Annotated in this window: 52 protein-coding genes and 1 pseudogene; 18 read left to right on the forward strand and 35 right to left on the reverse strand. The window is 71.7% G+C overall.

Annotated features, from left to right (window positions below; genetic code table 11):
- Positions 1-14 precede the first annotated feature (14 nt).
- The 7 genes from ABTY98_RS11345 to ABTY98_RS11375 all read right to left on the reverse strand — a co-directional run bounded on the left by ABTY98_RS11345 (position 15) and on the right by ABTY98_RS11375 (position 4985).
- Positions 15-1319 carry a cation:proton antiporter gene (locus tag ABTY98_RS11345; RefSeq protein ID WP_352220632.1) on the reverse strand — a complete coding sequence of 435 codons (1305 nt, stop codon included), beginning with the start codon at positions 1317-1319 and terminating at the stop codon, positions 15-17.
- A gap of 35 nt (positions 1320-1354) precedes the next feature.
- Positions 1355-1948, reverse strand: a complete 594-nt coding sequence (locus tag ABTY98_RS11350) for an NADPH-dependent FMN reductase (RefSeq protein WP_352220633.1) — start codon at positions 1946-1948, stop codon at positions 1355-1357.
- A complete protein-coding gene (locus tag ABTY98_RS11355) occupies positions 1945-2349 on the reverse strand; it encodes a nitroreductase family deazaflavin-dependent oxidoreductase (protein ID WP_352220634.1) in 405 nt (134 codons plus the stop codon). The genes ABTY98_RS11350 and ABTY98_RS11355 overlap by 4 nt, the downstream gene beginning before the upstream one ends.
- Before the next feature lie 135 nt (positions 2350-2484).
- Positions 2485-3471: an ester cyclase gene (locus tag ABTY98_RS11360; protein WP_352220635.1), complete on the reverse strand. Its 987-nt coding sequence runs from the start codon at positions 3469-3471 to the stop codon at positions 2485-2487.
- Positions 3468-3839, reverse strand: a complete 372-nt coding sequence (locus ABTY98_RS11365; protein WP_352220636.1) for a dehydrogenase — start codon at positions 3837-3839, stop codon at positions 3468-3470. The genes ABTY98_RS11360 and ABTY98_RS11365 overlap by 4 nt, the downstream gene beginning before the upstream one ends.
- Before the next feature lie 307 nt (positions 3840-4146).
- Positions 4147-4356, reverse strand: a complete 210-nt coding sequence (locus ABTY98_RS11370) for a hypothetical protein (protein WP_352220637.1) — start codon at positions 4354-4356, stop codon at positions 4147-4149.
- Positions 4356-4985 carry an OvmZ protein gene (locus ABTY98_RS11375; protein ID WP_352220638.1) on the reverse strand — a complete coding sequence of 210 codons (630 nt, stop codon included), beginning with the start codon at positions 4983-4985 and terminating at the stop codon, positions 4356-4358. Before ABTY98_RS11375 ends, ABTY98_RS11370 begins: the two co-directional genes overlap by 1 nt.
- A gap of 399 nt (positions 4986-5384) precedes the next feature.
- Between ABTY98_RS11375 and ABTY98_RS11380 the strand changes: the two genes are divergently transcribed.
- Positions 5385-5966 (forward strand): TetR family transcriptional regulator, encoded by a 582-nt coding sequence (locus ABTY98_RS11380; RefSeq protein WP_352220639.1) that lies wholly within the window; start codon positions 5385-5387, stop codon positions 5964-5966.
- A 294-nt stretch (positions 5967-6260) separates the two neighbouring features.
- Here the strand turns inward: ABTY98_RS11380 and ABTY98_RS11385 are convergent, their stop codons facing one another.
- From ABTY98_RS11385 to ABTY98_RS11405, 5 genes are all read right to left on the reverse strand, one after another.
- Positions 6261-6869, reverse strand: coding sequence for a ScbR family autoregulator-binding transcription factor (locus tag ABTY98_RS11385; RefSeq protein ID WP_352220640.1), 609 nt, complete (start codon positions 6867-6869; stop codon positions 6261-6263).
- Between the two features lie 303 nt (positions 6870-7172).
- Complete coding sequence (locus ABTY98_RS11390; RefSeq protein WP_352220641.1) at positions 7173-7832, reverse strand: hemerythrin domain-containing protein; 660 nt, start codon at positions 7830-7832, stop codon at positions 7173-7175.
- Between the two features lie 463 nt (positions 7833-8295).
- Positions 8296-9102 (reverse strand): SAM-dependent methyltransferase, encoded by an 807-nt coding sequence (locus ABTY98_RS11395; protein ID WP_352220642.1) that lies wholly within the window; start codon positions 9100-9102, stop codon positions 8296-8298.
- 187 nt (positions 9103-9289) lie between these two features.
- Positions 9290-10477, reverse strand: a complete 1188-nt coding sequence (locus tag ABTY98_RS11400) for an acyltransferase family protein (RefSeq protein ID WP_352220643.1) — start codon at positions 10475-10477, stop codon at positions 9290-9292.
- Positions 10478-10911: 434 nt separating this feature from the next.
- The gene (locus ABTY98_RS11405; protein ID WP_352220644.1) at positions 10912-11757 is read right to left on the reverse strand and encodes a response regulator transcription factor; all 846 of its coding nucleotides are present in this window, start codon (positions 11755-11757) and stop codon (positions 10912-10914) included.
- 458 nt (positions 11758-12215) lie between these two features.
- On the opposite strand from ABTY98_RS11405, the gene ABTY98_RS11410 reads away from it, so the two are divergent.
- The 4 genes from ABTY98_RS11410 (at position 12216) to ABTY98_RS11425 (ending at position 15701) form a co-directional block, all read left to right on the forward strand.
- Positions 12216-13154, forward strand: a complete 939-nt coding sequence (locus tag ABTY98_RS11410) for a ScbA/BarX family gamma-butyrolactone biosynthesis protein (protein WP_352220645.1) — start codon at positions 12216-12218, stop codon at positions 13152-13154.
- A 28-nt stretch (positions 13155-13182) separates the two neighbouring features.
- Positions 13183-14112 (forward strand): NAD-dependent epimerase/dehydratase family protein, encoded by a 930-nt coding sequence (locus ABTY98_RS11415; RefSeq protein ID WP_352220646.1) that lies wholly within the window; start codon positions 13183-13185, stop codon positions 14110-14112.
- A gap of 222 nt (positions 14113-14334) precedes the next feature.
- Entirely contained in the window at positions 14335-15294 is a 960-nt protein-coding gene (locus ABTY98_RS11420) for a D-2-hydroxyacid dehydrogenase family protein (RefSeq protein ID WP_352220647.1), read from the forward strand.
- Between the two features lie 122 nt (positions 15295-15416).
- Complete coding sequence (locus ABTY98_RS11425; protein ID WP_352220648.1) at positions 15417-15701, forward strand: chaplin; 285 nt, start codon at positions 15417-15419, stop codon at positions 15699-15701.
- A gap of 64 nt (positions 15702-15765) precedes the next feature.
- On the opposite strand, the gene ABTY98_RS11430 is transcribed toward ABTY98_RS11425, so the two are convergent.
- The 8 genes from ABTY98_RS11430 to ABTY98_RS11465 all read right to left on the reverse strand — a co-directional run bounded on the left by ABTY98_RS11430 (position 15766) and on the right by ABTY98_RS11465 (position 21198).
- Positions 15766-16632 (reverse strand): tyrosinase family protein, encoded by an 867-nt coding sequence (locus tag ABTY98_RS11430; protein ID WP_352220649.1) that lies wholly within the window; start codon positions 16630-16632, stop codon positions 15766-15768.
- Complete coding sequence (locus ABTY98_RS11435; RefSeq protein ID WP_352220650.1) at positions 16616-17104, reverse strand: tyrosinase cofactor; 489 nt, start codon at positions 17102-17104, stop codon at positions 16616-16618. Before ABTY98_RS11435 ends, ABTY98_RS11430 begins: the two co-directional genes overlap by 17 nt.
- Before the next feature lie 719 nt (positions 17105-17823).
- Positions 17824-18339 carry a hypothetical protein gene (locus tag ABTY98_RS11440; RefSeq protein ID WP_352220651.1) on the reverse strand — a complete coding sequence of 172 codons (516 nt, stop codon included), beginning with the start codon at positions 18337-18339 and terminating at the stop codon, positions 17824-17826.
- A 117-nt stretch (positions 18340-18456) separates the two neighbouring features.
- A complete protein-coding gene (locus tag ABTY98_RS11445) occupies positions 18457-19041 on the reverse strand; it encodes a vitamin K epoxide reductase family protein (RefSeq protein WP_352220652.1) in 585 nt (194 codons plus the stop codon).
- Complete coding sequence (locus ABTY98_RS11450; protein WP_352220653.1) at positions 19041-19310, reverse strand: DUF5949 family protein; 270 nt, start codon at positions 19308-19310, stop codon at positions 19041-19043. The genes ABTY98_RS11445 and ABTY98_RS11450 overlap by 1 nt, the downstream gene beginning before the upstream one ends.
- 128 nt (positions 19311-19438) lie before the next feature.
- Positions 19439-19729, reverse strand: a complete 291-nt coding sequence (locus tag ABTY98_RS11455) for a hypothetical protein (RefSeq protein ID WP_352220654.1) — start codon at positions 19727-19729, stop codon at positions 19439-19441.
- 161 nt (positions 19730-19890) lie between these two features.
- Entirely contained in the window at positions 19891-20691 is an 801-nt protein-coding gene (locus ABTY98_RS11460; RefSeq protein WP_352220655.1) for a hypothetical protein, read from the reverse strand.
- A gap of 267 nt (positions 20692-20958) precedes the next feature.
- Positions 20959-21198, reverse strand: a complete 240-nt coding sequence (locus ABTY98_RS11465) for a chaplin (RefSeq protein ID WP_352220656.1) — start codon at positions 21196-21198, stop codon at positions 20959-20961.
- 257 nt (positions 21199-21455) lie between these two features.
- Between ABTY98_RS11465 and ABTY98_RS11470 the strand changes: the two genes are divergently transcribed.
- From ABTY98_RS11470 to ABTY98_RS11510, 9 genes are read left to right on the forward strand one after another with little or no spacing between them, the layout of a single operon-like run.
- Positions 21456-22556, forward strand: a complete 1101-nt coding sequence (locus tag ABTY98_RS11470) for a DUF3344 domain-containing protein (RefSeq protein WP_352220657.1) — start codon at positions 21456-21458, stop codon at positions 22554-22556.
- Positions 22557-22612: 56 nt separating this feature from the next.
- Positions 22613-23746, forward strand: a complete 1134-nt coding sequence (locus ABTY98_RS11475) for a glycosyltransferase (RefSeq protein WP_352220658.1) — start codon at positions 22613-22615, stop codon at positions 23744-23746.
- Positions 23743-25164, forward strand: coding sequence for an exopolysaccharide biosynthesis polyprenyl glycosylphosphotransferase (locus ABTY98_RS11480; protein ID WP_352220659.1), 1422 nt, complete (start codon positions 23743-23745; stop codon positions 25162-25164). The genes ABTY98_RS11475 and ABTY98_RS11480 overlap by 4 nt, the downstream gene beginning before the upstream one ends.
- A 2-nt stretch (positions 25165-25166) precedes the next feature.
- Positions 25167-26462: an O-antigen ligase family protein gene (locus ABTY98_RS11485; RefSeq protein WP_352220660.1), complete on the forward strand. Its 1296-nt coding sequence runs from the start codon at positions 25167-25169 to the stop codon at positions 26460-26462.
- The gene (gene murJ, locus ABTY98_RS11490) at positions 26459-28147 is read left to right on the forward strand and encodes a murein biosynthesis integral membrane protein MurJ (protein ID WP_352220661.1); all 1689 of its coding nucleotides are present in this window, start codon (positions 26459-26461) and stop codon (positions 28145-28147) included. Before ABTY98_RS11485 ends, murJ begins: the two co-directional genes overlap by 4 nt.
- Complete coding sequence (locus ABTY98_RS11495; protein WP_352220662.1) at positions 28131-28886, forward strand: polysaccharide deacetylase family protein; 756 nt, start codon at positions 28131-28133, stop codon at positions 28884-28886. The genes murJ and ABTY98_RS11495 overlap by 17 nt, the downstream gene beginning before the upstream one ends.
- Positions 28887-30038 (forward strand): glycosyltransferase, encoded by a 1152-nt coding sequence (locus tag ABTY98_RS11500; RefSeq protein ID WP_352220663.1) that lies wholly within the window; start codon positions 28887-28889, stop codon positions 30036-30038.
- Positions 30035-30682, forward strand: coding sequence for a YveK family protein (locus ABTY98_RS11505; protein ID WP_352220664.1), 648 nt, complete (start codon positions 30035-30037; stop codon positions 30680-30682). The genes ABTY98_RS11500 and ABTY98_RS11505 overlap by 4 nt, the downstream gene beginning before the upstream one ends.
- The gene (locus ABTY98_RS11510) at positions 30679-31797 is read left to right on the forward strand and encodes a GNAT family N-acetyltransferase (RefSeq protein ID WP_352220665.1); all 1119 of its coding nucleotides are present in this window, start codon (positions 30679-30681) and stop codon (positions 31795-31797) included. The genes ABTY98_RS11505 and ABTY98_RS11510 overlap by 4 nt, the downstream gene beginning before the upstream one ends.
- Positions 31798-31863: 66 nt before the next feature.
- On the opposite strand, the gene ABTY98_RS11515 is transcribed toward ABTY98_RS11510, so the two are convergent.
- Positions 31864-33195, reverse strand: coding sequence for a glycoside hydrolase family 26 protein (locus ABTY98_RS11515; protein ID WP_352220666.1), 1332 nt, complete (start codon positions 33193-33195; stop codon positions 31864-31866).
- A gap of 170 nt (positions 33196-33365) precedes the next feature.
- Here ABTY98_RS11515 and ABTY98_RS11520 point away from each other — a divergent pair, with 170 nt between their 5' ends.
- On the forward strand, positions 33366-34745 hold the full coding sequence (locus tag ABTY98_RS11520; RefSeq protein WP_352220667.1) for a carboxylate--amine ligase: 1380 nt from the start codon (positions 33366-33368) through the stop codon (positions 34743-34745).
- Positions 34745-36000, forward strand: a pseudogene (locus tag ABTY98_RS11525) (FAD-dependent oxidoreductase). Before ABTY98_RS11520 ends, ABTY98_RS11525 begins: the two are co-directional and overlap by 1 nt.
- A 47-nt stretch (positions 36001-36047) precedes the next feature.
- Here the strand turns inward: ABTY98_RS11525 and ABTY98_RS11530 are convergent.
- The 3 genes from ABTY98_RS11530 to ABTY98_RS11540 form a co-directional block, all read right to left on the reverse strand.
- Positions 36048-36728, reverse strand: a complete 681-nt coding sequence (locus ABTY98_RS11530; protein ID WP_352220779.1) for a chaplin — start codon at positions 36726-36728, stop codon at positions 36048-36050.
- Positions 36729-36870: 142 nt separating this feature from the next.
- On the reverse strand, positions 36871-37098 hold the full coding sequence (locus tag ABTY98_RS11535) for a chaplin (protein WP_352220780.1): 228 nt from the start codon (positions 37096-37098) through the stop codon (positions 36871-36873).
- A 288-nt stretch (positions 37099-37386) separates the two neighbouring features.
- On the reverse strand, positions 37387-37785 hold the full coding sequence (locus ABTY98_RS11540; protein WP_352220668.1) for a rodlin: 399 nt from the start codon (positions 37783-37785) through the stop codon (positions 37387-37389).
- Positions 37786-38030: 245 nt separating this feature from the next.
- Here ABTY98_RS11540 and ABTY98_RS11545 point away from each other — a divergent pair, with 245 nt between their 5' ends.
- Complete coding sequence (locus tag ABTY98_RS11545) at positions 38031-38429, forward strand: rodlin (protein WP_352220669.1); 399 nt, start codon at positions 38031-38033, stop codon at positions 38427-38429.
- 51 nt (positions 38430-38480) lie between these two features.
- Here the strand turns inward: ABTY98_RS11545 and ABTY98_RS11550 are convergent, their stop codons facing one another.
- The 10 genes from ABTY98_RS11550 to iolC all read right to left on the reverse strand — a co-directional run bounded on the left by ABTY98_RS11550 (position 38481) and on the right by iolC (position 53774).
- The gene (locus tag ABTY98_RS11550; RefSeq protein ID WP_352220670.1) at positions 38481-40391 is read right to left on the reverse strand and encodes an AMP-dependent synthetase/ligase; all 1911 of its coding nucleotides are present in this window, start codon (positions 40389-40391) and stop codon (positions 38481-38483) included.
- 151 nt (positions 40392-40542) lie between these two features.
- A complete protein-coding gene (locus ABTY98_RS11555) occupies positions 40543-42039 on the reverse strand; it encodes a vWA domain-containing protein (protein WP_352220671.1) in 1497 nt (498 codons plus the stop codon).
- A 155-nt stretch (positions 42040-42194) separates the two neighbouring features.
- On the reverse strand, positions 42195-43049 hold the full coding sequence (locus tag ABTY98_RS11560) for an ABC transporter permease (RefSeq protein ID WP_352220672.1): 855 nt from the start codon (positions 43047-43049) through the stop codon (positions 42195-42197).
- Positions 43046-45694 (reverse strand): CocE/NonD family hydrolase, encoded by a 2649-nt coding sequence (locus ABTY98_RS11565; RefSeq protein WP_352220673.1) that lies wholly within the window; start codon positions 45692-45694, stop codon positions 43046-43048. Before ABTY98_RS11565 ends, ABTY98_RS11560 begins: the two co-directional genes overlap by 4 nt.
- A gap of 253 nt (positions 45695-45947) precedes the next feature.
- Positions 45948-47345 carry an APC family permease gene (locus ABTY98_RS11570; protein WP_352220674.1) on the reverse strand — a complete coding sequence of 466 codons (1398 nt, stop codon included), beginning with the start codon at positions 47343-47345 and terminating at the stop codon, positions 45948-45950.
- 329 nt (positions 47346-47674) lie between these two features.
- Positions 47675-49177, reverse strand: a complete 1503-nt coding sequence (mmsA, locus tag ABTY98_RS11575; RefSeq protein ID WP_352220675.1) for a CoA-acylating methylmalonate-semialdehyde dehydrogenase — start codon at positions 49175-49177, stop codon at positions 47675-47677.
- A gap of 14 nt (positions 49178-49191) precedes the next feature.
- A complete protein-coding gene (iolD, locus tag ABTY98_RS11580) occupies positions 49192-51069 on the reverse strand; it encodes a 3D-(3,5/4)-trihydroxycyclohexane-1,2-dione acylhydrolase (decyclizing) (protein ID WP_352220676.1) in 1878 nt (625 codons plus the stop codon).
- On the reverse strand, positions 51066-51881 hold the full coding sequence (iolB, locus tag ABTY98_RS11585) for a 5-deoxy-glucuronate isomerase (protein WP_352220677.1): 816 nt from the start codon (positions 51879-51881) through the stop codon (positions 51066-51068). Before iolB ends, iolD begins: the two co-directional genes overlap by 4 nt.
- A 7-nt stretch (positions 51882-51888) precedes the next feature.
- Positions 51889-52764: a Cgl0159 family (beta/alpha)8-fold protein gene (locus ABTY98_RS11590; protein ID WP_352220781.1), complete on the reverse strand. Its 876-nt coding sequence runs from the start codon at positions 52762-52764 to the stop codon at positions 51889-51891.
- Between the two features lie 59 nt (positions 52765-52823).
- A complete protein-coding gene (gene iolC, locus ABTY98_RS11595) occupies positions 52824-53774 on the reverse strand; it encodes a 5-dehydro-2-deoxygluconokinase (RefSeq protein ID WP_352220678.1) in 951 nt (316 codons plus the stop codon).
- 382 nt (positions 53775-54156) lie between these two features.
- Between iolC and ABTY98_RS11600 the strand changes: the two genes are divergently transcribed.
- Positions 54157-54357: a helix-turn-helix transcriptional regulator gene (locus ABTY98_RS11600; protein WP_352220679.1), complete on the forward strand. Its 201-nt coding sequence runs from the start codon at positions 54157-54159 to the stop codon at positions 54355-54357.
- A gap of 41 nt (positions 54358-54398) precedes the next feature.
- On the opposite strand, the gene ABTY98_RS11605 is transcribed toward ABTY98_RS11600, so the two are convergent.
- Positions 54399-55442: a zinc-dependent alcohol dehydrogenase family protein gene (locus ABTY98_RS11605; protein WP_352220680.1), complete on the reverse strand. Its 1044-nt coding sequence runs from the start codon at positions 55440-55442 to the stop codon at positions 54399-54401.
- Positions 55443-55537: the final 95 nt, after the last annotated feature.

A 55537-nucleotide genomic window follows, 5' to 3' on the forward strand; every position in this document is an offset into this window, starting at 1 on the left:
GCCGGATCCGCAGGTCAGCGGCTTCCCGCCGCCCCGAGGGCCGGTTCGTCCTGGCTGATTCCGGCCGGGTCCTGGCCGGTCTCCTCGTCGATCCCCTTGCGGAACCGGGTCAGCGCGGGCGTGGTCATGGCTGTGGTGAGCAGGGCCATCAGCACCAGGACGGTGAACAGCCCGGGGCCGATGACGCCCAGACCGAGGCCGATGTTCAGCACGATCAACTCGGTCAGGCCACGGCAGTTCATCAGCGCGCCGAGCGACAGGGCGTCCCGCCAGCCACGGCCGGACAGCCGGGCGGCGAGCGCACCGCCGCCGAACTTGCCGACCACGGCGACGGCGAGCACCGCGGCCGTCCACAGCCACTGGGTGCCGCTGCCGCCGAGCAGCCCGACGTCGGTCTTCAGCCCGGTGCTGACGAAGAACAACGGCAGCAGCACCGGCACGGAGAAGGCCCGCATCCGGGCCGCGGTCGCCTCGATCCGCCGGCTGCCGCGCGGGGTGGCCACCCCGAACAGGAAGGCGCCGAACAGCGCGTGCACCCCGATCCGGTCGGTGGCGTACGCGGCCGTGCTCAGCCCGCTGAACAGCACGACCAGCACGACCCCGTCGGGGTACCGCCGCTCGGCCCGCGCGGCCCACCTGGCCAGCAGCGGTCGTACGACGAGGAACATGACGGCCGCGAAGGCGAGGGCGTACCCCGCCGTGGTGAGCGCGTCCATGGGCGAGTTGCTCTTCGTCACCGCCACCACGGCGGCCAGCAGACACCAGGCGCTGACGTCGTCCACGGCGGCGGCGGCCATGGCGAGCGCGCCGACCTTCGTCCGGTAGAGGCCGCGGTCGGTCAGGATGCGGGCCAGCACCGGGAACGCCGTGATGCTCATCGACACCGCGATGAACAGCACGAACGGCAGCTTCTTCGTGCCGGCCGGCGCGAAGTCGCCGTACATGCCGAGCGCCAGCAGCGTGCCGAGGACCAGCGGCAGCGCGATCCCTGCCTGGGAGACGGCGACGGCGGTTCTGCTGTTGCCGCGCAGGGACTTGAGATCGAGTTCGAGTCCGACGAGGAACATGAACACGAGCAGCCCGATGTTGCCGAGCACGCCGATGTAGGGCAGGGCCGACTCGGGGAACAGCCAGCCCTGCGCGCCGGGCCAGAGCCAGCCGAGCAGGGAGGGGCCGAGCAGAATGCCGACGAGTATCTCGCCGACGACAGGTGGCTGCCCGAACCGTTTGAGGAGCTGAGCACCGGCCCGGCAGGCGAGGATCACGACGGGCACGGCGACGAGGAGGGGGGTGAGGGGGTCGGGGGTGGCAGCAGCCATCACGTGCTCCTGTCAGGGGTTGGGGGTCGCGCCCCTTACGGGGCGCTGTACGGCCGGACAGCCTTGGCCTCTCGCAACGCCGTCGCCCACCACAGGAGTTGGTCCAGCATCAGCTTGGCCGCGGATTCGGCTCCCTCCGGCTCCGCCGGGAAGTTGCCGTCGGCGTCGTAGTGGTCGAGCACACGCGGGAACGTCACGATGTCCTTCATCCCCACGCAGTGGAACTCGGCGAAGATCTGCCGCAGATGCTCGATCGCCCGCACCCCGCCGGCCATGCCGAGCCCATAGCCGACGAAGCCGACCGGCTTGGCCTCCCACTCGGACTGGAAGCTGTCGATGAGGGTCTTCAGCGGCCCCGGGACGCTGCGGTTGTACTCCGGTACGACGATGACGTACGCCTCGGCCCCGGCCAGCCGGGGCCGCAGCGCCGCCGCCCGGGGGTCGTCCGCGTCGAGGCTCGCCGGCAGCAGGTGCTCCGCCACGTCGACGACGTCGAGCACGAGGTCGTCGCGGCGCGCGGCGACCCGCGCGAACCAGCCCGCGACGTCCGGGGCGAGCCGGCCGTCGCGGGCGGAGCCGACCAGCAGCGCGACCCGCGCGGGGCGGGTCACCAGGCCGGCCGCGGTCACGGCCGGCCCGCCGGCACCGACGCCTGGACCGGCGTCAGCGCGATGAACTCGGTGGCCTCGACCCGGGAGAGGATCCGCCGGGTCAGGGCGGGCATCTTCGTCGTACCGTCGTCGCTGAAGACCACCGGGTTGCCGACCTGGATACGGCGGCCGCGCGTGGTGATCTCGCAACCGCCCGCCGCCAGTACGTTCTTGACCCAGTCGGAGCCGGGTCCGTACGGCAGGGTGATGACGATGTCCGTGCCGCGCCGGAACAGTTTCACCGGGGTGGCGAACTCCCGCCCGGACTTGCGGCCGCGGTGGTGGACCTTCCCGAACCCGGGCAGCCGGCTGAACAGCGGCCCGACGAGATGGTTGGCGAACCGCCGGTTGAAACGGGCGACTTTCCTGTCGATCGGCATGTCTCAAGTCCCTTGTTCCGTCGGGTCCTTCGGGTCCTTCGGTTTCTTCGATTTCTTCGTTTTCTTCGGTTCGGTGGGGTGCGGCCCGGCCCCCGCCGCCGTCGGCGGGGGCCGGGCGCGCGGCCGGGTGGCGGATCAGGCCGCGGGCTTGCCCGCCGGGGTCAGCGGGCCGGCCGGCTTGCCGCCGGACTGGAGGAACTTCTGCAGGGAGAAGTTGTCGACGATGCCCCAGCGCTCGGCGATCCGGTCGCCCTCGAAGCGGAACCAGATGATCGCCTGGTGCTGCACCTGCAGCCCGGTCGGCTTGATGCCGATGAACGGTCCGGTGTGCTTGCCGTGCATGACCCAGCGGATGGCGGCCTTGTCGCCCATCGAGATGAAGTCGAGGATCTCGTACTTGATCTCGCTGAACGCCGACTGCTGGATCCTGATGGTGTGCTTGAAGGCCTCCGGCCCGCGCATCGAGTCGTCGTGGCTGCCGTGGTTGCGGAAGTCGGCGGTGAGGTAGCGGTCGGCGGCCGAGAGGTCGCCCAGGTCCAGGCCCTCGTGGAAGACCTTCTCGATCAGTTCCCGCTGCTGGTCGGCGGTGAGCGTGGTGGCCATGGGTGCGTTCTCCTCTGCTGAAGTGGGCGTGTTTCCTCGGGTGTCGAGCGTCTGCCGGTCGACCTGGGTCACTCCCCTGGGCACGGCGCCGGTGGTCCACACGATCCGCAGCCGCAGCCGGTCGAAACGCCAGCCGTCGGGGGTGCGCCGGGCCGTCCCGGTGAAGCGGCCGCCCAGCTGGAAGTACTGGGTGGGGTCCGGGGGCAGCGGTGAGCCGTGGTGCACATGGGAGGCGATCAGGCTCCAGCTGAGCCGGGCCGTGTCGCCGTCGACCTCGGCCTGGCTCTCCGAGCCGTGGTGGTGGGTACGGCCCCAGCGCCCCATGATCTCGGCGGTGAAGCCGGCCACCCCGGCGAGGCCGGCGTGGCTGCCCACCGGGAACGTCATCTCGATGTCCTCGGTGAACAGGGACCTGGCCCAGGTCTCGTCGAAGCCGCCCTCGTCGAGGCTGGCCAGATAGCGGCCGACGAGGTCCCGCAGGCTCACCAGGTCGGTCAGCCGGGCGACTTCGGACGTCATGACACCCGGCGCGCTTCGGTCTGGGCGCCCGTCGCGTAGATCACGACGTCGTCGGGGCCGTGTACGACGGCCTTGCCCTCGCCGGTGAGCGCGTCGCCGTCGTGCCGCGCGTCGATGTCGATCTGGATGTACGCGGCCCGGTGGCCGTTGGGGCTGATCTGGGTGATGTCGAGGTTGAAGTCCTCGCGCAGGGAGAACTGCAGGGAGTCCTCGCCGGTGACGCTCCAGGAGCCGTAGCCGGTGCTCTTCTTCGTGGTGACCGAGAGGGAACCGTCCGCCACGAAGGTGACGGTGTACTCGTCCACCTCACCGTCGTGCGTGACCGTACCCGTCCATTGACCGACGGGTGTCCAGGTGGAAACAGGCATCGACGACACTTCCTCAAGTCGGGGCGAGAAGGAAACAGAAAACCCGTGCCCCGGCCGGGACACGGATTCGAGAGAGGTGCTGAAGGGTCCTGCGGGCTCGGAGGACAGAGCCCGGGAACGCGCCGCCCGTCTCAGGGCATGGGGCGCCGGGAAAAGTGTGACACCCTTGTTCGGACGGCGTCAACTTCCGCTGAAATATGGGTAGTTGATTATCAATGCACCAAAGCAGCCCCTGCGGCAGGGGGATGGGCCGCAGGGGCTGCTTCGGACGGATCCCCGCACGGATCCGCTTTCTCTCGGTGGTGGTCTACTCGCCCTCGTTCTGCCGGGCGATATCGAACAGTTCGTCGAGGTCGTACTCGGCCCGCTGCGGGCCGCCGTGGCGGGTGATCTTGCCGCGGCTGGCCCATTTGCGGATGGTCGCCGGGGTGACCCCCATCGCCAGGGCGGCCAGTTCGGTCGGCACCCGGCGCGGGCGCGCCGCCCTGCCCGCCCCTCCCCCGGGCTCGGTCCGCATCAGGCCGCCTCCCGCGTCCGGCCCGCGACCAGCAGCCACTGGCGCGGCGGCAGCAGGTGGCCGCCGTCGCAGGAGACCTGGCTCGGCACCCGGTCGCCGCCGTCCGCCGGCAGCACGCCGTACAGGGTTCCGGCGCACCCGGGCCGGGTGCACGGACCGAGTTCGAGTCTGCGGGCCGGACCCGGGCCGAGCAGCCCGCGGAACTCGGCGAGGAGTTCGGTGAGTTCCTCGTCGAAGTCCACCCCCGCCGGGTGTCCGGCGAGCCAGGGCAGCTGCCGGCGCAGGAACCGCACCAGTGCGGCCACCCCGCGTTCGGTGGAGCCGGGCCGGGTGCCGGCCCGCTCGTCCACGACCAGCCGTGCCCACAGCGCCATCACCTCGGTCGTCCGGGTGCGCAGTGTCAGGGCCTGTTCGTCGAGGACGATACCGACGGTGGCGCGACTGCCGCTCACCCGCTCGCGCAGCACCGGCGACCCGGGCACCAGTGCCTGGTCACTCTCCCGGTACAGGTCGAGCAGGGTGCGCAGTCCGCCGTCGATCCGGTCCACGCAACGGGCGCAGATCCGGCCGCAGAGCCGGCCGCAGTCGCGGCTCCGATGGTCGTCCGAGAGTCGCTGGAGCTCTTCCATTCGGATCCCCCGAATCCTTGGTCCTTCCGGAACTGCGTCCAGTCTCACGGGGGCCGTCGGCCGCATCAACGCGCGGCGGTTCAGGGTTCCCACAATCCTCCGCAGCTGTGTCAGCGGAGTGTCAAACCCACGTCAAGTGGCCAGAACCGATCATCATTACAAACAGACCTATCTGATTGACGATCGGCTCGAACCCTTCCCAGGTGCGAACGTTTCCGGACAACGACCCCTGCAATCTGGGCATTTGGATTCCAGGGAGATCGCACCGGGGTAGCTCTGTACGGAGGGTCCCCGGAGAAACAGGCATGGCTGTATGATTCTTACCACCGTTGACGCCAGCGCCTGCGGGGAGATGTGTGTACCAGGCACACTGATGGAAGAGAAAGCAGGTGCTACCGGATGCAGGCGCGATCCGAACAAACACGTCAGATTCTCGTCCATGCCACCGCCGAACTCATCGCGGACGGTCGGCTGTCCGACGCGGGGCTGATCAACATCTGCCGCCGTGCCGGGGTCAGCCGGGGGGCGCTCTACCATCACTTCTCCTCGACCGCCGCGCTGACGGCCGCCGTCTACGAAGAGGCCCGGCAGCGGGTCGAGGCGCTGGCCGAGGAGGCGTTCCGGGGGCCGGTGGCGGATACGCCCAAACGCTTTCTGATGGCGCTCGGTGAGGCCATGCGCACGGAGAAGGTGGTCCGGGCGGGGATGCAGCTGGCCGCCGACGGCTCGGCCGGCCCGCCCCGGCTGCGCGACGACCTGCTGGCCGCCGTCCATGAGCGGGTCACGGAGGCGCAGAAGGCGGTCGAGGAACCGGCGGAGGACCTGGCCGACCTGGCCGTGGTGGTGGCGGCCGGCATCGAGACCCTGGGCCACACGGACCCGAGTTGGTGGGACGGCGAGATCGCCGAGCGCCTGTGGCACCTGCTACGCCCGCTGTTCGACCGCGACCGCCCCAACCGCGGCGGCGAACGCCGAATCTGAGCCACCGCACCCGCAGCGCGGGCGGCCGGGACCGCCTGCACCGACAGACCCTGCGGGGGCCGGGCGGGTCGGGGAGGCACGGCGGACCGGACGGGTCAGGTGGGCCAGGCAGGCCGGCCGGACGGAACGTGCTGGGCAGGCCGGACGGGCCAGGCGGAACAGACGTGCTGGGCAGGCCGAGCGGGTCGGACTGGCCAGCACGCCAAGCGGGCCAGGCAGGCCGGGCGGACCAAGCAGGCCGGGTGGGCGGCGGAAGCGATTGGTCAGGTCAGTCACTCCGTGGCTCGGGGCCGCTCACTCCGCCGGGGGCGAGGTGCGCAGCCGGCCGATCAGGCCCGGCGTGGCGAGGCCGGGCAGCAGGAACCTCCAGAAGACACCGGTCCGTTCGGGCAGGTCGGCGCGGTTGGTGTAGGCCTGGGACATGATCTGGAGGCCGGTGAAGGAGCCGACGATGAGCGAGGCGACCTCGCGCACGTCCACCCCGGGCAGGATCTCGTCCCGCTTCTCGGCCTCCTGCAACAGTGTCAGGATGGTGTCCATGGACTGTTCGTAGGTGGTCTGGGGCGGGCAGTCGAACGACGTCTGCTCTATGGTCAGCCGCACGCTCGCGCGCAGCACCGCGTCGTGCTGGAGGCGCCGGGCGAACTCCAGGGTCAGGTCGATGACCGACTGCAGCCGCACCGGCCGGTCGGGCACTTCCAGGGCCTCGGCATGCGCGTGCACCAGGGCCAGCGCGATGGCTTCCTTGGAAGGGAAGTGATGATAGAGGGAGCCCCGGGTGAGGCCGGTGCGGGCCAGGATCTCGTTGGTGCTGGCGGCGTCGTAGCCGCGCTCGTCGAAGACCTGGGCCGCCGCCTCGAGGATCGACCGCCGTGATCGCTTGCCGCGTTCTTGCTGAGCCATGCCAGATCCTTACATTCTCCCACTGAATTCAACAGACTTGTCTGTATCGTATGCTCAGACCCGGCATACGGTCAGTACTGCGGTGGGAGTTGTCAGAAAGCGGTTCCGGAAGCGGCCGCCGGAACCGGGCACGCCCTGGCCGGCGCGCGGGCCGGGCCCTTGGCTGTCGTCAGATCGATCCAGGCGGCCGCACCCCGCCCATAAACGCGAAAAGTGCCCCTGCCCGCACGCGATCCGGCTCTCGGAAGACCGGATCACCGCAGGTCAGGGGCACCATTTCGCTACCGCGACAGGGAGCGCGGGTCAGAGTGCGCTGGAACGGGCCTTGGTGCCCCAGATGTCCAGCTCCTCGTAGGCGGCACGCCACTCGGTCTCATACGCGTTGCGGAGGTGCTCGGGCATCTTGCCGAGGATTCCGGCGACCTTGGCGGCCGCCATGTCGTCGAGCAGCCAGGGCAGGTAGCGACGGGCGTCGTCGCCGACACGACCGCTCTGCTCCTTCGAGAAGGTGACCCACTCCTCCGTGGTCATGGTGATGTCCATGAGCTTCAGGGCCTCGCCCTCCTCGTGGTCGAGGTGGCCGCCGAGCTTGGTGTAGAGGGTGTCGGTCAGGCCGCCGAGACGCTCCAGGCCGGAGTCCCGGTCGGCGAGGGCGGCGTCGATGTCGGCGAGCAGCGGGTCGATGACCGCGTGCTCGGCCTCCATCGCGTCCAACAGGGCCAGCTCGTCGGGCTTGCCGACCAGCGCCCGCTGCATCACAGGCCAGACGGTGACGTCCTCGGAGGTGTGGTGGATCGTCAGGAACTTCTTGAACAGCTCCCAGCCCACCGCGGTGCTCAGCACATGACGGGGGTCCTCGTCGACCCGGGCCGTGATCCGGGCGATCCGCTCCAGCTCGCGCCGCAGGGCGTCGTGGATGGCGAACATCATCGTCATGTCGTGGTTCTTGAACTCCTGGCTCATCACTGTCTCCCTCAGTGCCTGACTGCTGCGTTGCCGTACCGCCAGAGTATCGTCAACCTACTTATCCATCAACATACTAACTAGCAAGTCGCCAACCATCAGCAGATCCAAGTAATGGTCGAAACGGCAGGTCAGAGGCGGTTCCAGCGGGTCCGGGCCAGTCGCAGGGTCGGCACCTCTTGGCTGGTTCCCGGCTGATCGTCGTCCGGATCCCGCCCCTGGTGCCGCGCCGGCGGGGAAACAAAAATCCGCGTCCAGGCCGGAAACACCGATCGGACACGGATTTCGATTCAGGGCAGGAAGCCGCCGAAAAAAGTGTGACACTTTGGCGCGAGCCCCGTCAACTCACTTCTTTTCACGGCGACTTGACCCGAAAAGGAAAGAGAATCCACACGCCCGCACTGTCCCGCACCGAGGCCACGTGGCCGGCCCACGGGGGCCGGGCCGGCCACGTCGCGGTGGGTCAGTTCTTCACGGCGACGGCGGCGAAGCCGGCCGTGTCCTCCCGGTTGGTCTGGTAGTCCGCGTCGGAGGCCCGCTCCTCCTCGGTCTCCCACTCGTTGACGGACACCACACCCGGGGCGAGCACCGTCCAGCCGTCGGTGTCGACGAACCGCGTGATCTCCGCGCGGGAACGCGAGGCGAGGTCGACCCGCAGGTTCGTGTACAACTCGTCGACCGCGGCCCGCACCGGCGCGGAGACGTAGTCGGGGCTGGAGTGCGTGAGGATGACGAGGCTGCCGGGGGCCAGCGCCTCCTTGTAGCGCTCGACCGTGCCGTACGGGTCCTCGGCGTCGACGATGAAGTGCAGCAGCGCGCCGAAGACCACCGCCACCGGCTGGGTGAAGTCGAGCAGTTCCTTGGTGGCGGGGGCCGACAGTACGGCCTCGGGGTCGCGGAAGTCCGCGTTGACGTACGCGACACGGCCGTCCGAGGTGTCGCCCAGGATCCGGCGGGCGATGTTCCCGACGACCGGGTCGTTGTCGACGTAGACGACCTTGGCCTCGGGCGCGACCTCGTGGGTGGCCTCGGCGGCCGGGATGCCGCTGCCGATGTCCAGGAACTGGCTGATGCCACGGCGGGTGGCGGTGCGCACCGCGCGGTTGAGGAAGCGCCGGTTGGCGCGCGCCCCCAGCGGGCCGCCGGGGAGCAGCTTCACGATGCCGTCCGCCGCGGCACGGTCCACCGGGAGGTTCTCGGAACCTCCCAGGAAGTAGTCCATGATGCGCGCGGCGTGCGGGATCCGGTCGGGGGTCATGGTCTCGGGCATGGCGACACATCCTTGGTGAGGGGCTGGGTTTCATGCGGGGAGCCCGCGCAGGGCCGGCCGGCACGGAGATGGGCAAACAGAAAAGGCGACGTCCGAACCGGTGGTCACCGGTGGACATCGCCTTTGTCGTACCGTTTCAAGGCATAAGGGCTCCGGAGAAAAGCGTGACATGTGCACGCTTCCAATGTCAACGGATGCTGACCGTCGGTTCAGTTGCGGCCACTGCCGTGTCCTTCCGGCGCGGCCGGCTGAGGTGCTTCATCGCCGGCCGCTCGACCAGCGTGTAGAGCAGGTACGAGAGGACGGTGGTCAGCGCCCAGGCGAGCAGGCTCAGGCCGACCGCCTCGGCGACGCCGTAAGGGGCGTGTCCTGCCAGGTACTTGTCGCCGCCGATCAGCACGGTGGCCTGCAGCAGATAGAAGGCGAACGACACCTCGCCGAGCCACTTCATCACCCGTCCCCGGAACGGCGAGCGCCGCCCGCGCACATCGGCGACCGCGGCGGCCGGGATGAGCAGTCCGAGCGGGATCACCCACACCGCGGAAAGGGCGTACAGGTAGGGCACGTTGAGCGCCACGGCGTACCCGGCGCCACACAGCAGCACCGCCTGCCACAGCCGCACGCCCACCCAGCGGTCGGTCAGCACGATCCGGGCGAGCAGCATGCCGAGCACGAACTCCAGCATCCGCACCGGCGGCAGCTGGTACACGAACCAGTTCTGCACCTCGCCGGCCTGCCATCCGGGGATGCGCACCTCACCGGGCAGGACGGCGTACGCGAACGCCGGTACGGCCACGACGGCGGCCGCGAAGGTGACCGCCCACGCCCACAGCCGCTCTGGGGAGATCGCCTTCACCGCGCGGAGCAGCAGCGGAAAGCACAGGTAGAACAGCAGCTCACAACCGAGCGACCAGCTCGGGGCGTTGACGCTGAACGACACCGCCGGGTCCCAGGACCAGGTCTGCACCAGCAGCAGGTTGGGCAGCCACTGCCGCACCGAGGTGGTGGTCGCGCCGGCGAAGACCACCAGCGCGGCCACGAAGGTGACCAGGTGGTTGGGGTACAGCTTGACCAGACGACGGCGCAGGAACCGGCCCGGGGTGTCCGTGCGGCGGGCGGACCAGGTGAGGATGAACCCGCTGAGGATGAAGAAGAACGACACCCCGAGCCCGCCCGCGACGCCGAACAGCCGGGCCGCGTCCTGCGCGGTCCGCCCGCTGAACGGGCTGAGCTGGCGGCTGGTGACGTGGTACAGGAACACGGCCGTCGCCGCGTAGAACCGCAGCCCGGTCAGCGAGGGCAGCCCGGCGAGCGAGGCCGCCCGCCCGGACCGGGCGGGCGCCTCCGCTCGGGAACGCTGGGTGGGGATGGTCATGGATCTCTCCTTCGTAGGGCACGAACGACACGGGACCGCGTCCGCGGCACGAACGACGCGGCATGAAAAGCACCGCGCGGCAGGCCGGAAAGCCTGCCGCGCGGTGTCGACGGCACAGGATGGAACGCAAAGAGAAGAGACGGACCGGCGGGACACCCGGCTGCCTGACAGGCCCACGGGGCGCACGAGGCGCACATCAACCGCCGGAAAGAGCGTGACAGTCCCCCTTCACGGAAGTCAACCCGTGCCGGGCGCCGCCATGCCCTGGGACGTCCGGAGCCGGGCACGGACAGCGCACGGCCGAAGTCGCCGCCGGCGAAAGGACGGAGACCCACGGGCAGCACGGCATGGCGGACATGGCGGAACGTCGCTTCGGCCGGCTCGGACATCGCCGTCCGCCGCGACAGGGGCCGCCGGGTCCTACCGGGCGGCCGTCACCCTCGTACGCCCGCCGACGCGGGCACGGCGTCCGAAGACGGCTCGCAGGGATTCCCGATCCGGAAACCGACGCCCCGGACCGTGACGATCCACGCGCTGGAGCCCAGTTTGCCGCGCAGGGTGCCGACGTGGGTGTCGACCGTACGCCCGCGCGGCGACCAGACGTCGTCCCACACCTGGGCCATGATCTGGCGCCGTGGGATCACCGTGCTGGGCTGTGAGGCCAGCAGATGGAGGAGGTCGAACTCCTTGCGCGTCAGGTCCAGCGGCCGTCCGTCGAGGGTGGCCACCCGGGCGCCCGCGTCGATGCGCAGTGGCCCGTGGGTGACGACCCCGCCGGCGGCCTGCTGCGCCGGCTGCTGCACCCGTGCCCGGCGTAACACCGCCTCCATCCGGGCCAGTAACTCCCGGAAGCCGTACGGCTTGACGAGGTAGTCGTCCGATCCCGCCTGCAGGCAGAGCACACAGTCGAGTTCCGACCCGCGTGCGCTGACCGCGATGATCGGCAGGTCGCTGACCGCCCGGATGCCGCGGCACACCTCGAGGCCGTCCAGGTCGGGCAGGTCGAGGTCGAGCAGGACCAGGTCGGCCTCGTGGTGGCCGCGCAACGCCTGGGCGCCGGTGGTGGCGCCACGCGTGGTGTAGCCGTGCCGGACCAGCCCCTGCAGCAGCGTGTCGGCGGCCCGCGGGTCGTTCTCGACGACCAGGACGTTCAGGGCTCCCGCCCGTGGTGCGCCGTCGGAGGGAGCCGGACCGGCCGGATGTCCGGCCGGGACGAGCGGGCCGTGCGAACGGTGCCGCCGCGGCGACGGCGCTACGAGGTCCGCGTACTGCCGGTTCATCTGCTCCCCCTGAGGCACATCCACGTCATCTGGGACTGCGGGTTCACGACCAGACCGTACCAAACAGACTTGTCTGATTGTCAACCGACCAGATGGGAGGGCGTGACGCCCCGCCCCAGGCCCGCCGACGCGATGGTGAGCTGCGATTTCATTGGATTACCGGATAAGTGGCAGGTCAGGCTCCGCACAGGAACCTCAAGGAAAGACTTGACCAAGGACTATGCCTGCACGCCAAACCATACCGACCTATATGTTTTACCTGAGTAAACCCGGCAAATCAGTCACGACCCATCGACCGGCGAACCGGCGAACATCCCGACTGAGCCAAGAAATTGGCTCGCCTCTTGCAGAACCGGACCGACCTGTCTGTATCTTGTGGGTAGAACGTCGGCCACGGGGGGTGACAGCCGGCGTACGGCTTGTTGCCCCCTTCCGTCACACCGACAGGAGCGCTGCACATGCCGCAGATCACCGACCGGGCTCCCAGAGCGAAGCCCCTGCTGCCCGGACTGACCACCACAGTGCCGCGGGAGTACGTCCACCGCGCGGCCGTCTCCGAAGTTCTGCTCACCGGCTGGGAACAGACCGAACTCGACGGCTTCTCCGTCCGGGCCCAGTGGCCGCGCTGCCACGCGCTGTTCGCCCCCGACGAGGGCTACCAGGACCCGATGCTGCTGATCGAGTCCGTCCGCCAGATCGGATCCCTGCTCGCACACGCCGAGTTCGACGTCCCGTTCGGCTACCAGTTCCTCATGTCTGACATGTCCGTGACCACAGAGCCGGAGCTGCTCGTCGCGGACGCGGTCCCCACCGACGTCGAGATGCACACGGTGTGCCGGGACGTCGTCCGCGGCGCGGGCCGGCTGCGGGAGATGCGCTACGACGTCACCGTGCTGCGCGAGAACGGCGCCCGGGCCACCGCCACGGCCGCGTTCCGCTGCATGAGCCCCGCCGTGTACCGGCGGATGCGCGGGGAGCGGCCCACCACCACCGGCCACACCCCGCCGCCGGCCCTCGACCCGGCCGCCGTGGGCCACACCAGCGCCCGGCACGTCGTCCTCGGCGAGCCCGCGCCGGGCACCCGCGGCCGATGGGAACTGCGGGTCGACACCGCGCACCCGACCTACTTCGACCACCCCGTCGACCACATACCCGGCATGTTCCTCCTGGAGGCCGCCCGGCAGGCCGCGCACGCCCGCGCCGGAGTGCCCGGCGCCCTCCTGCTCGGCCTGCGCAGCGAGTTCGTACGGTACGCCGAACTCGACGCGCCCTGCTGGATCACGGCCGACCCGGAACCGTACGGCAGTGCCGGCGATCTGCTGGTACGGGTGTGCGGCAGCCAGCGGCAGGAGACGGTCTTCACCGCCGAACTCGTCCTGCGGCCACGCGTCCGCTGATCCCGACCTCCTTCCGGGAGAGTGCCCAGTGCCCACCATCCTCATCACCGGCGCGTCCGGGTTCGTCGGGGCGCATGTGACACACGAGGCGCGGCTCCGGCGCGCCGACCTCAGGCTCATGACCCACCGCAGGTCCCTGCCCCGGGCCTGCTCCGGAGTACGGACCGTCTGCGCCGACCTGACCGACCCCGGCTCGCTGCGCGGGGTCTGCGACGGGGTCGACGTACTGCTGCACTGCGCCTCGCAGATCGGCGGCAGCGCGGAGGCCAACGAGGCCGTCAACGCGCGTGGTACGGCGGCGCTGGTCGCCGAGGCCCGGCGCGCGGGGGTACGCCGGATCGTCCAGCTCAGCACCGCCTCCGTCTACGGCCGCGGCACGTTCCGCGGCTCCCGGCCCGAGGAACTCACCCGCAATCCGGGCTCCGTCACCTCCCGCACCCGCGCGGCGGCGGAGGACGCGGTCCTCGCCGCCGGCGGTGTGGTGCTCCGTCCCCATCTGGTCTTCGGCGAAGGGGACCTGTGGGTCGGCCCCAACCTGGCCCGGCTGTTGCGCGCCCTGCCGGGTGTGGTGGCAGGCTGGCCGGCCCGGGCGTCGGTGATCACCGCACCGGACCTGGCCCGGCTGCTGGTGGCCACGGCGCTCGCGCCGGACGCGGCACTGAGCTCGCCGGTGTATCACGCGGCGCATCCGCTGCCGGTCACCGTGGACAGTGCGTTGCGGGCGGTCGCCGAGTGCGCCGGGATCGCCTGGCCGCACGACAATCTCACCGTCGAGGGGGCCAAGGCGATCCTCGCGGCGAAGGGCGTGCCGCCGGCCACGCTCGACATCCTGACGACCGACCACTTCTTCGAGGCGGACGCACTCTGGTCCGACCTCGGCGAGCCGCCGGCCGTGGGCTTCGCGAGCTGCTTCCGCCGCGCGGAACGGTGGTACCGGTCGACGCTGGCAGGAGTCTGACCACCGGCCCGGCACGCGCCGCGCGCTGCGGGCCGCGCGGTGCCGGCCGGGTCCGGTGGGCAGCCGCGGGTGCGTCTGGTCCGGTCCCCCACTGGCGGTAGCCGCACATCGGCACGGCCCCGCGCCCCTACGGGACCGCTGACGACGGCCGATGCCGTGCAGCAACGCGTCCGCCCCCGCGCCCCCTTCGGAGGCGCTGACGAGGGCCGGTACGGTGAGGCAATGCGTCTTCGGTGTGCTGTGCTCGACGACTTCCAGGGGACTGCGGGGGAGTTCGGGGACTGGTCGTCCCTGTCCGACGAGGTCGAGACCGTCTCCTTCCGTGAGCATTTCGGCGATGTGGACGAACTCGCCACCGCCCTCGCCGACTTCGACATCGTCGTGACCCTGCGCGAACGCGTCGCCTTCCCCGCCTCCCTCCTCGACCGGCTCCCCCGGCTGCGGCTGCTGATCGCCTCCGGGATGCGCAACAGCGTCATCGACTACGCGGCCGCCGAGGCCAACGGGGTCACGGTGTGCGGTACGGCGTCCTCCTCGGCCCCTCCCGTCGAGCTGACCTGGACGCTGCTGCTGGGGCTGGCCCGGGGGCTGGTCGAGGAGAGCACCGCGTTGCGTACGAACGGGCCCTGGCAGTCCACCGTCGGTGCCGATCTGTACGGGCGGCGGCTCGGGCTGCTCGGGCTGGGGAAGATCGGCGCCAGGGTCGCCCAGGTCGGGCTCGCCTTCGGGATGCGGGTGAGTGCCTGGAGCCAGAACCTCACCAAGGAGCGCGCCGAGGAGGTCGGGGTCGACCTCGCGCCCACCAAGGAGGAACTGCTGGCCGGGAGCGACTTCGTGTCGGTCCACCTGGCGCTCGGCGACCGTACCCGCGGCCTGCTCGGCCCCGCCGAACTCGCCCTCCTCAAGCCCACCGCCTACCTCGTCAACACCTCCCGCGCGGCCATCGTCGACCAGGACGCCCTGCTCGCCGCGCTGCAGGAGGGCCGGATCGCGGGCGCCGGCGTCGACGTCTTCGACATCGAGCCGCTCCCCGCCGACCACCCCCTGCGCACCGCACCCCGGCTCCTGGCCACCCCGCACCTCGGCTATGTCTCCTACGCCAACTACACGACGTACTACGGCCAGGCGGTGGAGAACATCCGGGCCTTCCTGGCGGGTTCCCCAATCCGGCGACTGCCCTGACTCGGGCCCTTGGAGTGATCGTCCGCTGATCGGCGTGACCAGCCGCAGGTCGGGGCGTTGAACGGGGAGTGCGGCGGCTGGTCCTGCCGCCGCACTCCCCGAGCAACAAGAAGGAGAACGTGATGTCTCGCATCGCGAAGGCCGCCGTCGTAGCCCTTGGCACCGGCGCTGTGGTGATCGGCGGAGCCGGCCTGGCTCTGGCCGACGCGGGCGCCCAGGGTGAGGCGGTCGGCTCCCCCGGCGTAGTGTCCGGGAACGTCATCCAGGTGCCGGTCAACATCCCGGTCAACGTCTGTGGCAACACCGTCGACGTGATCGGTCTGCTGAACCCGGCCTTCGGCAACACCTGCGCCAACGAAGGCCACCTCAAGACCGGCGACAACAAGAACGGCGGCTACGGCAACTGAGCCACCGCCCGCGGAAGAGCCCCGGCGCCCTGGGCGCCGGGGCTCTTCCCGTGTCCGGGGCGTCTCAGGCGTACCGGTAGATCCGGCTCAGGTCCTCCAGTGACTCGGGGGTGACGTCCCACGGCGGCAGCCTCTCGCCGCGGGCGACGACCCGTCGGTGCTGCGGGTCGCCGGCGCCGGGCGGCCGGGCCGGCAGATAGCGCTGCCCGCGGTGCCGGGCCTTCCAGCGCTCCCACTGCAGGTCGACGAAGGCATGGTGGAACCAGAACACGGGGTCGTTGACGGAGGCGCCGCCGAGCATCGCCCCGCCGACCCAGCGGTGCACCCGGTTGTGGTTGCGCCAGGACACGCTGCCGCTGCCGGACCCCCAGCCTTCCAGCTTGTTGCGGAAGCCCCGGCTGACGGTCGAGTCCCAGGGGGCGACGTCGTACACCGGGTCGTCCAGCGCCTGGGCGAGCTGGGCCCTGGTGGGCAGGGCGATCGGGTCGCGGGCCTGGCCCAGGTCCCGGGCGAGGAACTCGCCGTCGGTGATGCCCACCTTGATGGTCCAGTGCCCGGCCGCATAGGCGAACGGGCCGGTCATCACCTGCCGGTCCCGGGGCCGGCCGTTCCCGCCGAGCAGGTCGCGCGTCCACGGCACGGAGGACGTCGTACGGTCCCTGGTCCAGTTCCAGTAAGGCACGGTCACCGAGGAGTCGACCCGGCGCAGGGCGCGCTCCAGTTCCAGCAGGAAGCGGCGGTGCCAGGGCAGGAAGGAGGGGGCCATGTGGGCGGTGCGCAGCCCCCGCTCGCCGTCGGCGGTGTAGTGCTGGATGTGCATCCGCACGAACTCGTCGTACTCGCCCCGCCGTTTGACCTCCAGGAACGCGTTGACGAGCCGTCTGCGCTCGGTGGCCGTCAGCCTGCCGACGTCCTTACGCATGTACGCCATGGTCTCCCCCCATGTGCATGTGTCCCCCACCCATCGGCCCCGGGGCCAGGTCGCGCAGCCGCTGCCCGGGCCCGATCTGGTCGACGGCCGCCCGGGCCGCCTCCAGCGGGGTCGGGTACGAGCTGTAGTGGTCGACCATGCTCAACCAGGTGCCGTCGGCCCGCCGCATCAGATGCAGCGGCCGGCCGTCCACGGTGACCTGCCACTCGCCCTGGCCGACGGACTGCCCCGCGACCGGCACACCGTGGATACGGCGGCCCCGGTAGGTCTCGTCGAAGGAGCTGCCCGCCGGTCCGTCCGCCGGGGGCACCGGGCGGGAGGCGGCGACGACCGGGGCGAGCGCCAGGGCGGCCGCGGCGGCCAGCAGCCCCCGCGTCACCTCGCGCCGCGTCGGTCTGCCCGTCCCGGCTCTGCCCGGCTGCCCGGCCCCCGGCTCCGCGCCCAGCGCCACACCACCGACTCCGACGACCATGCCCACTCCTCGTACGGTTCACCGATCGCTGTCGGTACCGGTAACCGTCCGAGGGGCCGCCCGGTCACCACCGCGCCGCCATCCGGCGCAGGGCCGGCACCGGAAAGCGACCGGCAAGACCGCACTCACCCCACGCCATCCGGCGCACGACCGGAACCCGGGAGCGGCGGACACGGCCGCACCTCACGCGCCACCATCCGACGCGCGACCGGAACCCGGAAAGCGACCGGCAAGACCGCACTCACCCAACGCCGTCCGACGCACGACCGGAACCCGGGAGCGGCGGACACGGCCGCACCTCACGCGCCGCCATCCGACACACGACCGGAACCCGGGAGCGGCGGACACGGCCGCACCTCACGCGCCGCCATCCGACACACGACCGGAACCCGGGAGCGGCGGACACGGCCGCACCTCACGCGCCGCCATCCGACACACGACCGGAACCCGGAAAGCGACCGGCAAGACCGCACTCACCCAACGCCATCCGACGCACGACCGGAACCCGGGAGCGGCGGACACGGCCGCACCTCACGCGCCGCCATCCAGCGCACGACCGGAACCCGGAAAGCGACCGGCAAGACCGCACTCACCCAACCGCCATCCGACCGCACGACCGGAACCCGGGAGCGGCGGACACGCCCGCACTCACCCAACGCCATCCGACGCACGGCCGGAGGCCTGGGCAGCGGCCGACAGGGCCTTGCCTCACCGGCGGGTCACAGGCCGGGGCCGGCACCCAGGTCGCCGCCGACGACCGTCTGCAGGGCCGGGGCGAGGACGCCGGCCGCGGGCATCTGCGTGTTCGGCAGGCCGTAGTGCTTCGGGTCGGGCCGGGTGAGCGGGGCGACCAGCGCCAGTCCGGGGGTGAGGGTGCGCAGGCCGGAGGCGGGGGCGTCGATGCCGACGTGGTCGAAGCCCTCGCCGAGGACGTGCGGCAGCGGCGCCCTGAGGCCGACGCCCGGCAGCCCGCCGTTGATCGGCACCTGCGGCAGCGTCCGGTCCGGGAGGAGCCGGCCCTCGGTGTAGCGCGGCCCTTCGGGCGCGCCGGGGATGATCAGCGGCATCTCCATGCCGAGCTTGGGCACCTCCATGTTGAGGGACTTCTCGAGGCCGTCCAGCGGAACGGGGATGGGAATCGTCCCGGTCGCGGCGGCGGGCGTGGCGGCGGCGCCCACGGCGACCGCGACGCCCGTGACGACGGCGGCAAGGGTTCCTCGGGTGGTCGGCTTCATGTCGGGTACGGGCCCTTTCAGGAGGCGGGAGGAGCGACATCCGTACCGGGTAACGAGCCGGAAAACGGCATCAGTTCACATTTCGCCCGGGTGCAGCATTAGTCGGCTGTTCACTCATCAGCTCGTCCAGAAGTCCCACCAGCGGGTCAGGATCAGCATGCCGACGACACCGATGTGCAGCAGCGGGATCACCCAGGTGAATTCCCCCAGGAATTCCCGCAGCCAGGTGGGCGCGGGCAGGAATCGGCGGCGTACGGCGAAGGAGGTGACGTACCAGAACAGGAGAATGGTGGCGACCCAGGCCAGGCAGCACCACAGGCACAGCGCGTTGATCCGGTACAGCGACTCGAACTGCAGCCAGGACACGAAGCCGACGCCGAAGAGGCACCCCGCGTCGAAGGTCAGCCAGTACCAGGCGGGGAAGCGGGCGCCGGCCAGCAGGCTCATGCCGACGCAGATCACGATGCCGTAGGCCACCAGGCCCAGCATCGGGTTGGGGAACCCGAAGGCCGCGGCCCGGTCGCTCTTCATCACGCTGCCGCAGGACACCACCGGGTTCAGGCTGCACCCCGGGACGAAGTGCGGGTTCTCCAGCAGCTTGAACTTGTCGAGGGTGATGACCCAGGAGGCCAGCAGCCCGGCCGCCCCCGCGACCACCGTGAGCAGCGCGAACCCCCGCCCGGCGACCGCGGTCCCCGGCATCAGCCGCGCAGGCTGCGGGCGGGCAGCACGATCTGCGCGGCGGCCGTGAGGGTTTCCTCGGGCGCGGGGTACTGGGCTTTGAGCGGGGCCAGCAGGGTGACGGGCAGGCCGGGCCGGGCGGCACGGTCGACGAGGTCGCCGCCGATCGGCAGACCGATGTTCCCCGGCAGCGCCTCGACGGCGGCCGAGGTGGCCTCCGCGCCGCCCTCGGCGACCGTGCCGAGGTCGGCGAGCCAAAAGGGGCGGGTTTCGCTCGGGGTTGAGGTCACCGCGTGACCTTATCGACGGGCCGCGGGGAGGCCGGGTGCCCGCTCACCCGGCCGGCGGACAGCCGGCCGCGCGGCCACACGAACGGGGGACGCCGTAGCGGCGCCCCCCGAACCGTTCCCGCCCGGCCTCAGCCCTGCAGCGGCAGACCGCCGAGCAGCGGGGCGTGCTGGTTGACGGCACCGGTCGCACGCTTGACCTTGTGGAGCACGGACTTCTTGTTCTCGGTGTCGAGAGCGTCCGACTGGTGCTTCAGGGGCATCGCCTGGTCCAGGGTGAGGGGACCCTTGGTGAGCGTGTTCACGGCACCGTTGAGGCTGGTTGGCGTGAGGTCGGCGTTGTTGTAGGCGAACGCGGGCGCGGCGAAGCCGGCGAGGGCCACGGAACCGGCAACGACAGCGGCAGCCTTCAGAGACTTCATCGTGTTCCTTTCTTCGGCGACTTTCGGCGGCGCGAGCCACGCAACGGAAGCCACCAGGGGAAATGCTGACGCCGTGCCTAACGACGCCCCGGCGGGCCGGAAACCCCGCGCTCAGAAGACATATGAGATCCCCGAAAGGAACGGGAGGACGTTCCGGTCGGTCAGGCCGGGGGCAGCGGGAGCGGCGTGGAGGCCGGCAGGCCGGGCACGGCGGCCGGACCCGGCAGGCCCGGCAGCTTGGGCGCGGGCAGGCCGGTGCCGAGCAGGATCGCGGCGACCAGGTTGACCAGGCCGGTCACCACGGCGGTGGCGGCCGGCAGCACCTGGCTGACGTCACCGGAGGTGGCGGCCTTGAGGAGGTTGTCGACCGCGGTCTGCAGGGCGGTCAGCGCGTCGCTGGTCAGGCCCTTGGCGGAAGGGGCGCCACCGAGGCCCTTGCCCTGGTCGGGGGCCGGCACCGCGAACGCGGCCGGCACGGCGGGGGCACTCGGCACCGCTGACGCCGACGGCAGGCCCGACGCCGACGGCCGGGCCGGGGTCGCGGGGGCGGTCGGGGTCGCGGGCGGGGCGGAGGGCGCGGCCGTCGTCGGGGGGGCAGCCGGGGTCGCCGGCTTCGCCGCCGCGGGGGAGGCAGCGGATGTCGGGGCCGCGGCCGTGATCTGGGCGATGGCCGCCTTCACGGCGTCGCCGAGCTGGGTCGCCTGATCGGCGGTCAGCTGGCCGTTGTCCGCACCGAGGACGGTGTTGAGCAGGTCGGTGACCGGCTTGAGCACGGTCCCGAGGTCCCCCAGCGACTTGACCTGGGCGAGCAGCGCGTCGGCCCCGGGGACGGGCGCCTGGGAGGTCGCGTGGGTGTGCTCATGGGCCGGGTCGGCGGCGACGGCCGCCGGGCCGGTGACCCCGGCCAGAAGAAGGGCGCAGAGCGCGGTGGACGCGAGACGCCGTGCGGGCAGAGCACGCATGGGTGTTCCTTTCGATGTGCATCGGACCTGCTGCCCACCGTGAAATCACCCGTGCCGGCCTGCAACCGCTCGCTCGCCCGCTGTCACCGATCGCTTTCCGTGGCGCCGGCATTGCGCCTGATGAGGCACCGTCAAGGCCGCCTCGCAACTTCCGCCGTGGCTCAGGCCGTTCGAGGGACCGCGTGGAACCGTACGTGGACGTACGAACCGGCCGTCCGTCCGCGGGGTGCACGGGCGGACGGCCGGCCGAAGGGAAAAGCCGAGGCGTCAGTCGTTGAGGCAGGTGTTGCCGAACGCGGGGTTCAGCGCGCCGATCACGTCGACGGTGTTGCCGCAGACGTTGATCGGCACGTGGATCGGAACCTGGATCACATTGCCAGACAGCACGCCCGGGGACTGGGCAGCGGCGCCGTTCGCGCCGCTGTCGGCGGCGGCCACACCGGCGCCGCCGGCGACGGCCGCGACGGCGGCGGTGGACAGGACCAGGCCCTTCGCGATACGCGACATGGAGAGGTGCTCCTTGGGGTCGAGACAAACATCCGGGCGGATGCCCAGCGCCGTGTCAACGCGCGACACCGGCTCGGGTTGTGCCGCCAAAGGAGTGATCTCCCGGAAGCTCTCCTTCACTATTCCGACACACTTGCCCCGTTTCACCCTATTAGTACGGATAGCGACTAGAGTTGCGGACCTCCTGACCTACCCGTATTGACATCACATCGCACTCTTCCCGCCTCCCCTCCTTTCCCGAAAGGGCGAAGTCGGTCATGCGCAATCCCCTGGGCCCACCGCTGCGCCGTGCGTCGGTGAGCGCGCTCACCCTCGCCGCGATCTGGGCACCGGGCACCGCCCGGGCGGCCGCTCCGACCGCCCCGCCGTCGCCCGAGGCCCCGCGCATCCCCTTCGCCGAGCGCTACCACGTGGTGCAGCGAGGCGGCTTCGCCCGCGCGGCCAACGCGTCCGTCAGCTGCCGTGCGAGGGCCGACGACCCGTCCGAGCCGCCCTGCCCGGCCGCGCGAGAGGGCCGGGTCCCGGCGGCGAACGGGAACTTCGACATGTCCTACGTCGATGTCGACGACGACCCCCACACCTACAACTCCTCCCGCGCCGAGCTCCGGCTGCCGGAGGGCTCCCGGGTGACGTACGCGCGGCTGTACTGGGGCGGCAACCTGCTGGCCGGCGAGCAGAAGCCGGCCGGGGACAACGCGCGGGTGCTGATCGCCGAACCCGGCGGCCAGTACAAGGAGTTGCTCGCCGACACGGTGGTGGGCCACCGGGCGGCGGGCGGCGCGGACGCCTTCCAGGCCTCGGCGGAGATCACCGACCTGGTCAGGTCGAGCGGCCCAGGGCTGTGGACCGTCGGCCAGCTGAACGCGGCCATGGGGCGGTCCGGGTCCGGTGCCTGGGGCGGCTGGACGCTGGTGGTGGCGTACGAGAACCCGGCGGAACCGCTGCGCACGCTCGCCCTCTGGGACGGCTTCGACTCCCTCGACGGAGCGGCCGAGGTACGGCTGAACGGGCTACGTATCCCGCGTGGCGCCCACGGCCGGGTGGGCCTGGTGGCCTACAACGGCGACCGGGGCGGCACCGGCGACTCGCTCACCTACACCACTGCCGGCTGCGGCTCCGTCCCGCTCGCAGACTCCGCCGACCCGGCCGACGACGTACTCAACTCCACGATCAATGACCCCGGCCCGGTACGCGCCCGGCGTGAGCCCGCGTACGACAACACGCTCGGCTACGACTCGGATGTGTTCGATCTCGGTACCGCTCTCGCGCAGGGCGGTGACCAGCTGACCTTCCGGCTCGTTTCCCAGCGCGACGCGGCGTGGGCGGGCGCGCTCTTCGCCGCTGTGGACGTGCAGTAGTGCGCTGCGTCCCGGCCCGCAGTCCCGAGCGCCCCCCGTGAGCGAGGAATCCGCGTATGCACCGATCAGCAACCGACCCTCGGCCACGGGTCCTCCACCTGGCGCAACCGGTCGGGGGCGGGGTGGCCCGGGTGGTCCTGGATCTGACGAAGGCCCAGCTCACGGCCGGTCTGCGGGTCACGGTGGCGTGCCCCGGTGGTGAACTGGCCGAGCGCGCGCGGGAACTGGGCGCCGAGGTGCGCGGGTGGCGCGCCGACCGGTCCCCGGGCGCCGGTCTCCGGGACGAGGTACGACGGCTCACCCACCTGCTCGGCGAGGTGCGCCCCGATCTGGTGCACGCGCACAGCGCCAAGGCGGGCCTCGCCGGACGCCTGGCCGTGCGCGGACGCGTCCCGACCCTCTTCCAGCCGCACGCCTGGTCCTTCGAGGCGGTCGGCGGAGTCACCGCCGCGCTGGCGCTGACGTGGGAGCGATGGGGGGCGCGCTGGGCGCACCGGGTGGTGTGTGTCAGCGAGGCGGAACGCACGACCGGCGTGCACGCCGGGATTCGCGCCCGGTACGCCGTCGTCCCCAACGGCATCGACACCGAGTACTTCACCCCGGGCCGAACCGAGTCCCGGGCTCCCCTGGTCGTCTGCGTCGGCCGCCTGTGCCGGCAGAAGGGCCAGGACGTGCTGCTGCGAGCCTGGCCCGAGGTGCTGCGCCAGGTTCCGGGCGCCCGGCTTGCGCTGGTCGGCGACGGACCGGACGGCGAGGCGCTGCGCCGGATCGCCCCCGCCTCGGTCGAGTTCGCCGGCGCCGTCGACGACGTCCGCCCCTGGTACCGGGCCGCCGACCTGGTGGTGCTGCCCTCCCGCTGGGAGGGCATGGCGCTGGCCCCGCTGGAGGCGATGGCCTGCGGGCGGCCGGTGCTGGTCACCGATGTCGACGGCGCCCGCGAGAGCCTGCCGCCCGGGCAGGCCGCGCACTGCCTGGTGCCGCCGGGACGGCCGGGCGCGCTTGCCGGTGCCGTCGCCGGGCTGCTGCTCGACCCGGAGCTGCGCGCGTCGCTCGGCGACCGGGGGCGCCGGCACGTCCAGTCCACGCACGATGTGCGGCGCACGGCGGAGGCGGTCGCGGAGCTGTACCGCGAACTCCTCGGCGGACGGCCGCTCATGTCCTTTGAGTGCAGGGAGTCCATCCACTCGTGACCGCGGAAAGCACCGTCCCCTCCCCCGGCCCGCAGCCACGGGACCACGGACACTCGCCCGTGTCGGTCCTTCCGGCCCGGACCGCCGGCGGCTTCCGGTTCCCGCCGCGGCGGCCGCCCGCGCGGCCCGCCTCCCCGGTGCCGCTGCTGGCCGCCGACCTGTGCGCCGCGCTGCTCGGCGCGATCGCCCTCGACGAGGCCGTACACCGGCCCGCCCTGGTCGGCCTGCTGATGTCCGGGGCGATACTGCTGCGCCCGCAGCCCACCGGGCGGGTGGCGGGGATCCTGGACGAACTCCCGGCGGTCTGCGGCCGGATCGCCGTCGTCTGGCTGGGCCTCGCCGCCGCCCTCGCCGCCTGGGACCCGGACCGCGCGCTGCCCGCCCGCACCCTGCTGCTGGGCTGCGCCCTGCACGCGGCGGCGGCCTGCGCCGGCCGCGGCCTGGTGCACTGGCGCCGCCGCATCGCCCTGCTCCGCCATCCGCGCGCCGCCCTGGTCATCGGCCCCGCCGCCACCGCCCAGCGGGTCGCCGCCGCCGTGCTGCGCCACCCGGACTTCGGCGTACGGCCGGTCGGTGTCGTCGCCGAGCATCCCGAAGGCCCCGAAGGGCTGCCCGTGCTGACCACCGGCGAGGAGGTCGAGCGGGCCCTCATCCAGAATGGGGTCCGGGCCGTCCTCACCGTCCACCCCGCCGTCCGCACCGAACAGGGCCCGCTGCTGCGGGCGCTGGCCGAGTCGGGCTGCGTGGTCTGGGAGGTCGACGCGGACTCGCCGGCGTACGAGATGCGCGACCAGCTCGCCGGGTTCTCCTGCCGCCGGCTGGAGATGGGCTCGCGGCGGCGCGGCAGCGTCGGCAAGCGGATCCTCGACATCGTCGTCTCCGGGGCGGCACTCGTCCTGGTCAGTCCGCTGCTCCTGGTGTGCGCGGCGGTACTGCGCCTCACCGACGGGCCCGGCGTGGTCTTCCGGCAGGAGCGCATCGGCCGGAACGGGCGCCCCTTCACCCTGCTGAAGCTGCGCACCCACCGCCCGGTCGACGCGCACGAGGCCGCGACGCGCTGGAGCGTGGCGGGCGAACGCGAGATGAGCCCGTTCTGCCGCTTCCTGCGCCAGACGTCCCTGGACGAGCTGCTCCAGCTGTGGAACGTGCTGTGGGGCGACATGAGCCTGGTCGGGCCGCGGCCCGAACGGCCGTACTTCGTCGGCCAGTTCAGCCAGACCTACCCGGGCTACGCGGCCCGCCACCGGATGCAGACCGGCATCACCGGACTCGCCCAGATCCACGGGCTGCGCGGCGACACCTCCATCGAGGACCGGGCCCGCTTCGACAACGCCTACATCGACAACTGGTCGCTGTGGCAGGACATCTGCATCCTGCTGCGCACCGCGGCCGCGCTCGTGCGCTCGACGGGGAGCTGACGATGAGCTTCGCACTCTCGCCGGCCAGGCCCCTGCGGCTGCCGCCGGTTCTCGCCGCGGCCGCCGTGCTCGCGGTCCTCGCGCTGCCGCTCGCCCCGGGCGGCGGGGACAGCGGGGCGGGCCCGGCGGACGCGGTGTCCGCGCTGGTGGTGCTGTATGCCGCGCTGCGGGTGGTACGGGAGCGACGGCGGCCGCTGTCGGCGACGGCCGCGGTGGTGCTGGGCATGCCGGTCGTGGGGCTGGCCGTCGCCGCGGCCGGCGCGTCCTCGCCGGGGGCCGGGCTGACCGGCCTCGGCCGCTATCTCCAGGTGTTCGTCCTGGTCCCCGCCGCTGTGCTGCTGCTGATCCGGGACCGTGCCGACTTCCGGCTGCTGGCCTGGTCGTTCGTGGGGCTCGCCGGGTGGCAGGGCGCGGTCGGCGTGCACCAGTACGTCACCGGGACCGGGGCGTCGTACCAGGGTGAGGAGATCCGCGCGGTCGGCACGTTCGGGCCGCAGGACGTGATGGGCATGGCGACGGTGGTGTCGTTCGGGCTCGTGTGCGCACTGGGGCTGGCGCTGGGGCGGTCACCGGTACGGCAGCGGGTGGCGGCGGGCGCGTGCGTGCTCGGCCTGCTGCTGCCGCTGGCCGTCTCCTTCAGCCGGGGGGCCTGGATCGCGACGGTGCTCACCTGCGGTGTGCAGCTGGCGCTGGCCGGGCTGCGGCGGGCGCTGAAGGTGGCGGCGGTCGCTGTCGCCGCGGGTGTGGTGCTGGTGGGGGGCTTCGGGGTCGGTACGGCGATGCTCCAGGAGCGGCTCAGCAGCATCGGGCAGGTGACCGATGCGCCGGACCAGTCGGTGGTCGACCGCTACACGCTGTGGGCGGCGGCGACCGGGATGTGGCGCGAACACCCCGTCACCGGCGTCGGGTTGAAGAACTTCCCGGTGTACCGGGACGGGCACGCCTCACTGGCGCTGTCCTCCGGGAGCGACACGGAGGGGGCGGGGGCCGCCTACCGGAAACAGCCGCTGTTGTCGCCGCACAACATGTATCTGCTGGTGCTGAGCGAGCAGGGGCTGCTCGGGGCGCTGGCCCTGGGGGGCTGCTGGCTTGCCCTGTTGGTGTGCGGGCTGCGGGGGTTGTGGCGAGTCCGCGGTGGTGACGGGCTCGACTGTGCGCTGGTGGGATGCGGGTTGCTGATCTGGCAGCTCGTGGACTTCGCCTACGCGGACATCGGGGGGCCTTCGACCGTGCTCACGGCGGTGGTGTTCGGGGCGGTGGCCTGGTGGGCGTTGGTGGGGGCGGAGCGTTCGCCATGACGGTTACGCCTTCTCGGGTTTCAGGGGAGCAGGGGTCGGATGTCGACCACGGGGCAGTGGGGGCTGATCGCGCCCACGCGGCGCAGCCGCACATCTCCCAGCCCCGCGCCCCTGAAGGGGCGCCTACCTCCCGGGGCTTCCTTGCCAAGGCAACCCTTGTCACCGCCTCCCTCTCCGTCGTCGGCTCTCTCCTCGGGCTCATCCGGGACCAGTCCCTCGCCCGGCTCTTCGGGGCCGGACGGGACACCGACGCGTTTCTCGTGGCCTGGACCGTTCCCGAGTTCGCCGCCACGCTTCTCATCGAGGACGGCCTCGCCTTCGCACTGGTCCCCGCCTTCAGCCTGGCCCTCGCCCGGCGGGCGCAGGGGGCTCCCGGCGACCCCGTACGGGCACTGGTCGCCGGGACGCTGCCCAGGCTGGCCCTCGCCTTCACGGCCGTCGGCGCTCTCCTCATCGGGGGCGCACCGCAGCTCGTCGAGGCGCTCGCGCCCGGTCTGCGCGACCCCGCGCTCGCCGTCGACTGCACCCGGCTGACCGCCACCAGTGTGCTGACCTTCGGGCTGGCCGGGTACTGCAGCGCCGCCCTCCGCGCCCACCGGCGGTTCCTCGCCCCGGCCGCGATCTACGTCGCCTACAACGCCGGGATCATCACGGCGATGTTCGCCTTCGGCTCCCACTGGGGCGTGCGGTCGGCCGCGTTCGGGGTCGCGGCCGGGGGATGTCTGATGGTCGCCGTACAGGTTCCCTCACTGTTCCGGCAGTTCCGGCGCAGGGTCAAGCCCGCCGTCGGTGACCCCGTCGCCGAGGCGAAGCCGCTGAACCTCGTCCTGATGGCCACCGTGCTGCTGTTCGCGCTGTGCCGGCAGTCACAGGTGCTGATCGAGCGGTTCCTCGCCTCGCATCTGCACTCCGGGGCGATCTCCCACCTCAACTACGCGCAGAAGGTCGCGCAGATCCCGATGACGATGTCGATGATGCTGTGCACGGTCACCTTCCCGGTGGTGGCCCGGGCACTGGCCGAGGGCGACACCGAACGGGCCCGGCGCCGGGTGGAGCGTGATCTGTCGGTGGCCGCGAGCGTCGTACTGCTCGGCGCGGCCGTGGTCATGGCGTGTGCGCCGCAGCTCATCCATCTCCTGTTCCAGCGCGGGGCGTTCTCCGCGGCGGACACCGCCGCCACCGCCGGGGTGATGCGCGTCTACGCGCTCGGGCTGCTCGGGCAGACCCTGGTCGGGGTGCTGGTCCGCTCCTACTTCTCGGCGGGCCGCGCCACCTGGTACCCGGTCGGCGCCATGGCCGCCGGGATCGTCGTGACCTCCTGGATCGGCGCCCTGGCGGTGGGCCCGTACGGCGTCACCGGCATCGCCGCCGCCAACGCCACCGGCATCACCGTCACCGCCGTACTCCTGCTGTCCGGCATGGGCCCGCGCAGCGTCCCGATCCGCACCCGGCAGGTGCTGGCCGAGCTGAGCCGGCCGGTGCGGGCCGCCGTGATCGCCACGGTCGTCGGGACCTTCGTCGCCGGACAGCCCGCGAATCCGCTCACCGGGCTGGCCGCCGGGGTCACGGCCGTGACCGCGATCTTCGTCCTGCTCGGCTGGGCACTGGACGCCCAGGGCTTCGCACCCGCACTCCGTTCCGTAGGCACCGTCACCCGAAGGCTCGCGCATGCCGTCTTCCATTGAGTCCGCCGAGAAGGTCAGACCCCTGGCGGGCCCGGTCCCCTGGGTCGCCATGTACCACTCCGTGGGCGACTGCTCGGACGATCCGTACCACGTCACCGTCTCCCCCGACCGCCTGGCCAGACAGCTGAGCTGGCTGCGCCGGCGGGGGCTGCGCGGGGTGTCGGTCGCCCAGCTGCTCGCCGCCCGGGCCCGGGGCGAGGGACGGCGGCTGGTCGGGCTCACCTTCGACGACGGCTACGCCGACTTCCTCGACCAGGCCCTGCCCCTGCTCGACCGCTGGGGCTGCGGCGCCACCCTGTTCGTGCTGCCCGGGCGGCTCGGCAGCGACAACCGCTGGGACTCGCTCGGCCCGCGCAAGCCGCTGCTCAGCGCCGACGGGGTCCGGCGGGCGGCGGCGGCCGGCGTGGAGATCGGCTCGCACGGGCTCACCCATGTCGATCTGACGCAGGCCGACGCGGACACTCTGAAGGCCGAGACCGCCGACAGCCGGGCCCACCTGGAGGAGCTGATCCAGTCCCCCGTCAACGGCTTCTGCTACCCCTACGGGACCATCGACCAGCGTGTCGTCGACGCCGTACGGGACGCCGGCTACGGCTACGCCTGCGCCATCGACCCCGGCGACCAGACCGGCGTCCACACCCTGCCCCGTGTGCACATCGGGCAGAACGACCACGCGCTGCGCCTCTTCCTGAAGTACCGGCTGCACCGGCTGCGCCGCCGTCCCGTCAAGGGGCTGTGAATGAGGGCCCTGCATGTCATCACGGGGTTGGGGGTCGGCGGGGCGGAGCAGCAACTCCGGCTGCTGCTGCGCCATCTGCCCGTCTCCTGCGACGTCGTCACGCTCACCAACCCCGGCCCTGTCGCCCGGGGGCTGACCGCCGACGGGGTGCGGGTGGTCCATCTCGGGATGGCCGGGAACCGGGACCTGGCCGCGCTGCCCCGCCTGGTCCGGCTCATCCGCCGGGGCCGCTACGACCTCGTCCACACCCACCTCTACCGGGCCTGCCTCTACGGCCGGATCGCGGCGCGCCTCGCGGGCGTCCGGGCCGTCGTCGCCACCGAGCACTCCCTCGGCGACGTACAGCTGGAGGGGCGTGAACTGACCGCCGGAGTAAGGGCGTTGTATCTCGCCGGTGAGCGGCTCGGCCGATCCACGGTCGCCGTCTCCCCCACCGTCGCGGAACGGCTGCGCCGGTGGGGGGTGCCCGGACCGCGGATCGAGGTCGTACCGAACGGCATCGACCTGGAACGTTTCCGCTTCGACCCGGAGCGGCGGCTCAGCACCCGCGCCCGCCTCGGGATTCCGCCGGACGCCTTCGTGGTGGGCGGCATCGGGCGGCTCGCGCCCGGCAAGCGGTTCGACGTCCTGATCAGGGCGCTGGCCCGACTCCCGTCGGACTGCCGTCTGCTGCTGGTGGGCGGGGGCGCGGAGGAGGGCGCCCTGCGCCGTGCCACCGAGGAGGCCGGGGTCGCCGGGCGGGTCCTGTTCACCGGCGAGCGGCCCTGTGTCTCCGACAGCTCGCCGGACGGTTCGACCGACCTCGACCTTCCCTCTCTCACCTCCGCCATGGACGTACTGGCCTCGCCCTCCGCCGAGGAGGCCTTCGGGCTCGCGGTGGTCGAGGCGCTGGCCGCCGGGCTGCCCGTGCTCTACAGCTCCTGCCCGGCCGTCGAGGACCTGCCGCCCGCCGCCGCTCCCGGCGCCCGCCGTGTCGAGGGCGGTGCCCGCGCCTACGCCGAGGCGCTGGCCGCCGCCCGCGCCGCCGGGCCCGGATCCCGCACCGCGCCGGAGGCCGCCCGTCACTACTGCATCACCCGCAGCGCCGCCCAGCTCATGGACGTCTACGCGGCCGCACTCGCCACCACCCCTCAGGGAGCCAGTACGCCATGACCGAGAACACCCCCAGGGCAGCCCGCCCCTTCGCCCGTGCCCGCGCGGTCCCGCCCTGGACGCTGCTGGCGGCCGGGGTCGTCGCCGGCGGTCTGCTGGGCGGCGCCTACGGCGTGCTCACGCCGGCCAGCTACACCGCGACCAGCTACGTCATCGCCGTCCCCGCCGACAGGTCGGACACCGCCACCGCGCAGGGCTTCGCGCAGGCGTACGGCCGGGTCGCGACCCAGCTCGCGGTGCTCGGGGACGCCCAGGTATGGGCCGGGGTGCCGGTGAACACGCTGCGGGAGAGCGTGCAGACGGAGACCTCGCCGGACGCGCCGATGGTCGCCGTCTCGGCCACTTCACCGCACCCCCTCCAGGCCGCCGACATGGCGAACGCGGTCGCCCGCTCGCTCACCCAGCACGCCAACGACACCAAGGGCGACACACACGTCGAACTCCTGCAGTTCTCCCGGGCACTGAAGCCGACCGCGCCCACCTCGGCGTCCCCGAAGGTGACCGGTCTGGTGGGGGCCAGCGCGGGCGGGCTGCTGAGCGGCCTTGTGCTGCTGGTGCGGCCCCGGCGCCGCGAGGAGGACAACGCCCTGCAGGCCTCCGTCCCGGGACCTGCCGTCGCCGCCGACGTACACGGACAGCTGTGACGACGACGGCCTACCCGACGCTCGCCGCCCACACCACCGAACTGGTCACCGACGAACGCGCCTTCGCCGCCCTGGCCCCCGCCTGGGGCCGCCTCTACCGGCGGTGCGGCACGGCCACCCCGTTCCAGAGCCACGCCTGGCTGCACTCCTGGTGGCGCTCCTACGGCGTCCCGGGGCGGCTCCGCCTGGTCCTGGTGCGCTACGGCGGTGAGCTGGTCGGCGCGGCCCCGCTGATGCTGGTGCACCGGCCGCTGCCCACGCTGGTGCCACTGGGCGGGGCCATCTCCGACTACACGGACGTACTGCTCGCCGACTCCGACGACGGCCGGGCGGCGGACGCCCTCACCCAGGAGCTCGCCCAGGCGGCGCGGACGGCACTGATCGACTTCCGTGAGGTGCGTCCGGGCGGTGCGGTGGAGCGGGTGTACGACCGCTGGGACGGCCCGTGCCGGAAGGTGCCCGACTCGCTGTGCCTGGAGCTGCCCGCCGTGTCCATGGACGAGCTGGTCGCCCGGCTGCCCTCGAAACAGGCCCAGCGGGTGCGCGCCAAGCTGCGCAAGCTGGGCTCGCTCGGGGTGCGCCGGGACGCCGTGGCGCCGGAGGGCGTCGACACGGCGCTCGGCCGTCTCATCGAGCTGCACCGGCTCCAGTGGCAGGGGCGGAAGGTGACGACGGAACACCTCCAGTCGCGGTTCCGGGAGCATCTGGTGCGCTCGGTGGGGCCGATGGTGCGGTCCGGGGACGCGGTGGTCACCGAGTTCCGGCTGGACGACGAGGTGGTCGCCGTCGATCTGACCCTGCTGTCGCCGAGCCTGGCCGGCGGCTATCTGTACGGGGCGCATCCGCAACTGCGCGAGTGCAAGGCGGACGTGGCGGTGATGCTCCTGGACGCCTGCACCCAGCACACCGGCGCCAGTGAGCGGGGCGCACTGAGCCTGCTGCGCGGGAACGAGCCGTACAAGCACCACTGGCGGCCGCAGCAGGTCGTCAACCAGCGCCTGTTGCTGGCCCGGCGCCGCACCGCCCCGCTGCTGACGGCGGCGCTGTGCGACGCCGCCGCCCGGCAGCGGGTCAAGGAGGTGCTGCACCGATGGAAGGAACACCGGCAGGACTAGGGCCCGCTCCGGTCGGCGGCCACAGAGGACCGTCGATTCCCGCCGAGCCGATCCAGAAGACACCCCCTAGCTCCGCGACCGCGACCACCAGTCGAGGCGGATGCAGAGCTTCCCGCCGAGCCAGTACTCGACCCAGTCGCCCAGGTCCATCGGCGCGCAGTCGGCCGGGGGCGTGGTGCTGGGAGCGGGAGTCGGGGTCGGAGCCGGGGTCGGGCCGGTCGGTGTCGGTGTCGGTGTCGTGGTGTCGGTCCGGCCGGAGAGGGCCGCGCGGTAGACCCGCGACGAGCGCGGGTTGTCCGAGCACTGCCAGACACCGTGCGGGCAGTAGTCGGTCAGCGTGTTGTAGAGCGGCTTGTGCTCGTCCATCCAGGCGAGCATCCGTCGCATGTATTCGGCGTTGTCGCCGTTGCGGAAGAGGCCCCATTCCGGATAGGAGATGGCTTTCCCGTGGGCCTTCGCGAAATCGACGTGCTGCTGAAGTCCGTAAGGCTCCCGGACCTGTTCGTCGAAGGAAAGACCGGTCGGCTGGTCGTAGGAATCCATACCGACGATGTCGACCGTGTCGTCCCCGGGATAGCACTGCGTCCACGGTACGGCGTCGCGGCCCCGGCTGGGCGTGAAGTCGAACCGGAAATTCTGGCCCGGCACCGAACGCATGGTGGTGACGATGCTGTTCCAGTACTTCTTCCAGGACTCCGGGTCCGGCCCGCAACGATGGGTGTAGGTGGTGCCGTTCATCTCCCAGCCGAGCACGATGACCGTGTCCGGCACCTTCAGCTCCACCAGCCGCTCGGCCAGGGCCCGGAAGTGCTGATCGAAATGACCGACCGCGCCCTGCCACAGCAGCCGACGGACCTCGGCGTCGTCGACGTGGTCCTCGTTGCGCTCCTGCATGGGCACGTTGAGGACGAGCATCCGGTCGGCCTTCTGCCGCCGCCAGTGCGCCCAGACGTCGAGGAAACCCGGCGCGCCCTCGATGTCGCTCCAGCGGTCGCCGGGCAGATAGGTGTGCGCGACCTTGAGCTCGGTGCCGCCGAGCCAGCCGCTCAGCTGGGCCATGCGGGCCACGCCCAGCGGACCGGAGTCGAGGAAGGCCCCGAAGGCCGGGGGCGCGGCCTTGGCCGGCACGGACACGACCGGCGCGGGACTCACCGGTACCGGACTCACCGGCACCGGTGCGGGACTCACCGGTGCCGGCAGGGGCGCCGCCGACGCCGGGACGGACGTCGTCGGTGTCGGAGCCGGCGTCGGGTCCATGACCCGCGCCACCACCGCACCCTCGGCGAATCCCGAACCGGTCGCCAGCGTCACCGAGGCGGCCAGGACCGCCGCCGCAACCGCGACCACAGCCGGCCGGCGCGACCGGGACCTCGGCCGCTTTCGCTGCTGTGGAGCCATGCCTGCTCCTTTCTCCGCCAGTTCTGACAGTTCTCGTCCGTCCGCACAGTCGCTGAGAAAGCGCCAGTTACTGACACTCAGTCATATCAGTATGAATACCGCCAGTGCGGCTGCGGCATTCGGGCGCCCCGAACGCCCGCACGGGTGAACCGACGCAAAGGAAAAGGTCCGTGTCGCTGCTAGACATCCGGGTTCCCGCGGTTCTGCTGCGGATCGACCGGAATCCCTTTCACCACGGCACCCTGGGGGCCGTGCGCTCGCTCGGCAGAGCAGGCGTGGAAGTCCATGTGGTCGCCGATTCCACCGGCAGTCCGGTCGGCAGGTCCCGTTTCGTACGGCGGTTGCATCCGCCGCCGGCGCCGGGTGCGTCCCCCGCCGAGATCGTGGCCGTGCTGCGCCGGGTGGCGGCGCGGATCGCCCGTCCGGCGGTGCTGATCCCGATGGACGACGCGAGCGCGATCGCGGTCGGCCGACTCCGGGAGGACCTGGCACCCGCCTACCTGCTGCCTCAGCAGCCCGCCACGCTCCCCGAACAGGTCGCCGACAAGGCCCGGTTGGCCGAGGTGTGCGCGGCGGCCGGGATCCCGCACCCGCAGACCCTCGTCCCGGACAGCGCCGAGCAGGCCGCCGCCGTCGCCTGGCGGCTCGGGCTTCCGGTGGTCGCCAAGTGGAGCCGGCCCTGGCTGGTGCCGGCCGGGTCCGGACTGCGCAGCACGGTGGTGGTGCGCTCGGCGCGGGAAGCCCGGGAGCTGTTCCTGCGGGCCGAGGAGGCGGGCAGCCGGCTGCTGCTGCAGGAGTTCCTGCCGCCGGGCCCGGACCGCGACTGGTTCTTCCACGGCTACGCCGACCGCACCGGAACGGTACGCGCGGGCGGCCCCGGCCGTAAGCAACTGGCCTGGCCGCGCGGGGCGGGCCTGACGGCGGTCGGGCTATGGACGCCCAACCCGCAGGTCCAGGGGCTGGCCGAGCGGCTCACCGGCGAACTGGGCTTCCGCGGCATCTTCGACCTGGACTTCCGGCGCTGCGGCACCACCGGCCGTTATCACCTCCTGGACTTCAACCCCCGTCCGGGCGCCCAGTTCCGGCTCTTCGCCGACAGCGTGGGCCTGGACGTCGTACGCGCCCTGCACCTGGATCTGACCCACCGTCCGCTGACCGCCGGGGCGCCGCTGGCCGGGCGGGCGTTCGTGGTGGAGAACTATGCGCCGCTGAGCGCGCTGCGGCCGGCCCCGCGCGGGCGCGAGCTGGCCTGGAGCGCGCCGGACGACCGGGGGCCGGGCCTGGCGATGTGGGCGCTGTGGGGCCGGCATGTGGCGGGCCGGCTCCTCGACCGGCTGGGCCCCCGTACGGCCCCGGCCCTGCCGCCGTCCTCCGTCGTGGTCCGCCAGGCCGGGGAGCCGGCCGGGGAACGCTGCCCGGCCGCCCTGGACGAGGAACTCTCCGGTGTGTCCGGTGTGCCCAGTGTGCCCAGTGCGTCTGGCGTGTCCGGTGTCTCCGGCCTCGCCGGTCTGCCCGACCGGTCCGACGACGAGAAGGCGAGCAGCTGCTGATGTACGACCTGCTGGTGGTGGGCGCGGGCCCGTACGGCCTGTCCATCGCGTCCCACGCCGTGGCAGCGGGCCTGAACGTGCGCGTCTTCGGCCGCCCGATGGCGTCCTGGCGCGACCACATGCCCCGTGGGATGTTCCTCAAGTCCGAACCCTGGGCATCCAACCTGTCCGACCCCGAGGCGCGTTGGCGGCTGGACGTGTACTGCGCGGGCCGGGGGGTCGAGGCCCGGCACGGGCGGCCGATCCCGCTGGACATGTTCACCGAGTACGGCCTGTGGTTCGCCCGCGACGCCGCCCCGCCCGTCGACGAGCGCACGGTCACCCGTGTCGCGCCCCGCACCGGCGGCTTCGAGGCGACCACGCAGGACGGCGAGACCCTGCACGGCCGGACCGTCGCCCTCGCCGTCGGCGTGCTGCCGTTCGTCGAGATCCCCTCCGCGCTGCGCGGTCTCTCCCCCGACCTGGTCTCGCACAGCAGCCACCACGCCGACCTCGACCGCTTCCGGGACCGGGACGTCACGGTGATCGGCGGCGGCCAGGCGGCCCTGGAGACCGCCGCGCTCCTCGCCGAACAGGGCAGCCGGGTACGGGTGCTGGTGCGCGCGGACCGGCTGTGCTGGAACGAGGCGCCGCCACCCTGGGAGCGCCCCTGGTGGCAGTCGGCGCGCGTCCCGCACAGCGGCCTCGGCCCCGGCTGGCGCAACTGGTTCTACTCCGAGCGGCCGGGCCTGTACCGGCGGCTCGCGGAGCCGACCCGGGCGCGGATCGCGGCCACGGCCCTCGGCCCGGCCGGCGCCTGGTGGGTCCGGGAGCGGGTGCAGTGCGGGGTGAAGGTGCTGCTCGGCCGCGAGGTGACGGCGGCCCGGGCCACCTCGGGCGGGGTGCGCCTGGACACGGCGGTGCGCGGCGGCGGGGTGGGCACCCTGGAGACGGAACACGTCATCGCGGCCACAGGGTTCAGGGCGACCCGGGAGCGGCTCGGGCTCCTGACCGACGACCTGCGTACGACGCTGGTGACCGGGGCCGACGGGGCGCCGGAGGTGGGCCGGGACTTCGAGTCGTCGTACCCCGGGCTGTTCCTGGCCGGTCTGATCACGGCCGCGGCTTCGGCCCGGCGATGCGTTTCGTGCGCGGCGCCGGCTTCACCGCGGGCACGCTGGTGCGCGGGGTACGGCGGCGACTGCGCTCGGGTCCGGCCGGCTGGGGCATCGCGGCGGACCACCGGGAGCCGGCACCGGACACGGTTCGGAGCTGACGGACACGGGTGCCGGGCCCCGATGGAGGCGTCCGGCACCCGGAGTACTAGGACCGGCGAGACGCGGCTCGGGCTCGTCGGTAGAGCATCGTGCCGCCCGCGATCAGTGCGGCGCTGGCGGCCGAGGCCGCGAGCATGGCCTCACGGTCACTGCCGGTGTGCGGTAGGGAGGGCGGCGGGCCACCGGGCGGGGTGGTCTGACTCGGCGGGGTGGTCTCGGCCGGAGGGGTCGACTGGCTCGGCGGGGTGGTTTCCGGAGGCGTCGACTCGCTCGGCGGGGTCGTCTCGGCCGGAGGCGTCGACTTGGGCGGTGGAGTCTCGGCGCACGGCGGAGTCTGTTCGCCGTACCCGGGAGGGGCGTTGTCGCCGTACGCGGGAGGTGTCTCCTCGCCGTAGGCCGGTGGGGTCCCGCAGACGTCGGACGGCGGGGTGGCACCGGTCTCGGTGCCGTAGCCCGAGTCGCCGTAGGACGTCTCGTGTGCGCGGTCGCCGGTGGGCTCGGCCGAAGCCGGTGCGCTCGCACAGGAGTTGCCGAAGGCCGGGTCCAACGCGGCGGCCACGTCGACCGAGTTGCCGCAGACGTCGACCGGCACGTTCACCGGAGCCAGGACGTTGTCGCCGGAGACGACACCCGGTGAGCCGCCTGCGGTGCCGGTCGCGTCCGAGTCGGCGAGCGCGGGACTGACGTACAGGGCCAGAATGCCTGCCGCGGTGGCGGCCACGACCATTCCCCTGCTGAGGGTCTGTCGCAATCTCGTTGTCTTCCTGCTCAGAAGTGGAAAGGCCGGCCTCGGAGCGCGGATACGAAGGATCGACGGTCCGAGGCCGGCCGTGACACAGCCGGACGGCTGGTGCGCTGCGGTGACCTCGTCAGTCGTTGGCGCAGGGGTTGCCGAACGCGGGGTTCAGCAGCGCGATGACGTTGACGGTGTTGCCGCAGACGTTGATCGGAACGTGGATCGGAACCTGGATCACGTTGCCGGAAAGAACGCCCGGGGAAGCGATCGCAGCAGCCTCGGCACCCGCGTCCGCGAAGGCCGGGACGGCACCGCCCAAGGCCAGGATTGCGCCGGCAGCGACAGCAGCGGTCTTCTTCATGAACTTTCCCTTCTCTGCGGTCATGCCCGTGTGACGGCCGAAACCGAGCGAGCACAGCATGAACGGCTCGCACCATGACCGGCAGACTGTAGAACGAGGAATAGACAGCCGAAGAAACTATGGAACGCGCGCCGTCCGGTAATTCACTCGAAACGCCCACACGGATTGACATGTTGGCGCCAGGATGGCGCCGACCATTCTTGCGTTTTCACTCGCCTGAATTCCACGAAAAAGGCCCGGGCAGCCCGCAGACGGTGCAGCGGGCAGCCCGAGCCGGCCAAGGTCGACTCAGCCTTCGGTGGCGGCCGAGAGAACCGACAGGTTCTCCAGGACGTGCGAGAGCGCACCGTCGCGCTTGACGTTCGAGGAGTTCTCGGCGCACTGCTGCTGCAGGTGGTCCGAGAGAACCGGGATGTCCTGGACCGTGCCACCGATGAACCCGTCGACGGCGACATCGACGTCCTGGACGCCCACACACGGCTTGTTGAGCGTGCCCTGCACCAGCGAGAGCTGCGGGCTCATGTCGCCCTTGGTCGCCGAGTTGCCGAACGACGACACGGAGCCGTTGCCATTCACAACGGTCGGCCCGTCGTCGTTGCCGATGGCAAGCGCCTGCGGCGCGGCCGCCACCGCCATTCCCACGACAGAAGCGGCGGCCGCGGCGGCGAACATTGCCTTCTTGAGCACTTCGCGTTCCTTTCCTCGTATGCGACTCATGCCCTACGGCCTCATCAACCCGGCGCATAGGGAATGGTTCCGCTGATTCACTCGGTTGGAGCGTAAACGCCCGGGAGGCGACGATAAGTCACCGATCCGGAAAACACACCGCAGTCCACCCCATCGGCCGACAGGGTGAACAGGAGAAACCACCGGCTGCCCGCAGAGTTGACCATCACGCTCCGGTACGGGGTTTTCTCAGAAAGGACTGGCAAGTGATCAAGAAACTTGTTGCCACCGCGGCCGTCGCCGCTTCCGCCTTGGGCGCCTCCGCTGCCGCGGCACCGCAGGCTCTGGCGATCGGGAACGACACCGGACCGAACGTCGCCAACGGCAACGCGGGAATGCAGGCCTTCGGCAACTCGACCACGTACGGGAAGATGAGCCCGCAGCTCGCCCTGATCCAGGGCTCTTTCAACAAGCCGTGCGTCGCCGTGAACGACATTCCGGCCTCCGTCGCCGGGGCCATCGGCGTCGGAGTCCAGGACATTCCGATCCTGTCCGACCACATGCAGCAGCAGTGCACCGAGAACTCCTCGAACGTCAAGCGCGACGGCGCGCTGGCGCACCTGCTGGAGGACGTGTCGGTCCTGTCCACGAACGGCGAGAAGTGATCCGTTGATCGAAGCGGGTCGCCGAGTGGTTCGGCGGCCCGCTTCGGCGTGTCAGCGGCGGTACAGCGCCTCGATCTGCTCGGCGTAGGCCGCCACGACCGCGTGCCGCTTCACCTTGAGCGAGGGCGTCAGCAGGCCGTTGTCCTCGCTGAACTCGCCCTCGACCAGGGCGAAGGAGCGGATCGACTCGGCGCGGGAGACGGCCTGGTTGGCGTGGTCGACCGCCTTCTGCACCTCGGCCCGCAGCCGTTCGTCGCGCACCAGCTCGGCGAGCGGAGTGTCCGACGGCAGCTTCCGTACGGACAGCCAGTGGGCGACCGCCTCGGGGTCCAGGGTGATCAGGGCGGCGACGAAGGGCCGGTTGTCGCCGACGACCAGGCACTGGCCGACGGGCGCGCGGCTGCGCAGCCGGTCCTCCAGGACGGCAGGGGAGACGTTCTTGCCGCCAGAGGTGACCAGGATGTCCTTCTTGCGGCCGGTGATGGTGAGATAGCCGTCCTCGTCGAGCGCGCCGAGGTCGCCGGTCGCGAACCAGCCGTCGTCCGGCAGCACTTCGGCGGTCGCCGCCGGGTTGTTCCAGTACGACCCGAAGACCACCGGCCCCTTGATCAGCACCTCGCCGTCGTCGGCGATCCGGACGGCCGTCCCGGGGATCGGCTGTCCGACCGTACCGGGGCGGGGCGCAAGCGGCGGTACGACGGTGGCGGCCGCGCTGGTCTCGGTCAGGCCGTAGCCCTCGTAGACGACGATCCCGGCCGCGTGGAAGAACAGGTTGAGGTCCCGGTCAAGCGGGGAGCCGCCGCTGATGGCGTACCGCATCCGGCCGCCGAGTTCCTTGCGGATACGGCGGTAGACCAGCAGGTCGTACAGCGCCCAGGCGGCGTACAGACCGGGGCCGGGGCCCTTTCCGCGGCCGAGGAACTTGTTCAGGTAGGCCCCGGCGAAGCGCACGCCGGTCCGTTCCGCCCGGTCGAAGGAGGCGGCCCGGCCGATCTTCTCGGCCGTCGCCCGCCCGGTGTCGTGGATCTTCTCGAAGAGATACGGCACCCCGACCAGGAACGTCGGTCTGAACTCCCTGAGTGCGGGCCGGAGTTCGTCCGGCCTCACGCTCGGGAAGTGACCCATCTCGATCCGGCCCATCAGGCAGGCGATCTGGAGCGTACGGCCCAGGATGTGGGCGAGCGGGAGGAACAGAAGGGTGGAGGCGGTCTGGCCGGTGACCGCGCGGAAGACGGGGTACAGCAGCTCGACCGTGTTGGCGGCCTCGGCATGCAGGTTGGCGTGGGTGAGGACGCAGCCCTTGGGGCGGCCGGTGGTGCCGGAGGTGTAGCAGACCGTCGCGGTCGAGTCGGGGGTGAGGGTGCCACGGCGCTTGGTGACGTCCTCGTCCGGGATGCCCTCGCCGAGGGCGGTGAGGTCGGCGACCGCGCCGCCGTCGAGTTCCCAGACGCGCGGGAGTCGGGGGTGGTGGGCGCTGCCGGTGGTGACGGTGGCGGTGTTCTCCGGGGTCTCGGTGACGACATGGCGGGCGCCGGAGTCCCTGACGATCCACTCCACCTGCTCGGCGGAGGAGGTGGGGTAGACCGGGACGCTCACGCCGCCCGCCGACCAGATGGCGAAGTCGAGGACCGTCCACTCGTAGCGGGTGCGGGACATCACGGCGATCCGGCCGCCGGGTTCGAGACCGGCGGCGATCAACCCCTTGGCAACGGCGGTCACCTGGGCGGCGAAGGCCGCGGCGCTGACCGGGCCGTCGGGGCGCCGTAGCGCCGTGGCGCCGGGTTCCTCGGCCGCGTTGGAGTAGGGGAGGTCGGCGAGGGAGCCGGTGGTGAGGGGTGGGGCGAGATTCGCCTGGCGTACCTCCCGTACGACGCCGGCCTCGTCCTTGATGACTTCGACCTTGCCCCGGGCGGCGAGGTCGGAGCGTTGCCTTGCCCGCTTGAGGTCCTTGCGTACGCCCATGGGGCGTCAACTTACTCACAAGTAAGGAAAGGTCAATGGGTCTCGCCGTAGGGGCCACGGTCGTTCGCCGGGTGCCGGTGCGTTGTGGCTGGTCGCGCCCGCGCGGCGGTAGCCGCATGTTGATACGGCCCCGCGCCCCTGACGGGGCGCCTCAGCTTGCGGCGCCGGAATGACCTGCTTCCCGAATGGCCGTCGCCAGGCCGGATACGTCCTTGTCCTCGGTCATCCGCGCCAGGTTGGTGGCGCGGGATTCCAGAGTGCTGAGACTCGGGCTCCCCGGCATGTCGTAGTCGCCTCCTCCCAGCGCGTCCGCGAAGTACGCCGCCACCGCCGTTACCTGGAAGCGGGCGGACGCGGTCCAGACCGAGTCGTGCAGGGCGGCTGTTTCCATGGCGCCCGTGTTCTCGCGCGGGTCGCGGGTCTCGGGGTCCAGCCAGCGGACCGTGGCAGTGGCCAGGTGGCCCTCCGTGCCGGGCCTGGTGCGGACGGCGTAGAGGGCTGTCACCGTGTGGCCGGGGCCGACCTCGCCGCCGTCCACGTGGTCGTTGCGGAAGTCCTGGTCGGCCACCTTGCGGTCCTGGTAGCCGATCAGCCTGAAGTCGGCGACCGTGTGCGGGTCGAAGGCCACCTGGGCCTTGGCGTCGCGGGCCACCAGGTCGATGTTCTGCGGTAGTTGCCGGCAGAAGACCTCGGTCGCGGTGCCGGTGTCGGAGACGTACGTGGTGTGGCCGTCGCCCTTGTCGGCGAGGCGTTCCATGAGCGCGTCGCCGTAGTCGCTGCCCACGCCCACTCCGAACAGCGTGATGCCGTACTCGCGGCGGTCGCTGTCGATACGCTCGAGGATGGCGTTGGGGTCGGTCTCGCCGTCGTTGGCGAGGGCGTCGGAGATCAGGACGACCCGGTTGGTGGCGTTCTTGCGCAGGCCCTCGACGGCGGTGGCGTAGCCGGTCTCGACGCCCTCGCCGAGGTTGGTGGAGGAGAGGGCGTCGAGGCCGTCGACGGCGTCGTGGATCTCGGCGCGGTGGCCGGCGAGGCGGGTCATCGGCAGGAGCGTGTCGGCGTGTTCGCTGAAGGCGACGATCGCCACCGAGTCGTCGTCGCGCAGCCGGTCGGTCATCGTGTCCAGGGACTTCTTGGCGAGGTCCAGTCGGCCCGGTTCGTCCATGGAGCCGGAGACGTCGATGACGAACGTGAGGGCGGCGGGCGGCCGTTCGCCGGTGGTCGTGGAGGGGCGGGTGGTGAGGCCTACGCGGACCAGGGACCAGTCCGGGTCGCTGGTGCGGGCGCCGTCGACGGTGACCGTGAAGCCGTTGTGCCCGGGGGTGCGGTAGTCCTGGCGGAAGCTGTTGACGAACTCCTCGGGCCGGATGGTCGAGGGGTCGGGGCGGCGGCCGTCGGCGAGGGTGCGGCGGGCGTAGCCGTAGGAGGCGGTGTCGACGTCGAGGGCGAAGGTGGAGAGGTAGTCGGAGGACGGGGTGGATTCGTCGCCCTGGGCCCGGGAGGGGGCGGGGGTCGGGCCGCCGATGGCGTAGTCCGGGCCGTTCGCGTGGTCTTCGCCCGCGGCGCAGGCCGTCAGCAGCAGTGCGCCCGCGGTGGTCAGGGCGAGCAGCGCCCCGCACCTGTGTCGTCTGGTCCCGTGTCGGTCCATCGTGTGCCCCCTGTGCCGGTAGGAGTCGACTTCCTGACTTTCTGTCAACTCTGACGGCGCAGGGGGCCGGAACGTGCGCCCGGATGCGTTGCGAATGGATCTCGAAGCGGCCACGGACCTGGCCCGTCGAGGCCGGAGGGAGATCGTCCGGTGACCTAGGAGACGATGTCCTTGCGGTCGAAACCCCGGAAGGCCAGGGCGAACAGCACCAGGGCGTACGTTATGGAAATCGCGGTTCCCTGGATCATGCCGGACCACTCGGGATGCGGCTGTACGGCGTCCGCCCAGGCGTACTGCCAGTGGGCGGGCAGGAAGTCGCGCCAGTCGCCGAGGGCCGTCACCTGGTCGAGAACGTTGCCGACGATGGTCAGACCGACCGCGCCGCCGACCGCGCCGAGGGGCGCGTCCGTCTTGGTGGAGAGCCAGAACGCCAGTGCCGCGGTGACCAGCTGGGACAGGAAGACGTACGCCACCACGACGGCGAGGCGCTGGGCCGCCGTGCCGGTGTCGAGTTCGCCGCCGGTCGGGATCTGGAGCGGTCCCCAGCCGTAGGCGGCGGTGCCGACGGCCAGGGCGACCAGCGGCAGCAGGATCATCGCGGCCAGGCTGAGGCCGAGGGCGACGACGAGCTTGGACCACAGCAGGCGGGCCCTCGGCACGGGTGCGGCGAGCAGATAGCGCAGGGAGGACCAGCCGGCCTCCGAGGCCACGGTGTCCCCGCAGAACAGGGCGACCGGGATGACCAGCAGGAATCCCGCCGACACGAACAGGTTGACGGCGGCGAAGTTGGCGCCGGACGCGGTGGCCGTGTCCAGCAGGGTGACCTGGCCGTTCCGGGCGCCCGGCTGGCCGCCGATCGCGAACGCGATCAGCAGCACGAACGGCAGTACGGCCAGGATCGCGCCCATCACCAGTGTGCGGCGGCGCTTCAGCTGGCGGATCAGCTCGACGCGCAACGGCAGGGTGCGGGCCGCCTGATAGCCGGAGGCGACCTCGGTGAGCGTGCTCATGCGGAACCTCCGATCAAGGTCAGGAAGGCGTCTTCGAGACGGCGGTGGGGGCCCACCGACGCCACGGGCACGTCCAGCCGCACCAGCTCGGCGACCAGGCGTGGTGCGCTGCCGCCCGCCTCCAGGCGGACGAGAAGGCCGTCGTCGGTACCGACCACCGAGGCGACGCCGGGCAGCGCGGCCACCTTCTCCACCACCGGCTCCTCAACGGGCACGCCGGTGCCGACGAGCAGGGTGTCGCCGGAGCCGACGATCTCCGCGACCGGGCCGGCCTGTATCAGCCGGCCGCGGTCCATCACCACGAGGTGGGTGCAGGACTGTTCGACCTCGGCGAGGAGATGGCTGGAGACGATCACCGTACGGCCGGCGGCCGCGTACCGGATCATCACCTCGCGCATCTCGCGGATCTGCGGCGGGTCGAGCCCGTTGGTCGGTTCGTCGAGGATCAGCAGGTCCGGCATGCCGAGCATGGCCTGGGCGATGGCGAGGCGCTGGCGCATGCCCTGGGAGTACGTGCGGACCGCGCGGGTCAGTGCGTCGCCGAGGCCCGCGATCTCGAGGGCCTCCTCGATGTGGGAGTCCGCCGCCGGGCGGCCGGTGGCCTGCCAGTAGAGCTCCAGGTTCTCGCGGCCGGAGAGGTGCGGCAGGAAGCCGGCGCCCTCCACGAAGGCACCGACCCGGGAGAGGACGGGGGCGCCCGGGCGGATGGCGTGGCCGAAGACCCGGATCTCGCCGCCGTCCGGCTTGATCAGGCCCATCAGCATGCGGAGTGTGGTGGTCTTGCCCGCGCCGTTCGGGCCGAGCAGGCCGAGGACCTGGCCCTTCTCGACGCGGAAGGACAGCTCCCGTACCGCGTACCGGTCCGTGGAGCGCGCGTAGCGCTTGCTCAGGTCCGTTATCTGCAGCGGGACTTCGGCGAGCTCGGGGGCCGGTGCCGGGGTGGCGGTACGACGGCGGCCGGTGAGCAGCAGGGCGAGGGCGGCGACCGCTCCGGCCGACGGCAGCCACCACACCCAGGCGGGCAGCGGTACGGCGGCCGTGTCCACCTGGGGTGCCGTCGGCACGGCGAGGGCGCCCTTGAGGGAGACCGTGTACGTCGCCGGGGCGGTCGGGGAGGCATAGCCGAGGTCGGTGGAGGCGAGGACCAGGCGCAGGCGGTGGCCCTTCTGTACCTCGTGGTCGATCGCCGGGAGGGTGATCGTGACGTCCTTGCCGGACCCGGCTCCCTCGACGCGGATCGGGGTGACCAGCTGGGAGGGCAGCACCTGCTGGGTGCCGTCCTGGCCGACGTCGTACACCTTGGCGAAGAGCACTGCGTCGTCGCTGGTCGACGTGATGTGGACGGTGGCCGTGGGTGAGCCGGTGATCTGCACGTTGTCGGCGACGGGTGCCGAGTCGAAGCGGGCGTACTGGCCCGGGAAGTCCAGGGAGACGCCGACGCCCAGGGAGGAGAGCTGGGTGAGGCCGGCGGCGGCGCCGAGGCCGGGCAGTGCGGAGACGGCGGGCGGGGTGGCGCCCGCCGGGTTCTGGACGCGCTGTGTGCCGCCCGTGAGGGCGATGGACTTCCGGTCGCTCTCCAGGCCGGGGTAGCTGTCCGAGGTCGCGCCCCGCAGCAGGGCGGTGCCGTCGGTGGAGTCGATGCCTCCGGTGCGGGTGATCCGGAAGGCCGGGCCGGTGTCGGTGGCCTTGTCGCCCTTCAGATAGCGGTCGAACCAGGAGGTGACCCGGCCCTCGACGCGGCTGGTCTCCAGGTCGCCGCCGTCGTGCCCGCCGGCGATCCAGTCGACGTCGACGGGGGCGCCGTTGGCCCGGATCGCCCTGGCGGCGGCGTCGGACTGGGCGAGCGTGAAGAGGGAGTCGGTCTGGCCCTGGAAGAGCAGGGTGGGCACCTTGATGCGGGCGCCGACGGCCGACGGTGAGCGTTCCGCCAGGAGCTTGACCGCGGCCGCGTCCGGCCTGCCCGACTCGGCGACCCGGTCGTACATCGCGCACAGCGCCGGCTCGAACCTGGCGCAGCCGCCGCCGGTGTTGAAGAAGATCCCGGCCCACAGCTTCTTGAAGACGCCGTCCGGGAACAGGGCGTCCGCGAGGTTCCAGTACGTGATCGACGGGGCGATCGCGTCCACGCGCTGGTCGTAGCCGGCGGTCAGGAGGGAGATCGCGCCGCCGTACGAGCCGCCCGCCATGCCGACGCGGGGGTCGCCGGGCTTGTCGAGCTGGACCTGGGGCTGCTTCGCCAGCCAGTCGATCAGCCGGGAGACATCGGCGACCTCGCCCTTCGGGTCGTTCAGGCCGATCCTGCCGGTCGACTTGCCGAAGCCGCGGGCGGACCAGGTGAGGACCGCGTAGCCGTCGCGGGCGAGGTCCTCGGCTTCCTGGCGCATGTCGGCCTTGGAGCCGCCGAAGCCGTGGGCGAGGAGGACCGCGGGGCGTCGGCCGGTGCCGGCGGTGGTGAAGAACGAGGTGTCCAGATGGACCCCGTCCACGGCCATGACCTTGTCGGACCGGTGCACCGGGGGCGGGTCGTCGGACGCGACGGCCGTCCATGTGCCGGCGCCCACGAGCACCACGACGGCGGCCGCGGCGGACAGTAGTCGCCGCGGCCGCCGAAGCAGGGTTCGTAGGCCGGGGGGTCGAAGATCCATGCCCTCAACGGTACGGGCCTGGACTGACATCCGATGCCCACGGAGGGGTGAACCCCTGGCCATCCCTCGGTAGTACGGGGGGTCTGGGTGTACTTCGAGCGCGGTACGGCGGGTGGGGCACGTTTTCGAACGTGCGGCCGGTGAGCCGCGTTTGCGCCGTTCCCCGCGCCCCTGGCGGGGCGATTCGGTCCGTGCCGACAGTTGCGCACCGTCGTGGCTTGTCGCGCAGTTCCCCGCGCCCCTGGCGGGGCCCTTAGGGCTGGGCGTCTTCCGGGATCGATACCAGCCAGCGGGTGGTCTTGCGGGGGCGGAGGTACAGGGCCCAGTACAGGGTTGCCGCTGCTGTGATGCCGCCTGTCCAGAGGAGATAGGTCGTTTCCTGCTGGGTGAGGATGTAGGCGAGGACGGCGATCAGGAGGATCGGCATCGTCGGCCACAGGGGCATGCGCCAGGCCGGGGTGTGCTTGTGGGCGCCTCGGCGGGCCAGGAGGGCGGCCACTGCCACCAGGAGGTACATGCCGGTCACCGACACGCCCGTCACGCCGTACAGGGTGTCCAGGTTGACGAAGCAGAGCAGCGCGCCGGGGACGCCGACCGCGAGGGTGGCCACCCAGGGGGAGCCGAAGCGGCCGAGTCGGGAGAGGGCCGTGTTGACCGGGGTGGGCCAGGCCTTGTCGCGGGCCGAGGCGAACAGTACGCGGGAGTTCTGGATGACCATGACGATGCCCGCGTTGATGATCGCGAGGGCCACGCAGAGGCTGACGAACGTGCCGACCGCGGAGTTGGACCACGCCGTCACCATGCTGCTGATGTCGCCGCCGCTGAGTTCCCTGAGGTCGGACGCGCCCATGGTGATCGCCGCCACCGGGACCAGGATGATCACCGTGGAGATGGCGAGGGTGGCCAGGACCGTACGGGCGACGTTGCGGCGCGGGTGCTCCAGTTCCTCGGAGAGGTAGACCGCCGTGGAGAAGCCCTGGGTGACGAAGAGGGCGATGGCCAGGCCGGAGACCACCAGCATCGCGGTGACGGTGGTGGTGTGCCCTCCCGTGTCCGCCACCTGCATGGAGGTGAGGCTGCCGGCTCCCCGGTGGCTGTGGGAGAAGCCCAGCACGGCCACGACGCCCGCCGCGATGACCTCAAGGACCAGGAAGATGCCGGTGATCCAGGCGTTCGCCCGCAGGTCCAGGAGGCCGGCGAGGGTCGCGAGGAGCATCACGCCGGCGCCGGTCATGGCGGGGTCGAGGTGGGCGATCGGGGCCAGGTAGTCGGCCGTGCCCATCGCGATCACCGGGGGCACGATCATCACGACGAGGAGGGAGAGGACGAAGACCAGCCAGCCGGCCAGACGTCCCGCCATCGTCGAGACCATCGCGTACTCGCCGCCCGCGCTCGGGATGAGCGTGCCCAGCTCCGAGTAGCAGAACGCCACGGCGATGCAGAGGAGGGAGCCGATGGCGATCGTCAGGGCGGTGGCGGTGCCGAGGGACCCGAACAGGTCGGGGACGACCACGAAGAGCGTCGAGGCGGGTGTCACACAGGAGAGGGTCAGGAGGGTGCCGCCGACCACGCCGATGGAGCGCTTGAGCGTCTTGGGGCTGTCGGACACTTCTGGGAGGGCGGTCTCGACAGGGCGGAGCGTGTCGGTCATGCGGCGGTTCCGATCGCGTCGTGCGGATGCCTCCGGCGGTTGGGCCGTGCTGCATGGAACCCCGACGAAAACCGCTGCGTCAATGGCTGTTTACCTTCGGATTCCGCACTCTTAAAGCGAGCGGGGTCACATCGCTTTCGTAGGGACGAACGGCTTAGTGAGGTAATCATCAAGCCTCTTGTTCGCATGACCTTGGTTTCGAAGGTCATGCATCAAGAAGACTTAAGTCATCCGTTTCATCCCGTCTCCACGGGAACCGCAGCACGGCTTACAAAAAAAGTTGAGGCCGTCCGGTATCCGGACGGCCTCGACAGGGTCAGTCGGTCACATCAGTGGTTGCGGGGGAAGCCCAGGTCGACGCCGGCCGGGGCCTCGGACGGGTCGGGCCAGCGGGTGGTGACGACCTTGCCGCGGGTGTAGAAGTGGGTGCCGTCATTGCCGTAGATGTGGTGGTCGCCGAAGAGGGAGTCCTTCCAGCCGCCGAAGCTGTGGTAGCCGACGGGGACCGGGATCGGGACGTTCACGCCGACCATGCCGGCCTCGATCTCCAGCTGGAAGCGTCGGGCCGCGCCGCCGTCCCGGGTGAAGATCGCGGTGCCGTTGCCGAACGGCGAGCTGTTGATGAGGGCCACACCGTCTTCGTAGGTGTCCACGCGCAGCACGCACAGCACCGGGCCGAAGATCTCGTCCTGGTAGGCCTTCGCGGACGTGGGCACCTTGTCCAGCAGCGAGATGCCGATCCAGTGGCCGTCCTCGAAGCCGTCCACCGTGTAGCCGGTGCCGTCCAGGACGACCTCGCAGCCCTCGGCAGCCGCGCCCTCGACGTAGGAGGCCACCTTGTCGCGGTGCACGGCCGTGATCAGCGGTCCCATCTCGGACGTCGGGTCGTTGCCGGGGCCGATCTTGATCTTCTCGGCGCGCTCGCGGATCTTCTCCACCAGTTCGTCGCCGATCGCACCGACGGCGACGACCGCCGAGATGGCCATGCAGCGCTCGCCCGCCGAGCCGTAGGCGGCGGAGACGGCCGCGTCGGCCGCCGCGTCCAGGTCGGCGTCCGGCAGGACCAGCATGTGGTTCTTGGCGCCGCCCAGGGCCTGCACACGCTTGTGGTTCGCGGAAGCGGTGGTGTGGATGTGGCGGGCGATCGGGGTCGAGCCGACGAAGGAGACGGCCTTGACGTCCGGGTGCTCCAGGAGGCGGTCCACCGCAACCTTGTCACCATGTACGACGTTGAAGACACCGTCGGGCAGACCGGCCTCTGCCAGCAGTTCGGCGATCTTGATGGAGGCGGAGGGGTCCTTCTCGCTCGGCTTCAGCACGAAGGTGTTGCCGCACGCGATGGCCATCGGGAACATCCACATCGGGACCATCGCCGGGAAGTTGAACGGCGTGATGCCCGCGACGACACCGAGCGGCTGCCGGATGGAGGAGACGTCCACCCGGGTCGCCACCTGCGTGGACAGCTCGCCCTTCAACTGCACGCTGATACCGCAGGCCAGGTCCACGATCTCCAGGCCGCGGGCGACCTCGCCGAGTGCGTCGCTGTGCACCTTGCCGTGCTCGGCGGTGATCAGCTCGGCGATCGCGTCCCGGTTGGCGTCCAGCAGGGCGCGGAAGCGGAACAAAATCTCCGTGCGCCTGGCCAGCGAGGACTGGCCCCAGGAGGCGTAGGCGTCCTTGGCGGCGGCGACCGCGGCGTCGACCTCGTCGACCGACGCGAACGCGACCTTCGTGGTGACCGCGCCGGTGGCCGGGTCGGTGACCGGCCCGAAGTTGCCCGACGTGCCGTCGACGGACTTGCCGCCGATCCAGTGGTTGACGATCTTCGTCATGACCGGTTACTCCTTCACAGATGGCGGCGTCGGGTGGAGACGTGCCGTTCGTACAGCTCACGTGCCTTGACCGCGGACGAACGGGTCGCGGTCTCGGCCACAGGTACATCCCACCAGGCCTGCGCGGGAGGCGGGCCCGACACAGTGTCGGCCGTTTCGGTCTCCACGTAGACACATGTGGGAGTGTCGGCGGCCCGCGCCTCGGCGAGCGCCGAGCGCAGGTCACGGACGGTCTTGGCGCGTAGTACGCGCATGCCGAGGCTGGCCGCGTTGGCGGCGAGGTCGACGGGGAGCGGGGCGCCGGTGAAGGTGCCGTCGCCCGCGGGGAAGCGGTACGCGGTGCCGAACCGCTCGCCGCCCACCGACTCGGACAGTCCGCCGATGGAGGCGTAGCCGTGGTTCTGCACCAGCAGCACCTTGATGGCTGTTCCCTCCTGCACGGCGGTCACTATCTCGGTCGGCATCATCAGATACGTGCCGTCGCCGACCAGCGCCCAGACGTTCCGCTCGGGCGCCGCGAGTCTCACCCCGATGGCGGCCGGGATCTCGTAGCCCATGCACGAGTAGCCGTACTCCACGTGGTACTGGTCCCGCGACCGGGTCCGCCACATCCTGTGCAGGTCGCCGGGGAGGGAGCCGGCCGCGTTGACCAGTACGTCCGTCTCGTCGACGAGCGCGTCCAGGGCGCCGAGGACCTGTGGCTGGGTCGGCCGGACGTCCGGTTCCTCGGCCTCGTAGCAGGCGTCGACGCGCTGTTCCCAGCGCTCCTTGTCCTCGGTGTACTCGGTGACGTACGAGTCGGCCGCCCTGTGGTCGTGCAGGACCAGCGCCTGGGTGAGTTCGGCGAGGCCGCTGCGGGCGTCGGCGATCAGGGGCAGGCCGGCGAGCTTGTGACCGTCGTAGGGCGCGATGTTGAGGTTGAGGAAGCGGACGTCCGGGTTCTCGAAGAGGGTGCCGGAGGCCGTGGTGAAGTCGGTGTAGCGGGTGCCGACGCCGATCACCAGGTCGGCGGTGCGGGCGAGTTCGTCGGCGGTGGCGGCGCCGGTGTGGCCGACGCCTCCGACGTCCTGCGGGTGGTCCCAGCGCAGCGAGCCCTTGCCGGCCTGGGTGGCGGCGACCGGGATGCGGGTGGCCTCCGCGAACTCGGCGAGGACGGCTTCGGCGCGGCTGTGGTGGACACCGCCGCCCGCGATGAGCAGGGGTCGGCGGGCATCCCTGATCGCCCTTACGGCGGCGGCGAGTTCGACGGGGTCGGCGCCCGGCCGCCGTACGGTCCACACCCGCTCCGCGAAGAACTCCGCCGGCCAGTCGTACGCCTCGGCCTGGACGTCCTGCGGGAGCGCCAGGGTCACGGCGCCGGTGTCGACGGGGTCGGTGAGCACGCGCATGGCGTGCAGGGCCGACGGGATCAGCTGCTCGGGGCGGGTGATCCGGTCGAAGAACCTCGACACCGGGCGCAGGGTGTCGTTGACCGACACATCGGCGGCGTGCGGTACTTCGAGCTGCTGGAGGACCGGGTCGGCGGGGCGGGTCGCGAAGACGTCGCCGGGAAGGAGCAGGACCGGGAGGTGGTTGATCGTCGCGAGGGCGGCGCCGGTGACCAGGTTGGTGGCGCCGGGGCCGATGGAGGTGGTGACGGCGTGCGTGGCGAGCCGGTTCGACTGACGCGCGTAGCCGACGGCCGCGTGCACCATGGCCTGTTCGTTACGGCCCTGGTGGTAGGGCATGTCGTCCGCGTACTCCAGGAGCGCCTGGCCGAGGCCGGCCACGTTGCCGTGGCCGAAGATGCCCCAGGTGGCTCCGATCAGGCGGCTGCGCTCGCCGTCCCGTTCGGTGTACTGGGCGGTGAGGAAGCGGACAAGCGCCTGCGCGACGGTGAGCCGTATCGTCATCGATACCCCTCCGTGTGTTCCGGGTGGAAGCAGATCCGCCACTCCCGCGTCTCACCGGGCCCCGCCATGACGTTCAGGTAGTACATGTCGTGGCCGGGCTGCGCGATCGACGGGCCGTGCCATCCGTCGGGGACCAGCACGGCGTCGCCGGAGCGGACCTCGGCGAGGACGTCCGTACCGCCCTCACGGGAGGGGAATACGCGCTGATAGCCGAAACCGTTCGGTCCGTCGATCTCGAAGTAGTAGATCTCCTCCAGCTCCGACTCCTCGCCGGGCCGGTGCTCGTCGTGCTTGTGCGGCGGGTACGAGGACCAGTTGCCGCCGGGGGTGATCACCTCCACGGCGATCAGCTTGTCGCAGTCGAAGGAGTCGGCGGAGGCGAAGTTGCGCACCCGGCGGGCGCTGGTGCCGCTGCCGCGGTCTTCGACGGGGACCTCCGGCGCGGGGCCGTAGCGGGCGGGGAGTCGTCGCTCGCACTTCGCTCCTGCCAGGGCGAAGCGGCCTCCCGCGCCGGAGGCGATCTGGACCTGGGTGTCCCGGGGCACGTAGACGAAGTCGGAGACTCCGGCGAACACGCTCTCCCGGCCCAGGATCTGGAACTCTGTTCCCTCTGTTTGCACCGTACAACCGCCTTGTAGCGGAAGCACGATCCACTCACTGTCCCCGGTGGTGAACAAGTGGCTACCGCCAGGCGGCAGTTCGACGATCCGGAGGCTGCTGTGCGCCCAGCCGGCCCGCTTGGGGTCGATGTCGAGCGCGTACTGGGCGTTCGCGGTCGCACCCTTGCTCAGGTGCAGCTCGTTGGTCGTCATCAGGGCCTCACAGAAGTCCTACGGCGGTGTCCACGGCGGCGGACACATCGCCGTCCGCCGGGTACAGCAGCGAGCGGCCGACCACCAGGCCGCGCACGGTGGGGAGTTGGAGGGCGCTGCGCCACTTCTCGTACGCACCGTCCTGGTCGTCCCCGACCTCCCCGCCCAGGAGCACTGCGGGCAGGCTGGACGTCTCCATGACCTGGGCCATGTCGTCGGGGTTGTCGGTGACGGGGAGCTTCAGCCAGGTGTAGGCCGAAGTGCCGCCAAGACCCGAGGCGATGGCGATGGACCGGGTGACCGCCTCGGCGGACAGGTCGTTGCTGACCTTGCCCTCGGGGGTGCGGCGGCTGATGAACGGCTCGACGAAGACGGGGAGCCGGCGCGCGGCCATGTCGTCGATGGCGCGGGCGGTGGACTCCAGGGTGGTCAGGGAGCCCGGGTCGTCGTAGTCGATCCGCAGCAGCAGCTTGCCGGCGTCGAACCCGAGGCGCTGTATGTCCTCGGCGCGGTGGCCGGTGAACCGGTCGTCGAGTTCGAAGCGGGCGCCCTGCAGTCCGCCGCGGTTCATCGAGCCCATGACGACCTTGCCGTCGAGGACGCCGAGCAGCAGCAGGTCGTCGAGGATGTCGGCGGTGGCGAGGACGCCGTCGACACCGGGCCGGGACAGGGCCAGGCAGAGCCGCTCCAGCAGTTCCGCCCGGTTGGCCATGGCGAGCTTGTCGCCGCCCACGCCGAGGGCGCCGCGGGCCGGGTGGTCGGCGGCGACGATCATCAGCCTGCCGTCCTCGTTGAGGAGCGGACGGCGGGTTCTTCGCGTGGCCGCCTCGGCGATGGCCTCGGGGTGGTGGGTGCGGGTGTGGACGAGGGCCGCGATGTCCACGCCCGGCTGCTTGGCGGGGGCTGTGCCGTCGTGGTGCGCGCCCGCGACGCGGCCGGCCCTCACAGCACGGCTCCGGCGGCGAGCGCGGCCGCGATCTCTTCGCCGGTCGGCATGGCGGAGGAGCACTCCAGGCGGGAGGCGACGATGGCGCCGGCCGCGTTGGCGTGCCGCATGATCTTCTCCAGGTCCCAGCCTTCGAGGAGGCCGTGGCAGAGGGAGCCGCCGAAGGCGTCACCGGCGCCGAGCCCGTTGAGGACGTGCACGGGCAGCGGTGGCACCTCGGCGGAGTCGCCGTCGCGGTGGACGGCGAGGACGCCCTTGGGCCCCTGCTTGACGACGGCGATCTCGACCCCGGCGTCCAGGAGGGCCTGGGCGGCGGCCTGCGGCTCCCGCACGCCGGTCGCCACCTCGACCTCGTCGAGATTGCCGACGGCGACGGTGGTGTGCTTGAGGGCCTCGGCGTAGAAGGGGCGGGCCGCGTCCGGGTCCTGCCAGAACATCGGCCGCCAGTCGAGGTCGAAGACGGTGGTCCCGGCCTTGGCCCGGTGGGCGAGGGCCGCGAGGGTCGCCGTACGGCTGGGCTCCTCGCTCAGGCCGGTGCCGGTGACCCAGAAGATACGGGCGTCCCGGACGGCGTCGAGGTCCAGGTCGTGGGCGTCGATCTCCAGGTCCGGGGCCTTGGGCTGCCGGTAGAAGTACAGCGGGAAGTCGTCGGGCGGGAAGATCTCGCAGAAGGTGACCGGGGTGTTCAGCCCGGGTACGGCGGTGACCCAGCGGTCGTCCACGCCGAAGTCGCGCAGCGCCTCGTGCAGATAGGCGCCGAAGGCGTCCGCCCCGGTGCGGGTGATGACGGCGGTGTTCCGGCCGAGGCGGGCGGCCGCCACGGCCACGTTCGTCGCCGACCCGCCGAGGAACTTGCCGAAGGACGACACCTGGGCGAGCGGGACACCGGTCTGGAGCGGATAGAGATCCACCCCGATCCGCCCCATGGTGATCAGGTCGTACGCCATCGGCTTCCCTTCGTCACGGCTCTCCCCCGGTTTGTAGTCCTGGACAGGAGGTCGTGTCAATGGTTTGTCCGGACATTCGGACGAGAGTGGGCGGAGAGGCGGCCCCTGAGCGGTCCGGCCGTCCGCACCGCTCGCCCGCATGTCAACGCGCCCCGCCGACACACCGGCACGCGCCTGTGCCCCAGCCGTGTCACAAAAGCCTCTCTTGTGTCACACATGTCACACCTACGCGGGCTCTCGGTCACATCAGGTCCACAGCCGCTGACTCACGGTCACTCTCCGTCGTTCACCGGGCACAGGCTTTGTGATCGCCAGCGCAGTGCCCGGCCCCCCGACGACCGACTCCGGTCGCCCCCGCGGTGCGCGCAGGGAGGTGCATCTCATGACCGACCGACGGCTCTGGTCCTACAAGGAGATCGCGGCACACATCCGGGTGCAGCCCGACACCGTCCGCTCGTATCGCAAACACGGGCTGCTCCCGCCACCCGACCACGTCGAGAGGGGCAAGCCCTACTGGTACGCCGACACGGTCCGGGCCTGGGTCGCCTCCCGACCGGGCAACAGAAACCGCAGAGAGATCTGAACCGCGCCCGCCCGGTCCGTCGCGGGCAGGGCGCGGGAGGCTCAGACCCACGGCTCGATGACCGTCACCCCCGCCCCCGGCGCCCCGCCCATCGCCGCCAGGGCCTGCGGAGCCGCGTCCAGGGTGATCGTCGAGGTCACCAGGAGGTCGGGGCGAACGGTGCCCGCGCGGACCAGTTCGAGCATGGCGGGGTAGGCGTGCGCCGCCATGCCGTGGCTGCCCAGGAGTTCGAGTTCCAGGGCGATCGCGCGGGCCAGGGGTACGGGGGTGTTGCCGTCCGGGGAGGGCAGCAGGCCCACCTGGACGTGACGGCCGCGGCGGCGAAGGGAGTTGACCGAGGCGGCGGCGGTGGGCGGTGAGCCGAGGGCGTCCAGGGAGAGGTGGGCTCCCCCGGCGCTCAGCTCGCGGACCGTCGCCGCCGGGTCGTCGCCGTCCGTCGCGTCCACGCAGTGTGCCGCGCCGAACCTCCTTGCCAGGTCCAGGGCTTGGGGCGATACGTCGATCGCCACCACCCGGGCTCCGGCGGCCGCCGCGATCATCACCGCCGACAGGCCCACGCCTCCGCAGCCGTACACCGACACCCACTCCCCCGCCGCGACCCTGCCCCGCTGCACCACCGCGCGGAACGCCGTGGCGAAGCGGCAGCCCAGGGAGGCCGCCGTCGCGTACGCCATGTCCTCCGGGATCGCCACCAGGTTGACGTCGGCGTGGTCCAGGGCCACGTACTGGGCGAAGGAGCCCCAGTGCGTGAAGCCGGGCTGGGTCTGGCGTTCGCAGACCTGCTGGTCGCCGGCCGCGCAGGACGGACAGCTGCCGCAGGCGCAGACGAAGGGGACGGTGACCCGGTCGCCGGGGCGCCGGCCGGTCACCTGGGCGCCGACCGCCTCGACCACACCGGCGAGTTCATGACCGGGCACATGCGGAAGCGTGATGTCCGGGTCGTCCCCCGCCCAGCCGTGCCAGTCGCTCCGGCACAGGCCGGTGGCCTCGACACGGACCACCACTCCGTGCGGGGTGGGGTGGGGGTCAGGGACGTCCCGTACTTCGGCGAGGGTGCCGTAGCGCTCGAAGACGACTGCTCGCATGCGCGCGTGCTCCTTTCGGGGGCTACGCGAAGGCTAGGCGGCACGCGGGCGGTCGTGCAGCCGCGGTTCCGGCTGCGCACGGGGGGCGGCCGTGC

The sequence above is a fragment of the Streptomyces sp. NPDC096040 genome (assembly GCF_040303265.1).
GTDB lineage: Bacteria > Actinomycetota > Actinomycetes > Streptomycetales > Streptomycetaceae > Streptomyces.

Excerpts from the sequence above, each read along its gene's own strand:
- ABTY98_RS11515 (WP_352220666.1), bottom strand. The coding sequence starts at position 33,195 with ATGGCTCCACAGCAGCGAAAGCGGCCGAGGTCCCGGTCGCGCCGGCCG.
- ABTY98_RS11565 (WP_352220673.1), bottom strand. The coding sequence starts at position 45,694 with ATGGATCTTCGACCCCCCGGCCTACGAACCCTGCTTCGGCGGCCGCGG.
- ABTY98_RS11380 (WP_352220639.1), top strand. The coding sequence starts at position 5,385 with ATGCAGGCGCGATCCGAACAAACACGTCAGATTCTCGTCCATGCCACC.
- ABTY98_RS11460 (WP_352220655.1), bottom strand. The coding sequence starts at position 20,691 with ATGCGTGCTCTGCCCGCACGGCGTCTCGCGTCCACCGCGCTCTGCGCC.
- iolD (WP_352220676.1), bottom strand. The coding sequence starts at position 51,069 with ATGACGATACGGCTCACCGTCGCGCAGGCGCTTGTCCGCTTCCTCACC.
- ABTY98_RS11600 (WP_352220679.1), top strand. The coding sequence starts at position 54,157 with ATGACCGACCGACGGCTCTGGTCCTACAAGGAGATCGCGGCACACATC.
- ABTY98_RS11465 (WP_352220656.1), bottom strand. The coding sequence starts at position 21,198 with ATGTCGCGTATCGCGAAGGGCCTGGTCCTGTCCACCGCCGCCGTCGCG.
- ABTY98_RS11390 (WP_352220641.1), bottom strand. The coding sequence starts at position 7,832 with ATGAGCCAGGAGTTCAAGAACCACGACATGACGATGATGTTCGCCATC.
- ABTY98_RS11550 (WP_352220670.1), bottom strand. The coding sequence starts at position 40,391 with ATGGGCGTACGCAAGGACCTCAAGCGGGCAAGGCAACGCTCCGACCTC.
- ABTY98_RS11410 (WP_352220645.1), top strand. The coding sequence starts at position 12,216 with ATGCCGCAGATCACCGACCGGGCTCCCAGAGCGAAGCCCCTGCTGCCC.
- ABTY98_RS11570 (WP_352220674.1), bottom strand. The coding sequence starts at position 47,345 with ATGACCGACACGCTCCGCCCTGTCGAGACCGCCCTCCCAGAAGTGTCC.
- ABTY98_RS11605 (WP_352220680.1), bottom strand. The coding sequence starts at position 55,442 with ATGCGAGCAGTCGTCTTCGAGCGCTACGGCACCCTCGCCGAAGTACGG.
- ABTY98_RS11485 (WP_352220660.1), top strand. The coding sequence starts at position 25,167 with ATGAGCTTCGCACTCTCGCCGGCCAGGCCCCTGCGGCTGCCGCCGGTT.
- ABTY98_RS11420 (WP_352220647.1), top strand. The coding sequence starts at position 14,335 with ATGCGTCTTCGGTGTGCTGTGCTCGACGACTTCCAGGGGACTGCGGGG.
- ABTY98_RS11365 (WP_352220636.1), bottom strand. The coding sequence starts at position 3,839 with ATGCCTGTTTCCACCTGGACACCCGTCGGTCAATGGACGGGTACGGTC.
- ABTY98_RS11440 (WP_352220651.1), bottom strand. The coding sequence starts at position 18,339 with ATGAAGCCGACCACCCGAGGAACCCTTGCCGCCGTCGTCACGGGCGTC.
- ABTY98_RS11375 (WP_352220638.1), bottom strand. The coding sequence starts at position 4,985 with ATGGAAGAGCTCCAGCGACTCTCGGACGACCATCGGAGCCGCGACTGC.
- mmsA (WP_352220675.1), bottom strand. The coding sequence starts at position 49,177 with ATGACGAAGATCGTCAACCACTGGATCGGCGGCAAGTCCGTCGACGGC.
- ABTY98_RS11500 (WP_352220663.1), top strand. The coding sequence starts at position 28,887 with ATGAGGGCCCTGCATGTCATCACGGGGTTGGGGGTCGGCGGGGCGGAG.
- ABTY98_RS11385 (WP_352220640.1), bottom strand. The coding sequence starts at position 6,869 with ATGGCTCAGCAAGAACGCGGCAAGCGATCACGGCGGTCGATCCTCGAG.
- ABTY98_RS11370 (WP_352220637.1), bottom strand. The coding sequence starts at position 4,356 with ATGCGGACCGAGCCCGGGGGAGGGGCGGGCAGGGCGGCGCGCCCGCGC.
- ABTY98_RS11400 (WP_352220643.1), bottom strand. The coding sequence starts at position 10,477 with ATGACCATCCCCACCCAGCGTTCCCGAGCGGAGGCGCCCGCCCGGTCC.
- ABTY98_RS11430 (WP_352220649.1), bottom strand. The coding sequence starts at position 16,632 with ATGGCGTACATGCGTAAGGACGTCGGCAGGCTGACGGCCACCGAGCGC.
- murJ (WP_352220661.1), top strand. The coding sequence starts at position 26,459 with ATGACGGTTACGCCTTCTCGGGTTTCAGGGGAGCAGGGGTCGGATGTC.
- iolC (WP_352220678.1), bottom strand. The coding sequence starts at position 53,774 with ATGGCGTACGACCTGATCACCATGGGGCGGATCGGGGTGGATCTCTAT.
- ABTY98_RS11345 (WP_352220632.1), bottom strand. The coding sequence starts at position 1,319 with ATGGCTGCTGCCACCCCCGACCCCCTCACCCCCCTCCTCGTCGCCGTG.
- ABTY98_RS11470 (WP_352220657.1), top strand. The coding sequence starts at position 21,456 with ATGCGCAATCCCCTGGGCCCACCGCTGCGCCGTGCGTCGGTGAGCGCG.
- ABTY98_RS11405 (WP_352220644.1), bottom strand. The coding sequence starts at position 11,757 with ATGAACCGGCAGTACGCGGACCTCGTAGCGCCGTCGCCGCGGCGGCAC.
- ABTY98_RS11445 (WP_352220652.1), bottom strand. The coding sequence starts at position 19,041 with ATGCCGGGGACCGCGGTCGCCGGGCGGGGGTTCGCGCTGCTCACGGTG.
- ABTY98_RS11475 (WP_352220658.1), top strand. The coding sequence starts at position 22,613 with ATGCACCGATCAGCAACCGACCCTCGGCCACGGGTCCTCCACCTGGCG.
- ABTY98_RS11560 (WP_352220672.1), bottom strand. The coding sequence starts at position 43,049 with ATGAGCACGCTCACCGAGGTCGCCTCCGGCTATCAGGCGGCCCGCACC.
- ABTY98_RS11505 (WP_352220664.1), top strand. The coding sequence starts at position 30,035 with ATGACCGAGAACACCCCCAGGGCAGCCCGCCCCTTCGCCCGTGCCCGC.
- ABTY98_RS11360 (WP_352220635.1), bottom strand. The coding sequence starts at position 3,471 with ATGACGTCCGAAGTCGCCCGGCTGACCGACCTGGTGAGCCTGCGGGAC.
- iolB (WP_352220677.1), bottom strand. The coding sequence starts at position 51,881 with ATGACGACCAACGAGCTGCACCTGAGCAAGGGTGCGACCGCGAACGCC.
- ABTY98_RS11455 (WP_352220654.1), bottom strand. The coding sequence starts at position 19,729 with ATGAAGTCTCTGAAGGCTGCCGCTGTCGTTGCCGGTTCCGTGGCCCTC.
- ABTY98_RS11355 (WP_352220634.1), bottom strand. The coding sequence starts at position 2,349 with ATGCCGATCGACAGGAAAGTCGCCCGTTTCAACCGGCGGTTCGCCAAC.
- ABTY98_RS11535 (WP_352220780.1), bottom strand. The coding sequence starts at position 37,098 with ATGAAGAAGACCGCTGCTGTCGCTGCCGGCGCAATCCTGGCCTTGGGC.
- ABTY98_RS11530 (WP_352220779.1), bottom strand. The coding sequence starts at position 36,728 with ATGGTCGTGGCCGCCACCGCGGCAGGCATTCTGGCCCTGTACGTCAGT.
- ABTY98_RS11395 (WP_352220642.1), bottom strand. The coding sequence starts at position 9,102 with ATGCCCGAGACCATGACCCCCGACCGGATCCCGCACGCCGCGCGCATC.
- ABTY98_RS11435 (WP_352220650.1), bottom strand. The coding sequence starts at position 17,104 with ATGGTCGTCGGAGTCGGTGGTGTGGCGCTGGGCGCGGAGCCGGGGGCC.
- ABTY98_RS11555 (WP_352220671.1), bottom strand. The coding sequence starts at position 42,039 with ATGGACCGACACGGGACCAGACGACACAGGTGCGGGGCGCTGCTCGCC.
- ABTY98_RS11425 (WP_352220648.1), top strand. The coding sequence starts at position 15,417 with ATGTCTCGCATCGCGAAGGCCGCCGTCGTAGCCCTTGGCACCGGCGCT.
- ABTY98_RS11495 (WP_352220662.1), top strand. The coding sequence starts at position 28,131 with ATGCCGTCTTCCATTGAGTCCGCCGAGAAGGTCAGACCCCTGGCGGGC.